Annotated in this window: 53 protein-coding genes and 1 tRNA gene (2 of these 54 only partly in view); 37 read left to right on the forward strand and 17 right to left on the reverse strand. The window is 64.9% G+C overall.

Annotated features, from left to right (window positions below):
• Nucleotides 1-228, reverse strand: the 5' end (the start) of a protein-coding gene (locus tag AC5RWA_RS14635) for a DoxX family protein (protein WP_115525061.1). Its footprint begins 321 nt before the window's first position; only the first 228 of its 549 coding nucleotides appear in the window; it begins with the start codon at nt 226-228; the stop codon falls past the left edge of the window.
• Between the two features lie 280 nt (nt 229-508).
• Between AC5RWA_RS14635 and AC5RWA_RS14640 the strand changes: the two genes are divergently transcribed.
• Complete coding sequence (locus AC5RWA_RS14640; protein WP_254865576.1) at nt 509-1273, forward strand: sigma-70 family RNA polymerase sigma factor; 765 nt, start codon at nt 509-511, stop codon at nt 1271-1273.
• Nucleotides 1270-1530 carry a mycothiol system anti-sigma-R factor gene (rsrA, locus tag AC5RWA_RS14645; RefSeq protein ID WP_079597637.1) on the forward strand — a complete coding sequence of 87 codons (261 nt, stop codon included), beginning with the start codon at nt 1270-1272 and terminating at the stop codon, nt 1528-1530. Before AC5RWA_RS14640 ends, rsrA begins: the two co-directional genes overlap by 4 nt.
• A 110-nt stretch (nt 1531-1640) precedes the next feature.
• Here the strand turns inward: rsrA and AC5RWA_RS14650 are convergent, their stop codons facing one another.
• From AC5RWA_RS14650 to AC5RWA_RS14670, 5 genes are all read right to left on the reverse strand, one after another.
• Entirely contained in the window at nt 1641-1715 is a 75-nt protein-coding gene (locus AC5RWA_RS14650) for a 50S ribosomal protein bL37 (protein WP_369299106.1), read from the reverse strand.
• Nucleotides 1716-1836: 121 nt separating this feature from the next.
• Nucleotides 1837-2451, reverse strand: coding sequence for a PadR family transcriptional regulator (locus AC5RWA_RS14655; RefSeq protein ID WP_079597638.1), 615 nt, complete (start codon nt 2449-2451; stop codon nt 1837-1839).
• On the reverse strand, nt 2451-3278 hold the full coding sequence (locus AC5RWA_RS14660; protein WP_494058117.1) for a DUF4097 family beta strand repeat-containing protein: 828 nt from the start codon (nt 3276-3278) through the stop codon (nt 2451-2453). Before AC5RWA_RS14660 ends, AC5RWA_RS14655 begins: the two co-directional genes overlap by 1 nt.
• A gap of 85 nt (nt 3279-3363) precedes the next feature.
• Nucleotides 3364-3963: a GDSL-type esterase/lipase family protein gene (locus AC5RWA_RS14665; RefSeq protein WP_176156864.1), complete on the reverse strand. Its 600-nt coding sequence runs from the start codon at nt 3961-3963 to the stop codon at nt 3364-3366.
• A gap of 145 nt (nt 3964-4108) precedes the next feature.
• Entirely contained in the window at nt 4109-7915 is a 3807-nt protein-coding gene (locus tag AC5RWA_RS14670; RefSeq protein ID WP_079597641.1) for a multifunctional oxoglutarate decarboxylase/oxoglutarate dehydrogenase thiamine pyrophosphate-binding subunit/dihydrolipoyllysine-residue succinyltransferase subunit, read from the reverse strand.
• Between the two features lie 538 nt (nt 7916-8453).
• On the opposite strand from AC5RWA_RS14670, the gene AC5RWA_RS14675 reads away from it, so the two are divergent.
• The 5 genes from AC5RWA_RS14675 to AC5RWA_RS14695 all read left to right on the forward strand — a co-directional run bounded on the left by AC5RWA_RS14675 (nt 8454) and on the right by AC5RWA_RS14695 (nt 13662).
• Nucleotides 8454-9791: a hemolysin family protein gene (locus AC5RWA_RS14675; protein WP_494058118.1), complete on the forward strand. Its 1338-nt coding sequence runs from the start codon at nt 8454-8456 to the stop codon at nt 9789-9791.
• Nucleotides 9788-10858 (forward strand): hemolysin family protein, encoded by a 1071-nt coding sequence (locus AC5RWA_RS14680; protein ID WP_079597643.1) that lies wholly within the window; start codon nt 9788-9790, stop codon nt 10856-10858. Before AC5RWA_RS14675 ends, AC5RWA_RS14680 begins: the two co-directional genes overlap by 4 nt.
• Before the next feature lie 126 nt (nt 10859-10984).
• Nucleotides 10985-11971 carry a metal ABC transporter solute-binding protein, Zn/Mn family gene (locus AC5RWA_RS14685; protein ID WP_494058119.1) on the forward strand — a complete coding sequence of 329 codons (987 nt, stop codon included), beginning with the start codon at nt 10985-10987 and terminating at the stop codon, nt 11969-11971.
• Nucleotides 11972-12787 carry a metal ABC transporter ATP-binding protein gene (locus AC5RWA_RS14690; RefSeq protein WP_494058120.1) on the forward strand — a complete coding sequence of 272 codons (816 nt, stop codon included), beginning with the start codon at nt 11972-11974 and terminating at the stop codon, nt 12785-12787.
• A complete protein-coding gene (locus AC5RWA_RS14695; RefSeq protein ID WP_079597645.1) occupies nt 12787-13662 on the forward strand; it encodes a metal ABC transporter permease in 876 nt (291 codons plus the stop codon). The genes AC5RWA_RS14690 and AC5RWA_RS14695 overlap by 1 nt, the downstream gene beginning before the upstream one ends.
• A 19-nt stretch (nt 13663-13681) precedes the next feature.
• On the opposite strand, the gene AC5RWA_RS14700 is transcribed toward AC5RWA_RS14695, so the two are convergent.
• Complete coding sequence (locus tag AC5RWA_RS14700) at nt 13682-14146, reverse strand: Fur family transcriptional regulator (protein WP_079597646.1); 465 nt, start codon at nt 14144-14146, stop codon at nt 13682-13684.
• A 95-nt stretch (nt 14147-14241) separates the two neighbouring features.
• Here AC5RWA_RS14700 and AC5RWA_RS14705 point away from each other — a divergent pair, with 95 nt between their 5' ends.
• Entirely contained in the window at nt 14242-14898 is a 657-nt protein-coding gene (locus tag AC5RWA_RS14705) for an MBL fold metallo-hydrolase (protein ID WP_494058121.1), read from the forward strand.
• Here AC5RWA_RS14705 and AC5RWA_RS14710 read toward each other — a convergent pair.
• Nucleotides 14895-16040, reverse strand: coding sequence for a PLP-dependent cysteine synthase family protein (locus AC5RWA_RS14710; RefSeq protein WP_494058122.1), 1146 nt, complete (start codon nt 16038-16040; stop codon nt 14895-14897). The genes AC5RWA_RS14705 and AC5RWA_RS14710 overlap by 4 nt on opposite strands.
• 79 nt (nt 16041-16119) lie before the next feature.
• Here AC5RWA_RS14710 and AC5RWA_RS14715 point away from each other — a divergent pair, with 79 nt between their 5' ends.
• Genes AC5RWA_RS14715 through AC5RWA_RS14725 form a run of 3 tightly spaced genes read left to right on the forward strand, consistent with a single transcriptional unit; the run spans nt 16120 to nt 18577 of the window.
• A complete protein-coding gene (locus AC5RWA_RS14715) occupies nt 16120-17016 on the forward strand; it encodes a sulfurtransferase (RefSeq protein ID WP_494058123.1) in 897 nt (298 codons plus the stop codon).
• Nucleotides 17013-18152, forward strand: a complete 1140-nt coding sequence (locus AC5RWA_RS14720; RefSeq protein WP_494058124.1) for an NAD(P)-dependent alcohol dehydrogenase — start codon at nt 17013-17015, stop codon at nt 18150-18152. Before AC5RWA_RS14715 ends, AC5RWA_RS14720 begins: the two co-directional genes overlap by 4 nt.
• Nucleotides 18149-18577, forward strand: coding sequence for an HIT family protein (locus AC5RWA_RS14725; RefSeq protein WP_115525051.1), 429 nt, complete (start codon nt 18149-18151; stop codon nt 18575-18577). Before AC5RWA_RS14720 ends, AC5RWA_RS14725 begins: the two co-directional genes overlap by 4 nt.
• A 58-nt stretch (nt 18578-18635) precedes the next feature.
• On the opposite strand, the gene hrpA is transcribed toward AC5RWA_RS14725, so the two are convergent.
• Nucleotides 18636-22610, reverse strand: a complete 3975-nt coding sequence (hrpA, locus tag AC5RWA_RS14730) for an ATP-dependent RNA helicase HrpA (protein ID WP_494058125.1) — start codon at nt 22608-22610, stop codon at nt 18636-18638.
• A 69-nt stretch (nt 22611-22679) separates the two neighbouring features.
• On the reverse strand, nt 22680-22847 hold the full coding sequence (locus AC5RWA_RS14735) for a hypothetical protein (protein WP_275726781.1): 168 nt from the start codon (nt 22845-22847) through the stop codon (nt 22680-22682).
• 81 nt (nt 22848-22928) lie between these two features.
• Between AC5RWA_RS14735 and AC5RWA_RS14740 the strand changes: the two genes are divergently transcribed.
• On the forward strand, nt 22929-23897 hold the full coding sequence (locus tag AC5RWA_RS14740; protein WP_079597652.1) for a GlxA family transcriptional regulator: 969 nt from the start codon (nt 22929-22931) through the stop codon (nt 23895-23897).
• Between the two features lie 68 nt (nt 23898-23965).
• Here AC5RWA_RS14740 and AC5RWA_RS14745 read toward each other — a convergent pair whose 3' ends face one another.
• Both AC5RWA_RS14745 and AC5RWA_RS14750 read right to left on the reverse strand, forming a co-directional pair.
• A complete protein-coding gene (locus tag AC5RWA_RS14745; RefSeq protein ID WP_494058126.1) occupies nt 23966-24289 on the reverse strand; it encodes a protealysin inhibitor emfourin in 324 nt (107 codons plus the stop codon).
• A gap of 60 nt (nt 24290-24349) precedes the next feature.
• A complete protein-coding gene (locus tag AC5RWA_RS14750) occupies nt 24350-25402 on the reverse strand; it encodes a M4 family metallopeptidase (RefSeq protein WP_115525048.1) in 1053 nt (350 codons plus the stop codon).
• Between the two features lie 265 nt (nt 25403-25667).
• On the opposite strand from AC5RWA_RS14750, the gene AC5RWA_RS14755 reads away from it, so the two are divergent.
• The gene (locus tag AC5RWA_RS14755) at nt 25668-27677 is read left to right on the forward strand and encodes an HNH endonuclease signature motif containing protein (RefSeq protein WP_494058127.1); all 2010 of its coding nucleotides are present in this window, start codon (nt 25668-25670) and stop codon (nt 27675-27677) included.
• Between the two features lie 102 nt (nt 27678-27779).
• On the opposite strand, the gene AC5RWA_RS14760 is transcribed toward AC5RWA_RS14755, so the two are convergent.
• The 4 genes from AC5RWA_RS14760 to AC5RWA_RS14775 all read right to left on the reverse strand — a co-directional run bounded on the left by AC5RWA_RS14760 (nt 27780) and on the right by AC5RWA_RS14775 (nt 30861).
• Nucleotides 27780-27855 (reverse strand) — tRNA-Arg (locus tag AC5RWA_RS14760).
• A 112-nt stretch (nt 27856-27967) separates the two neighbouring features.
• The gene (locus AC5RWA_RS14765; protein WP_494058128.1) at nt 27968-29512 is read right to left on the reverse strand and encodes a ferredoxin--NADP reductase; all 1545 of its coding nucleotides are present in this window, start codon (nt 29510-29512) and stop codon (nt 27968-27970) included.
• Nucleotides 29509-30381: an FAD:protein FMN transferase gene (locus AC5RWA_RS14770; protein WP_494058129.1), complete on the reverse strand. Its 873-nt coding sequence runs from the start codon at nt 30379-30381 to the stop codon at nt 29509-29511. Before AC5RWA_RS14770 ends, AC5RWA_RS14765 begins: the two co-directional genes overlap by 4 nt.
• A 3-nt stretch (nt 30382-30384) precedes the next feature.
• Nucleotides 30385-30861 carry an FMN-binding protein gene (locus tag AC5RWA_RS14775; RefSeq protein ID WP_115525458.1) on the reverse strand — a complete coding sequence of 159 codons (477 nt, stop codon included), beginning with the start codon at nt 30859-30861 and terminating at the stop codon, nt 30385-30387.
• 172 nt (nt 30862-31033) lie between these two features.
• On the opposite strand from AC5RWA_RS14775, the gene argS reads away from it, so the two are divergent.
• From argS to AC5RWA_RS14825, 10 genes are all read left to right on the forward strand, one after another.
• Entirely contained in the window at nt 31034-32683 is a 1650-nt protein-coding gene (argS, locus tag AC5RWA_RS14780; RefSeq protein WP_494058130.1) for an arginine--tRNA ligase, read from the forward strand.
• A gap of 5 nt (nt 32684-32688) precedes the next feature.
• Nucleotides 32689-34164 (forward strand): diaminopimelate decarboxylase, encoded by a 1476-nt coding sequence (gene lysA / locus AC5RWA_RS14785; protein WP_494058131.1) that lies wholly within the window; start codon nt 32689-32691, stop codon nt 34162-34164.
• Complete coding sequence (locus tag AC5RWA_RS14790) at nt 34165-35481, forward strand: homoserine dehydrogenase (RefSeq protein WP_494058132.1); 1317 nt, start codon at nt 34165-34167, stop codon at nt 35479-35481.
• A complete protein-coding gene (thrC, locus tag AC5RWA_RS14795) occupies nt 35482-36588 on the forward strand; it encodes a threonine synthase (protein WP_079597661.1) in 1107 nt (368 codons plus the stop codon).
• 2 nt (nt 36589-36590) lie between these two features.
• Complete coding sequence (thrB, locus tag AC5RWA_RS14800; RefSeq protein ID WP_494058133.1) at nt 36591-37565, forward strand: homoserine kinase; 975 nt, start codon at nt 36591-36593, stop codon at nt 37563-37565.
• Between the two features lie 292 nt (nt 37566-37857).
• Nucleotides 37858-39996 carry a transcription termination factor Rho gene (gene rho, locus AC5RWA_RS14805; protein WP_494058134.1) on the forward strand — a complete coding sequence of 713 codons (2139 nt, stop codon included), beginning with the start codon at nt 37858-37860 and terminating at the stop codon, nt 39994-39996.
• Nucleotides 39997-40257: 261 nt separating this feature from the next.
• Nucleotides 40258-41331 carry a peptide chain release factor 1 gene (gene prfA / locus AC5RWA_RS14810; protein WP_079597664.1) on the forward strand — a complete coding sequence of 358 codons (1074 nt, stop codon included), beginning with the start codon at nt 40258-40260 and terminating at the stop codon, nt 41329-41331.
• Between the two features lie 8 nt (nt 41332-41339).
• Nucleotides 41340-42212 carry a peptide chain release factor N(5)-glutamine methyltransferase gene (gene prmC / locus AC5RWA_RS14815; protein ID WP_494058135.1) on the forward strand — a complete coding sequence of 291 codons (873 nt, stop codon included), beginning with the start codon at nt 41340-41342 and terminating at the stop codon, nt 42210-42212.
• A 12-nt stretch (nt 42213-42224) separates the two neighbouring features.
• A complete protein-coding gene (locus AC5RWA_RS14820) occupies nt 42225-43040 on the forward strand; it encodes an L-threonylcarbamoyladenylate synthase (RefSeq protein WP_494058136.1) in 816 nt (271 codons plus the stop codon).
• The gene (locus AC5RWA_RS14825; protein ID WP_494058137.1) at nt 43040-43798 is read left to right on the forward strand and encodes a WecB/TagA/CpsF family glycosyltransferase; all 759 of its coding nucleotides are present in this window, start codon (nt 43040-43042) and stop codon (nt 43796-43798) included. Before AC5RWA_RS14820 ends, AC5RWA_RS14825 begins: the two co-directional genes overlap by 1 nt.
• Before the next feature lie 21 nt (nt 43799-43819).
• On the opposite strand, the gene AC5RWA_RS14830 is transcribed toward AC5RWA_RS14825, so the two are convergent.
• Nucleotides 43820-44716 (reverse strand): glycosyltransferase, encoded by an 897-nt coding sequence (locus AC5RWA_RS14830; RefSeq protein WP_494058138.1) that lies wholly within the window; start codon nt 44714-44716, stop codon nt 43820-43822.
• A gap of 286 nt (nt 44717-45002) precedes the next feature.
• On the opposite strand from AC5RWA_RS14830, the gene AC5RWA_RS14835 reads away from it, so the two are divergent.
• From AC5RWA_RS14835 to AC5RWA_RS14900, 14 genes are all read left to right on the forward strand, one after another.
• The gene (locus AC5RWA_RS14835; RefSeq protein ID WP_494058139.1) at nt 45003-46115 is read left to right on the forward strand and encodes an MraY family glycosyltransferase; all 1113 of its coding nucleotides are present in this window, start codon (nt 45003-45005) and stop codon (nt 46113-46115) included.
• A gap of 111 nt (nt 46116-46226) precedes the next feature.
• Nucleotides 46227-46709, forward strand: a complete 483-nt coding sequence (locus tag AC5RWA_RS14840; RefSeq protein WP_494058140.1) for a Cg1360 family ATP-synthase-associated protein — start codon at nt 46227-46229, stop codon at nt 46707-46709.
• Nucleotides 46702-47040, forward strand: coding sequence for an AtpZ/AtpI family protein (locus AC5RWA_RS14845; protein ID WP_079597671.1), 339 nt, complete (start codon nt 46702-46704; stop codon nt 47038-47040). The genes AC5RWA_RS14840 and AC5RWA_RS14845 overlap by 8 nt, the downstream gene beginning before the upstream one ends.
• A gap of 81 nt (nt 47041-47121) precedes the next feature.
• Nucleotides 47122-47922: a F0F1 ATP synthase subunit A gene (gene atpB / locus AC5RWA_RS14850; protein WP_050054629.1), complete on the forward strand. Its 801-nt coding sequence runs from the start codon at nt 47122-47124 to the stop codon at nt 47920-47922.
• A 106-nt stretch (nt 47923-48028) separates the two neighbouring features.
• A complete protein-coding gene (gene atpE / locus AC5RWA_RS14855) occupies nt 48029-48232 on the forward strand; it encodes an ATP synthase F0 subunit C (protein ID WP_009356484.1) in 204 nt (67 codons plus the stop codon).
• A 51-nt stretch (nt 48233-48283) separates the two neighbouring features.
• Nucleotides 48284-48835 carry a F0F1 ATP synthase subunit B gene (locus AC5RWA_RS14860; protein ID WP_188811879.1) on the forward strand — a complete coding sequence of 184 codons (552 nt, stop codon included), beginning with the start codon at nt 48284-48286 and terminating at the stop codon, nt 48833-48835.
• Nucleotides 48835-49662: a F0F1 ATP synthase subunit delta gene (locus tag AC5RWA_RS14865; protein ID WP_079597673.1), complete on the forward strand. Its 828-nt coding sequence runs from the start codon at nt 48835-48837 to the stop codon at nt 49660-49662. The genes AC5RWA_RS14860 and AC5RWA_RS14865 overlap by 1 nt, the downstream gene beginning before the upstream one ends.
• A 78-nt stretch (nt 49663-49740) precedes the next feature.
• Nucleotides 49741-51378: a F0F1 ATP synthase subunit alpha gene (gene atpA / locus AC5RWA_RS14870; RefSeq protein ID WP_079597674.1), complete on the forward strand. Its 1638-nt coding sequence runs from the start codon at nt 49741-49743 to the stop codon at nt 51376-51378.
• Between the two features lie 73 nt (nt 51379-51451).
• Nucleotides 51452-52342, forward strand: a complete 891-nt coding sequence (locus AC5RWA_RS14875) for a F0F1 ATP synthase subunit gamma (protein ID WP_079597675.1) — start codon at nt 51452-51454, stop codon at nt 52340-52342.
• Nucleotides 52343-52422: 80 nt separating this feature from the next.
• Nucleotides 52423-53877, forward strand: coding sequence for a F0F1 ATP synthase subunit beta (atpD, locus tag AC5RWA_RS14880; RefSeq protein WP_079597676.1), 1455 nt, complete (start codon nt 52423-52425; stop codon nt 53875-53877).
• A 1-nt stretch (nt 53878) separates the two neighbouring features.
• Nucleotides 53879-54163, forward strand: a complete 285-nt coding sequence (locus tag AC5RWA_RS14885; protein WP_079597677.1) for a F0F1 ATP synthase subunit epsilon — start codon at nt 53879-53881, stop codon at nt 54161-54163.
• Between the two features lie 10 nt (nt 54164-54173).
• The gene (locus tag AC5RWA_RS14890) at nt 54174-54605 is read left to right on the forward strand and encodes a DUF2550 domain-containing protein (protein ID WP_079597678.1); all 432 of its coding nucleotides are present in this window, start codon (nt 54174-54176) and stop codon (nt 54603-54605) included.
• Between the two features lie 5 nt (nt 54606-54610).
• Nucleotides 54611-55921: an alpha/beta hydrolase gene (locus tag AC5RWA_RS14895; RefSeq protein ID WP_494058141.1), complete on the forward strand. Its 1311-nt coding sequence runs from the start codon at nt 54611-54613 to the stop codon at nt 55919-55921.
• Nucleotides 55903-56884 carry the beginning of a bifunctional lysylphosphatidylglycerol flippase/synthetase MprF gene (locus tag AC5RWA_RS14900; RefSeq protein ID WP_494058142.1) on the forward strand. 1658 nt of this gene lie beyond the right edge of the window, so 982 of the gene's 2640 nt are visible here — the first part of the coding sequence; its start codon is at nt 55903-55905; its stop codon lies beyond the right edge, outside the window. Before AC5RWA_RS14895 ends, AC5RWA_RS14900 begins: the two co-directional genes overlap by 19 nt.

Raw genomic sequence — 56884 nt, forward strand, 5'->3', positions numbered from 1 at the left:
CCTGGAGAACTTGCCCAGCCCAAACAGGACGCCTGCGCCCACCTGCGTTCCGCCGATGACCCGGGCAAGCATCTTCTCGTCAGCCTGGAACGGCAGAGATGCCGCGGCCTTGCGGAGTAGGGGGGAGAGCTGCTGCGCCGTATCGTCAGCGTTCTTGAGCTTATCCACGCCGGCAAGAACGAAACTGGAAGCCAGCATGGGCCGGGCGAGCGTGCGGACAAAGGACATGGATTTCCTCCTGGATGGACGAACCGCGTCGTGAACGGCGGAGTCCGTCCTAGTCTTGCACTTTTGGGGAATATTTGCCCAAGGGCAGGGGTTATGCCAAACGGGTCCGCGAAGGTCGGGTCACGAGTCAAAGTGCGAAAACAATGAGCGGAGCTGGGCCTTGAGGCGGGTGTTGGACGGAATCGAAGCGGCAGGCCCCGTGGCAGTGAGTTCCCTGGAGGTGGAACCTCCGGAGTATGGCTCGCCGCGTGCACGCAGCCTGACAGTAGACTTGAAGGCAATGAGCACCCTGGATCCGGCCGTGTCGGCCATGTATGAGGCTTCGAACAACGAAGTGAAGGGCGCCGCGGATGCGGCGTCCGTGTCCGAAGCGGCTGAGGCCCCACAACCCGGCGCTGAAACCACCGAAAACGTGGTGGATGTTTCCACGGAAACATCCGAACAGCGCCGCCTGCGGTTCGAGCGCGACGCCATGCAGTACGTTGACCAGCTGTACTCCGCCGCGATGCGGATGGCCCGGAATCCGTCGGATGCCGAAGACCTTGTCCAGGAGGCCTATACCAAGGCGTTCTCAGCGTTCCACCAGTACAAGCCGGGCACCAACCTGAAGGCATGGCTGTACCGCATCCTGACGAACACCTACATCAACCTCTACCGCAAGCGGCAGCGTGAGCCCCTCCAGTCCAACTCGGACACCATCGAGGACTGGCAGCTTGCGCGGGCAGAATCGCACACCTCCAGTGGACTCCGCTCTGCTGAGGCTGAGGCGCTGGACCACCTTCCGGATTCGGACGTCAAGCGTGCGCTCCAGGACATCCCGGAAGAATTCCGCCTTGCGGTCTACTTCGCTGATGTCGAGGGGTTCGCGTACAAGGAAATTTCAGACATCATGAACACGCCTATCGGCACCGTGATGTCCCGGCTCCACCGCGGCCGGAAAATGTTGCGGGACATGCTCGCGGAGTACGCCGCCGAGCGGGGATTCAAAACGGCCGCGGATTCACAGGACACGGCTGCAAGCACACAACAGGAGAACAGGAAATGAGCGACTGCCAGGGATTGGGCGACTGCGACGACACCCGGATGCAACGCATCTACGAGTACCTCGACGGAGCGCTGACCCGCGAGGACATTACGGAGATCAAGAACCATCTTGACGACTGTCCGGAATGCACGGAGCAGTACGACCTTGAATGCGTCATCCGCAACATGGTCAAGCGCTCCTGCACCGAAGCAGCTCCGGAAAACCTGAAGAACGCCATCCTGGACCGCATCCACGCCATCAAGCCGGTGGACGCCTAAGTCCAGGCGCTGCCAGAATCCAGCCGCCGCAATTGCCACTGGACAGCAAAGACCCCGGAAGCCGAATGGCTTCCGGGGTCTTTGCTTGAACCGTAGTCCCTGGCATTTGCCTAGGTGTTGGGGCGCTTCCCGTGGTTCGCGCCGCCACGCTTACGGTCACGACGCTTGCGTGCACGCTTGCTCATAGCTGGCCTCCTTACTGTTGGTACTCAAAAGAGCTGCCCTCAAGTCTCGCACATCATCAGACCGCCCGCGAACCGGGAACCGCCGCATGACCTGCGCTCGGACGCATCCACGCCGCCGGGCTCAGGAGTGCAGGGAGTTCCGGATAGCGATGCGGGCCTGCTCCAGCACCGTCCTCATGGTTTCCAGGGTGACAGGACTCAGAGGCTGGGTGCGGGCCGCCAGCCTGAGTTCGGTGCGGACATCGTCGCGAAACTCCTGGAGCATCATTTCCGCTTCCTTAAGGGACCGCTGGCCCACCACGGGGCCCCGTCCGCCCGGAAGCCGGAAGTCCGCCGCCAGCGTAGTGGCACGGGCAGCTTCCGCCGTTGCGGCCAGGTCGGCACGGAGGCCGCGCATGTTGCTGCGAATGTCCTCCCGCAGGTCATCGGCCAGCCGGCGGACCGAGGCTGAAATGTCGTTTTCCACCCCGGCCAGCTCGTCGCGCCGCCGGTCCAGTTCGGCCAGGCCCGCGGCGGTGATGCGGTAGTTGGTGCGCCGGCCGGCTGATTCCGTGGCCACCAGGCCCTCCTCCTCGAGCTTTCCGAGGCGGGGGTAGATGGTGCCGGCGCTGGGGGAGTAGGTGCCGCCAAAACGGTCCTTGAGGGCCTTGATGAGCTCATAGCCGTGCTTGGGGCCTGATTCAAGCAGCGCCAGGAGGTACAGGCGCAAAGCACCGTGCGCGAATACCGGCGGCATCAGTTCGCCGCTTCCGCATTTCCGGGTGTGGGGCTGTGGAAGATCGATGTCTTGCCGGAGACGGAGTTCGTCCGGACCAGCATGAGCTGCCCGTCAGGACCTGCAATGGTCTCCACCTTTCCGCCCACCTGCGCATAGTGCTGGTCGTCGATGACCACGGCCCCGCTGGCAGACTTGGCCACGATGTCCACGCCCACATTGTGCGGCAGCCGGACGGTGAGGTCGCCGGAAACCGAGTTGGAGCCAAAGTCGTGCGTGAAGTCCTGCAGGTCGAAGCTCAGGTGCCCGCTGACGGTGTTTGCCCGGACATGGGTGAAGCGGCCGGAGGCCGTCACCTCCCCGGAGACGCTCTTGGCGGTCAGGACGCCGGCGTGGTTCCGGGCAGCAACCTCCCCGCTGACGGTGTTGACATGCAATTCTCCGCCTGTGCCGTTCGCCATGACGGAGCCGGAGACAGTATTCAGCCGGGTATTGCCGGTAACCCCGGAGACCAGGCCGTCGCCACTGACGATTCCAGCTTCGACGTCAACGTTCTCCGGTACGGCGATGCTGATCACGGCCGAGTTTTCGCTGTTGTGGCTCACGGCTCCCATGAGGTTCTTGAACCAGCCCTGGGCACCGTGAAGCTGGTGCCGGACTTCCAGCCTGCCGTTGCTGATGGAAACCGCCACGGGGTCTCCGTGGACCTCGGTGATCTCAATGCGGGCAACGGGTTCCTGGTGGGTCACGACGTCGAACCGCCCGCGGACCATGCCCAGCTTCAACGACGTCACGCCGTCGACGTCGATGGTTTGCGGGCTGGTGACAGTCCAGTTCTGCTCAGACATGGCCCCTCCAAAAGGCGATATATCGTGTGTAGGCTTCCAACGGTACCGCTGCCGGAAGGGGTGGTCAAGATATATCGCGAGTGATTTAGGCGGGTGCGTCCAGTTTGAGCCACTGGAACCAGCCGCGGTGCAGCACCAGCCACGCCATGAGCCCGTACCCGGCCTGGCCGGGAGTCCCACCGTTTGCCGCGAGGTCCTGGCGCCACTGCTCGTGGTTGAGGAGCGGCGAGAACGTGTCGACGTACAGGTGCTTTCGGCGGGTGGTGACATCCGCGAAGGCGGTGTTCAATTCATCCAGCCGGCGGTTCTGCGCCGGATCCAAAGTGGGCGGCGGCCCCACGACGAAAACCTCGATCCGGTTCTGCGACGCCGAGTCCAGGATGTTTGCCAGGTTGAGCCGGCTCCGTGCAGTGGACAGGCCGAATTCGATGTCCCGGCCGGAGAGCCCGATCACCAGGCGGTTTTCCGCCTGCGGGCTGAACCGCCGCCCCGCTTCTTCCAGCCAGCGCGCGGCCAGACCCTCCGTCCCTTCCTGTGGACAGGGGAGGGCATAACTTTCCATCAGCATGCCGTCCTGGGGAGTGCGGGCAAGGACGCGGCCCAGCCAGCCGAGCGCCCGGGGATCTCCCAGTCCGGCGAGCAGTTCATCTCCTACAGCCGCAATACGCAGCTTCCTGTCTTCCACACGATCCTCTTTACTTCGGTCCTGACTGGCCGCTGCCACCGTGGCGCCGCGGATGCGGGATAACGGGGCGGCGCTGTCCATCCATTAAACAGAACTGCCCGGCCGGAGTCTGGTATTTCGACGTCCGGCCGGGCAGCCTTACTGCTTACTTCCGTGCAAATGCCTGCTTCAGCAGAACATCCTGCTCCGCGGCGTGCCGCTTCATGGAACCGGCAGCCGTAGAGGCTGACGCAGGACGCGACACCAGGCGCACCCGGCGGTCAAGGGCGTCCGGCAGGTTCAGGCCGATGAACGGCCACGGTCCCTGGTTGGCAGGCTCGTCCTGGGCCCAGACAACCTCGGCGTTCGGGTACTTGGCAAGTTCCGCGGCAATCTCGGCGTGCGGCAGCGGGTAAAGCTGCTCCACGCGGACGATCGCGGTGGTCTTGTCGCCGGTCTTCTGCCGGGTGGACAGAAGATCATAGTACAGTCGGCCGGAGACCAGCAGGACGCGTTCGACGGCGTCTGCCGCCAGCTGCTCATGCTCCGGGATGACCGGGCGGAACGTGCCGGTGGTGAAGTCCTCGACCGATGATGCAGCGGCCTTCAGGCGGAGGAGCTGCTTCGGCGTGAAGATGATCAGCGGCTTCCGCGGACGGCTGTACGCCTGGCGGCGCAGGAGGTGGAAGTGCGAAGCAGCCGTGGTGGGGTTCGCCACGATCATGTTCTCTTCAGCACACAGCTGCAGGAAGCGCTCGATCCTGGCCGAGGAGTGGTCCGGGCCCTGGCCTTCGTAGCCGTGCGGAAGCATCAGCACCAGGGAGGAACGCTGGCCCCACTTCTGCTCGGCCGACGAGATGAACTCGTCGATGATGGTCTGGGCGCCGTTGACGAAGTCACCGAACTGGGCTTCCCAAAGGACCAGCGCGTCCGGCCGTTCCACCGAGTAGCCGTATTCGAAGCCCATGGCCGCGTATTCGGACAGCAGCGAATCGTAGATCCATAGTTTGGCCTGGTCATCGGAAAGGTTGCCCAGGGGCAGCCATTCCTTGCCGTTGGCGCGGTCGTGGAACACGGCATGGCGCTGCACGAAGGTACCGCGGCGTGAGTCCTGGCCGGCAAGGCGTACGGGAACGCCTTCCATGATGAGTGAGCCAAAGGCCGCGATCTCGCCGAAGCCCCAGTCGATGCCGCCTTCGCGGGACATCTGCTCACGCTTCTCGAGCAGCTGCTTCAGCTTGGCGTGGACCGTGAAGCCCTCGGGGATCTCCACGTGCGCCTTGCCGATCCGGGCCAGCGTCTCCGCCGAGATGGCCGTGGAGGCCGGGGCGCTGATGCTGGAGTCGGACTGCTGGGCGATGGGCCGCTCGATGTCCGACACTGCAGCGGAGTCTGCGGTGACGATCGGGATCGGGGACGTCTGCGCTGCGTGGGTCTCGGCGAAGACGCGTTCCAGCCGCTCCTGGTAGTCGCGGAGCAGCTGCTCTGCTTCTTCCTCGGTGATGTCGCCGCGTCCGATCAGGGATTCGGTGTACAGCTTGCGGACGGAGCGCTTGGCTTCGATGAGGTTGTACATCAGCGGCTGGGTCATCGAGGGGTCGTCGCCCTCGTTGTGGCCCCGGCGGCGGTAGCAGACCATGTCGATGACAACGTCCTTGTGGAAACGCTGGCGGAACTCGTAGGCGAGCTGGCCGATGCGGACCACAGCCTCGGGATCGTCACCGTTCACGTGGAAGACCGGTGCCTGGATCATCTTGGCGACATCCGTGGAGTACGTGGAGGAACGCGAAGAGGACGGGGCGGTGGTGAAGCCCACCTGGTTGTTGACCACGATGTGGATGGTTCCACCGGTGCGGTAGCCGCGCAGCTGGGACAGGTTGAGTGTCTCAGCGACAACACCCTGGCCGGCGAAGGCGGCGTCGCCGTGGACCACGATGGGCAGGACGGGGAACGATTCACCCTGGTCCAGGCGGTCCTGCTTGGCGCGGACGATGCCTTCGAGCACGGGGTCAACGGCCTCCAGGTGGGAGGGGTTGGCGGCCAGGTAGACCTTGGTTTCCTTGCCGTTGTCCGACGTGAAGGTGCCCTCAGTACCCAGGTGGTACTTGACGTCGCCGGAACCCTGGACGGAGCGGGGGTCCTGGGTGCCTTCGAACTCGCGGAACACCTGTGCGTAGGTCTTGCCGGCGATGTTCGTGAGCACGTTGAGGCGGCCACGGTGGGCCATGCCGATGGCGACTTCGTCGAGGCCGTCGTCGGCGGCGTCGGACATGATCGCGTCAAGCAGCGGAATCAGCGACTCGCCACCCTCCAGGGAGAAGCGCTTCTGGCCCACGAACTTGGTCTGCAGGAACGTTTCGAAGGCTTCCGCGGCGTTCAGCTTGGAAACGATCCGGAGCTGCTCTTCACGGCTCGGCTTGGAGTACGGGTGCTCCAGCTGGTCCTGGAACCACTTGCGCTCGGCAGGCTCCTGGATGTGCATGTATTCGATGCCGGTGGTGCGGCAGTAGGCGTCACGCAGGACACCCAGGATGTCGCGGAACTTCAGCTGCGGCTTGCCGCCGAAGCCACCGGTGGGCCATTCACGGTCCAGGTCCCACAGGGTGAGCCCATAGGTCAGGACGTCCAGGTCAGGGTGCTTGCGCTGAACGTATTCGAGGGGATCGGTGTCCGCCATCAGGTGTCCGCGGACGCGGTAGGAGTGGATCAGCTGCTGGATCCGGGCCACCTTGTTGATTTCGTCGGCCGGGTCCACCTGCTTGTCGGCGCTCCACCGGACAGGCTCGTACGGGATCCGGAGGGCTTCGAAGATCTCGTCGTAGAAGTTCTGCGCCCCGAGCAGGAGCTGGTGGACGAGCTTCAGGAACTCGCCGCTGCCGGCACCCTGGATGACGCGGTGGTCGTACGTCGACGTGAGCGTGAGGACCTTGCTGATGGCATTCTGGGCGATGATCTTCTCGCTGGCGCCCTGGAATTCAGCGGGGTAGTCAAGGGCGCCGACGCCGATGATGGCGGCCTGGCCCTTGGAGAGGCGGGGTACCGAGTGGACGGTGCCGATGCCGCCCGGGTTGGTCAGTGAAACAGTGGTGCCCTGGTGGTCCTCTGCGGTGAGCTTGCCGTTGCGGGCACGCTTGATGAGGTCCTCGTAGGTGTGCCAGAACTCGGCAAAGTTAAGGGTTTCGGCCTTCTTGATGTTCGGAACCATCAGCAGGCGGGTCCCGTCGGGCTTGGGCATGTCGATGGCGATGCCGAAGTTGACGTGGGCGGGCTGGACAGCCGAAGGCTTGCCGTCCACCTCGTCGTAGTACACGTTCATGGAGGGGAACTGCGACAGGGCACGGATCACGGCGTAGCCGATGAGGTGCGTGAAGGAGACCTTCCCGCCGCGGGCACGGGCAAGGTTGGAGTTGATGACAACGCGGTTGTCGATCAGCAGCTTGGCAGGAATGGCCCGGACGCTGGTGGCGGTGGGCACCTCGAGGCTGGTGACCATGTTCGTGGCAATGGCCTTGGCCGGTCCGCGGAGGACGGAGACGACGTCTTCCTCGGGAGCGGTGGGGGCCTTGACGTTCTTGGGCAGCTGCGCGGGGATCGGCTGGGATCCGGTAGCGCCCTCGGTCTTCTTGCCGCCGTCGCGGGCTACGGTGGCGGGAGCCTTCTTCACCGGTGCCGGGGCGGGCGCGGCAGCGGCCGGCGGAGCCGGGGGAGCGGCCGGAGCTGCGGCCGGCGACGGTGCCGGTGCTGCAGGAGCCGCGTTCACGATGGGCATCTGCCGGGTGGGAGGGTTGGCCGTGGCCTGTCCCGAATTTCCGTTGGAAGAAGAACTGCTGCCCGAGTCGAACGATTCAAACAGCGGCCACCACTTGGCATCCACAGCGTTCTTGTCCTGCTGGTACTGCTCGTACAGTTCGTCAACGAGCCACTCGTTTCCGCCAAATTCCTCTGGTAGACGGTGGCTTGGCTGCTCTGGCACTTGAAATACGCCTCTTCCATGAGTTTGATTTCTCTCCGGCCCCACGGTGCTTCAGCACTACGTTCGAACCAGTCTCTGCGTCCTCTGAACCCAGACGTTTGCAAGTCTAGTGAGCATGTCGTCTTAACTGCCAATAAGGGTGACCCAAATCATGAAGTGACGCGCCAAGGGCTGAATATGGCGGCCGGACGCGTCTCAACGGGCGGTTTGTGGGTAAGGGAATCCGCCGCTCGAACCCGTCCTTCGCCCGCCCGGGACAGGGCACCTGCTCCTGTAGACTGAAATTCTTATGGACAGTAAATCTAGGTGCCGGCCTGGGGGCTGTCAGCGGAGCACGAAGAATAGCGCCGCACAGTCCACCCGCAGAGCCGGCAAACCCCGAACACGCGCCCATCACCCACCAGCGGCCAAGCCGGCCGCAGCCCGCAAGGAAAGAGCGTCGGTTTCTGCCGACCATCCTCCGCCGGGCAGATATTCCAGCATCCGCCATCCGCGTAAGGCCGTTGCACAGCTCGACGCCCTCCAGGCGGGATGCTGAATGGAATGGCTACTCCTTGCAGCAGGCCTGCTGCTCATCGCCGGTACAGGTTTCTTTGTTGCCGTTGAGTTCTCCCTCATCGCCCTCGACCAGCCCACCGTCCAGCGCGCAGTGGACGACGGCGACACCGGCGCCGTTGCCCTGCTCACCTGCCTCAAGTCCCTGTCAACGCAGCTCTCCAGCTGCCAGCTGGGCATTACCCTCACCACCCTGCTCACGGGCTACGTCATGGAGCCCTCGGTGGGCCGGCTCCTCGAAGCCCCGCTGGCCGCCGTCGGACTCCCCGACGTGGCCGTGGCGTCCATCTCGCTGGTCCTGGCCATGGTGATTGCCACCCTGCTCTCGATGCTCCTGGGCGAGCTGGTTCCCAAGAACATGGCCATCGCCTTGTCCTTCCCCGTGGGTAAGGCCCTGGCGCGGCCCCAGCTGATCTTCACTGCCATCTTCAAGCCGGCGATTGTGGTGCTCAACGGCTTCTCCAACAAAGTGCTCAACGTTTTCGGCTTGGAGGCCAAAGAAGAGATCTCCGGGGCACGCACCCCGGCAGAGCTTGCTTCGCTGGTCCGCCGCTCGGCGGCGATGGGAACGCTCGACGCCGGCACGGCCAACTTCATTGCGCGCACCTTGAACTTTTCCACCAGGACGGCAGCGGACGTTATGACGCCCCGCATCCGCGTGGAAACGATCGACGCGGACCAGCCTGTTTCTGACATCGTGGCTGCCGCACGCAGGACGGGGTACTCACGGTTCCCCGTCATCGGTGACTCCGCGGACGATATCCGCGGCCTGGTCCACGTCAAGAAGGCCGTGGCGGTTCCGTCCGAGCGCCGGCAAAACCTGGAAGCCGGCGCCATCATGACGGAGGTGCTCCGGGTCCCCGAGACCATCCACCTTGACGCCCTGCTCGCCGAGCTCCGCGAGGGGAACCTGCAGCTCGCCGTCGTCCTGGACGAGTACGGCGGAACCGCCGGCATCGCAACCCTGGAGGACCTGGTGGAGGAGATCGTCGGGGAAGTGGCGGATGAACACGACAAGGTCCGCCCGGGTCTGCTGCAAAGCGCGTCCGGCGACTGGTACTTCCCGGGACTGCTCCGTCCGGACGAACTGTCCGAACAGATTCCGGGGCTGACCGTCCCTGACGAAGCAGCCTACGAAACCGTGGGCGGCTATGTCATGAGCAAGCTCGGCCGGATCGCGGCGGTGGGGGACACCGTACCGGTTGGCGGCGGAACCCTCAGCGTCACCAGAATGGACGGCCGCCGGATCGACCGGATCTGCTTCCGGCCGGCCGGTCCGGAAGCCGGGACCATGGACACCAGCGACAGGACTGAACGATGAGCGACTGGGCCGGAATCCTCTGGCTGGGCGTCCTGCTCCTGGGAAATGCCTTCTTCGTGGCAGCTGAATTCGCTGTCATGTCCGCGAGGCGCAGCCAGATCGAGCCCCTCGCGGAGAGCGGCTCCAAACGCGCGCAAACCACCCTCAAGGCCATGGAAAACGTGTCGCTCATGCTGGCGTGTGCACAGCTCGGCATCACAGTCTGTTCGCTGCTGATCCTGTTGGTGGCAGAACCTGCCATCCACCACCTGCTGGCCTACCCGCTGGAAATGGTGGGACTGCCCATGGAGGTGGCCGACGTGGCAGCCTTCGCCGTGGCACTGATGCTGGTGACATTCCTGCACGTGACCTTCGGCGAGATGGTGCCGAAGAACATCTCGGTGTCCGTCGCGGACAAGGCGGCCTTGTTCCTGGCGCCGCCGCTCATGTTCATCGCCCGGCTGGTGCACCCGGTGATTTCCGTCCTCAACTGGTCGGCAAACCACATCCTCAAGCTGCTGCGAATCGAGCCCAAGGACGAGGTGAACTCCTCGTTCACCCTTGAGGAGGTGCAGTCCATCGTCCAGGAGTCCACCCGCCACGGCCTGGTGGACGACGACGCCGGGCTGATTAACGGTGCCCTGGAATTTTCGGAGCACACCGCCGCCGACATCATGGTGCCGCTCGGGAACCTGGTCATGCTGAAGGCTGCGACCACTCCCGTGGAGTTTGAAAAGGCCGTCAGCCGGACCGGCTTCTCCCGGTTCCCCATGCTTGATGATGAGGACATGCTTTACGGTTACCTGCACGTGAAGGACGTCCTGTCCATCCCGGAGCAGGCGTATGGGCTTCCCATCGCCGAAAGCCGCATCCGGTCGCTGGCGAACCTTGCCCTGGATGACGAGATCGAAAAGGCGATGTATGTCATGCAGCGGACAGGTTCGCACCTTGCCCGGGTCATCGGTCCTGACGGCAATACGCAGGGAGTGCTGTTCCTGGAGGACGTCATCGAACAGCTCGTGGGCGAGATCCGGGACGCCACCCAGGCCACGGGGATCCGGCGCCTGGGGCAACCCAACGGAGGATGACGCTGGTGCCCTTCCCGGCCGACCGGGAAGGGCACCTCTCCATTGCCCGGACCTAAATAGGAATGATTCCCATTTAGGTATAAACTGAACTGGTTGTTTTCCCTCCCCAGTGAACTGAGGTTTTTCGTGCGTCGTTCTGCCGCTGCCCGTTCGTCCGTTGCCGCCCTCGCCGGGCTTGGCCTGCTGCTGACTGCCTGCAGCCCCCAGGCCGAGCCGCCGTCGGACGCTGCCGAGGGAATCAACGTTGTGGCGTCCACCAACGTTTACGGGGATATCGCCAAGACCATCGGCGGGGACAAGGTCAGCGTCACCGCCATCATCAACAAGACGAGCCAGGATCCGCATTCCTACGAGGCGACCGCCCAGGACCGGCTTGCAGTGTCCAAGGCTGACCTCGTCATCGAAAACGGCGGCGGATACGACGACTTCATCCACACCCTGGCGGAGGACAGCAACCTCGACGCCGGCAAGGTGCTGAACGCCGTCGAACTGTCCGGCCTGGCGCACCCGGAAGGGGCAGAAGCCTCAGCCGAAGCAACCGCCACGGAGTCCGGACCGGCAGGCGGGGAAGCCCACGACCACGGCGAACTCAACGAACACGTGTGGTACAGCCTTCACGCCATGGAGCAGCTCGCCGGTGACATCGCAGCCAAGCTCGCGGAGCTCGATCCCGCGTCGGCACAGACGTTCGAGACCAATGCGGCCACCTTCACATCCACGCTGGAAGAACTGCATGGAAAGCTCGACTCGCTGAAGGGCAGCGCCGCCGGCGCCACGGTGGCTGTTACGGAACCCGTTCCGCTGTACCTGCTGGAGGATGCAGGTCTGGTGAACGCCACCCCCGAGGACTACACCGCTGCGATCGAGGAAGACTCCGACGTGCCCCCGGCCGTGCTCAAGGCGGCAACGGATCTGGTGGCATCGAAGTCGGTCCGTTTCCTGGCCTACAACGAGCAAACCGAAGGTCCGCAGACGGAGTCGTTGAAGGAAGCGGCCGAAACGGCCGGCGTTCCGGTGGTGGATTTCAATGAAACGTTGCCCGAAGACAAGACGTACCTCCAGTGGATGACGGACAATGTGGACAACATCAGCAAAGTTCTGGAGAGCAAATAGTTGAAACCTGTCGTCAGCCTCACCGGTGCGTCCCTGAAATTCGGTAAGCGGGCGCTCTGGGAGGACCTGGACCTGGACATCAAGCCCGGCGAATTCTTCGCCGTGCTTGGCCCCAACGGGAGCGGAAAAACAAGCTTCCTGAAAGTCCTGCTCGGATTACAGGACCTGCACCACGGCCGGGCTGCGCTTGGCGGCCGCACTGTTGAACGCGGCAGCAGCCTGATCGGCTACATCCCCCAGCAGAAGTCGTTTGCCCCCGATACTCCGATGCGCGCAAGGGACCTGGTGGGACTCGGCGTCGACGGCCACCGGTGGGGACTGCGGCTGTCATCGGCCAAGGCTAACCGCAGGATCGACGAACTCCTTGACCTGGTGGGTGCCACGGACTACGCAAGGGTTCCGGTAGGACAGCTCTCCGGCGGCGAGCAGCAGCGGCTTCGCGTTGCCCAGGCCCTTGCCACCGATCCCCAGGTCCTGCTGTGCGACGAACCGCTGCTGTCCCTTGACCTGCACCACCAGCAGGCCGTCAGCGCACTGATCAACAAGCAGTGCCACGAGCGGAACAGCGCAGTGGTGTTCGTGACCCATGAGATCAACCCGATCATCGACTACGTCGACCGGGTACTTTACCTGGCGGGGGGCCGCTTCAAGGTGGGAACTCCCGACGAAGTGATGACCACGGAGGTGCTGTCCGACCTCTATGGCAGCCATGTTGAGGTCATTCACGCCAACGGCCGCATTGTGGTGGTCGGGCTTCCTGACGCCACCACCCACCACCACGCAGAGACCCATGCGCTGGCAGGGGAGGCAGCCTGATGGACGCAGACAGCATCCTTGGGGCCATCTTCAATTTCGAGAACTATGGCGAGCTGCTGGTCCTCGTCCAGAACTCCATCTGGGCAGGCGCCGTCCTTGGCCTCCTCGGCGGCCTCGTAGGCACGTTCGTGATGAAGCGGGACCTGGCTTTTGCCGTTCACGGTATTTCCGAGCTCTCCTTTGCCGGCGCGGCCTTTGCGCTCCTGATCGGTGCGGACATCGTCTTCGGGTCCCTCATCGGGTCCGTCGCCGCGGCGCTGTTGCTGGGCCTCATGGGCGTCAGGGCAAGGGACAAGAATTCGATCATCGGTGTCATCATGCCGTTCGGCCTGGGGCTGGGGATCCTGTTCCTCTCCCTGTACGAGGGCCGTGCGGCCAACAAATTCGGACTGCTCACCGGCCAGATTGTTTCCGTCGACACGGTCCAGCTGCAGGCACTCGCCGGGACAGCGGTGGTGGTGATGGTGGCCCTGATCGCCATCTGGCGGCCGCTGAACTTTGCCAGCGTGGACCCTGAACTCGCCGAAGCCCGGGGCGTTCCGGTGCGGACGCTGGCCATCGTTTTTATGGTCCTGCTGGGCATCAGCGTTGCCCTCTCCATCCAGGTAGTGGGAGCACTCCTGGTGCTGGCCCTGCTCATCACCCCGGCCGCAGCGGCCCTGCGGGTTACGTCCTCGCCGGTGGCAGTGGTGGTGCTGAGCGTGGTCTTCGCCGTGACGGCAACGGTCGGCGGAATCCTGCTGGCCCTCGGCGGCCGGATCCCCATCAGCCCCTACGTCACCACGCTCTCATTCCTGATCTACGTGGTGTGCCGCGTTGTGGGCTCGGTCCGTGCCGGCAGGGGCATCAACGGACGGGTCCTGCAGCCCCGGTAAGCGCACCGGGGCCCGGTTGCTACAGCTTGCCCGCAGCCCTCAGGGCCGTGCAGTCGGGGCACAGGCCGAAGATTTCCACGGTGTGGGCGACTTCCGTGTAGCCGTGTTCCGCGGCGGTGCGTGCCGCCCAGGTTTCCACAGCAGGGGCCTCGACCTCCACCGCTTTCCCGCAGTTCCTGCACAGCAGATGGTGGTGGTGGCCGGTGACGGCGCACCGCCGGTACACGGCTTCGCCTTCGCCGTTGCGCAGGACGTCCACGAGCCCTTCGTCGGCAAGGGACTGAAGGATCCGGTAGGCGGTGGCGAGCGAAACCGAGACGCCCTGGTTCTGCAGGATCCGGTACAGCTCCTGCGTGCTGACGAAGTCGTCGAGCTCATCCAGCGCCGCACTGACGGCCCGGCGCTGTTTGGTGACGCGCTGTTCCTTGCCGCCACCCGTAACGGGGGAGGGCGTAGTGGAATCAGCCTTGGCGCCGAGCGGCATGGACGAACTCGCTTCCGTGGGGATGGTGGCAAAGATACAGATTACCAGCCGCAGCCTCGTGGACACCGTTCGCCGCCTAACCCTAGGCTGGCGCTATGAAGCTGACGAAATACACCCATGCCTGCGTGCGGCTCGAGAAGGACAACCGTGTATTGGTGGTGGATCCCGGCAATTTCTCCGAAACAGCCGAGGCCCTTAACGGTGCGGACGCCGTGCTGGTCACCCACGAACACGCCGACCACATCGACGTCGGACCGGTCGTTGAGGCTCTTCGCAGCAACGCGGGCCTGGCCATTTTCGCGCCGGAAGGAGTAGCGGACACGTTGCGCACCAAAGCTCCGGAGGCCGTCGCCCGCGTCAATGCCGTGCAGCCGGGTACAGCTTTCGAAGCAGCGGGCTTCGCGATCCGAAGCTTCGGCGGCCAGCATGCGCTGATCCATCCGCAGATTCCGGTTGTAGCCAACATCGGCTACCTCATTGACGAGAACGTCTACCACCCGGGCGACTCGTTCGTCATTCCGGACGGCATCAGCGTCAAGACCCTGCTGGTTCCGCTGCATGCGCCCTGGAGCAAATCCGCGGAAGTGGTGGATTTCGTCGTCGGAGTGCGGGCCCCGCGGGCATTCCAGATCCATGACGGGCTGCTCAATGAAAACGGCCTGAAGATCGTGGAAGGACACGTGGCACGGATCGGCGCCAAGTACGGCACCGAGTACACGCATCTGGCTGCCAGGGAGTCCGTGGAGATTTAGATGGCCGTGGGGTCCCACTGCCCTGTATCGAAAAACGTCCTGATGACCGCTCCATACGGCTCGGGGTCCAGGCCGTGGGATGACAGCCACTCCTGGTTGTAGTAGTTGCCCGCGTAGCGCTCACCGCCGTCGCACATCAGCGAAACGATGCTGCCCCGCCTGCCTTCGGCGACCATTTCGGCGACGACCTGCCAGACGCCCCACAAATTGGTGCCGGTGGACGGTCCTGCATGGAGGCCGGCCAGGACCCGCAGGTGGCGCATGGCTGCCACCGATGCCGCATCGGGAACCTGGACCATGCGGTCGATCACGGAGGGCACGAAGCTGGGCTCCATCCGCGGCCGCCCGATGCCCTCGATGCGGGACGGCAGGCCGGCCGGAGGATTGGCCGTCCCACCCAGCCAGCCCGGATAGAACGCCGAATTCTCCGGATCCACCACCAGCAGCCGGGTGGGATGGCTGTGGTAGCGGAGGTAGCGGCCGATGGTTGCGCTGGTTCCACCCGTCCCCGCACCCACCACGACCCAGTCGGGAACCGGATGCTCCTCGAGCTGGAGCTGCCCGAAAATGGACTCGGCGATGTTGTTGTTGCCGCGCCAGTCCGTGGCCCGTTCCGCATACGTGAACTGGTCCATGTAATGGCCGTTGCAGGCAGCGGCCACCTCTTCTGCAGCTGCATAGACGTCGGAGGCATGCTCCACCAGCAGGCACGAGCCACCGAACTGTTCGATCAGGGCGATCTTCTCCTGGCTCGTGGTCCGCGCCATGACCGCGATGAACGGAAGCCCCAGCAGCTGGGCGAAGTAGGCCTCGGAGACCGCGGTGCTGCCGCTGGAAGCCTCCACGATAGTGGTGTCCGCCCTGATCCAGCCGTTCACCAGGCCGAAGAGAAATAGGGAGCGCGCCAGCCGGTGCTTGAGGCTGCCTGAGCGGTGGGTCGATTCATCCTTGAGGTAGAGCTGGACTCCCCAGTGTTCCGGCAGGGGCACGGAGTAGAGGTGTGTGTCGGCCGAGCGGTTGTTTTCTGCCCTGATCCTGCGGATGGCCTGGTCAGCCCAGTCCCGGTCCGACAACCCGCGGCCCTCCCAGTCTGAGCCTTCGCTGTTGCCGCCCTGCTTGTTGCCGCTGGTCCCGTTCATCACCGATCCAGCCTACCTGCGGACGGACGGCGACCAGCCTAGAGTGGGATCCGTTGGTTCCACCACCTCCAAAGGAGTGCACATGAACCCCTTGATCGATGTTGCCGGGCTGCAGGCGCGTCTCGCTGATGACCGCGGGCGCACCGTGCTCTTGGATGTCCGCTGGGCGCTGGGTGACCCGCACGGGCACAAGCACTACCTCGCCGGACACCTGCCTGGCGCAGTCTTCGTGGACCTCGCCGCTGAACTGGCGGCACCCGCGGTTCCGGAGCGGGGGCGGCACCCGTTGCCGGCAACGGACGACTTCCAGGCGGCAGCGAGGCGCTGGGGGATCAACGACGGAGACGTGGTGGTGGCCTACGATGACACAGCCAACATGGCCGCCGCCAGGGTGTGGTGGATGCTGCGGAACGCCGGGTTCGCCGACGTCTACCTTCTTGACGGCGGCCTCGCCGCCTGGCGTGCGGCGGACCTGCCGGTTGAAGCCGGCCCGGTGCAGCCGGAGCCCGGGAACGTCACCTTGGCGGACGGGAACATGCCAGTGCTCGACGCCGCTGCTGCCGCCACCTGGGCGGGCAGCGGACTTTTGCTCGACGCACGCGCGGGGGAGAGGTACCGCGGCGAGATCGAGCCCGTTGACCCGCGGGCAGGCCACATCCCCGGAGCGGTGAGCGCGCCGACGTCGGACAACGTGGATGGGAACGGACGCTTCCTGCCCGCGGCAGAACTGCGGCGCAGGTTTGAATCGGTGGGTGTGCGTGACGGCATCCCGGTTGCTGTTTACTGCGGGTCCGGCGTGACGGCGGCGCACGAGGTGGCGGCGCTGGAAGTCGCCGGCATCCGGGCTGCCCTCTATCCAGGCTCCTTCTCGGAATGGTCCAACAATGCCGAATTGCCCGTAGCCACCGGCCCGGAACCCGGCGGCGGGCACCGGTCGGGTGGAAAGTTTGTCGGCGGCAAGGGTAGCGTCGCACTATGACCCCAGGACGTCCCGTACCGCCGCCCCTCGCCAAACCCATAACGCCCGCTTCCGACGCCGGAGTCCTTGCCGCCGCGTATGGCGCAGTATCCAGTGACAGCGGTTTGGTCCCGTTGACCGTCGCCCGGCGCGCACCGAAGCCGGACGACGTCGAAATCACCATTGAATTCTGCGGTCTGTGCCACTCCGACGTGCATGCAGTGAGGGGCGAGTGGGGAGGCCAGACCTATCCGCTGGTGCCCGGCCACGAGATCGTCGGTACCGTCAGCCGGATCGGCGCAGGTGTCACCGATTTCTCAGTGGGCGAGCGGGTCGGCGTGGGCTGCATCGTGGACTCCTGCCGGGAATGCGACAGCTGCCTGGACGGCCTGGAGCAGTACTGCGAAAAGGGGATGACCGGAACCTACGGCGCGACAGACCGGCGGAACGCTGACGCCACCACCCAGGGCGGCTACTCGTCGTCCATCGTGGTGGACCGCCGCTACGTGGTGCGCGTCCCTGAATCACTCGACCCGGCCGCCGTCGCGCCTTTGCTCTGCGCCGGGGTCACCACCTTCTCCCCGCTGCGGCACTTCGATGTGGAAGAGGGAGACGTTGTAGGCGTGGTGGGCCTCGGCGGACTCGGCCACATGGCGGTCAAGCTCGCCAAAGCCATGGGTGCCAAGGTGGTGGTTTTTACGACGTCAGAGTCCAAGGTGCCCGCTGCGCTTGAGCTCGGGGCCGACGAAGTGGTCCTGTCCCGGGACGAAGACGCCATGGCTGCGGCGGACCGCACCATCGACCTGATCATCGATACCGTTGCCGCCCCGCATGACCTGAACCCGCTGTTCCGCACCCTCCGGGTGGACGGCGCCCTTTTCCAGCTGGGACTTCCCTCTGAGGCCATGCCTCCCGTCAATCCCCGGGCCCTCATCCGGCGCAGGATCGCCTATGCAGGCTCCTTGATCGGCGGGATCGCCGAGACCCAGGAGATGCTGGACTTCTGCGCCGAGCATGGCGTTGTGGCCGACATCGAAGTGGTCTCCGCCCGTGGGCTCAATGACGCCTACGACCGCATGGTCGCAGGGGACGTGAAATACCGGTTCGTGCTGGATACCAGCACCTTGCAGGCACCCGCCAAGGAGGCAGACGCATGAGTACGCTTTTTACCAGGATCCTCAACGGGGAGATTCCCGGCCGGTTCGTCTGGCGCGAACCGGACGTGTCCGCATTCCTCACCACCGGCCCGCTTGCCGACGGGCACACCCTGGTGGTCCCCACCGAGGAAGTGGACCGCTGGACTGATGCGTCCCCGGAGACCCTCGCCAGGGTCATGGAGGTCGCCCGCCGGATCGGCGCGGTGCAGGTGGATGTTTTCGACGCTGCACGGGCGGGCCTTATTGTGGCCGGCTACGAGATCAACCACCTCCACGTGCACGTATGGCCGTCCAGGAGCATGGCGGAGTTCAACTTCGCCACGGCTGACCAGAACCCGGATCCGGCTGTCCTCGACGCGAATGCCGAAAAACTCCGCGAGGGCCTTCGGGCGGCAGGCTACGGCGAGTTCGTCCCGACCGCCTAGCCCCAGGATGTCCCGGCGCTGACCGGGACATCCTCCTGTCCTGTGCTGTCCCGTGCTGCTAGGCGGGTGCCAAAGCCTTGTTGAGCACCGCCCGGATGCGCTTTTCGGACACGGAATAGGCCGTGCCAAGTTCGACGGCGAAGAGGCTCACCCGAAGTTCCTCGATCATCCAGCGCACCTGGGTTAACTCGCGGCCTGCGCGCTTGCCCGGCAGGAGCGCGGACACGGCGTCGTCGTAGTCGTCCTCGAGCCGCTGCACCACTGCCATGTTCAGCGCATCACGCTGCACGTTGCCGGGAAGGCGTTCAAGCCGTTTCTCGATGGCAGTCAGGTACCGCGGCAGCTGGCTGAGCTGGGCGTAGCCCGTGCGTGCTACAAAGCCGGGGTAGACGAGCTGTTCCAGTTGGCTCTTCACATCGTTGAGCGCGCTGATCAGCGCCAGGCTGGTGGTGCCCTTCAGCTGCTTTTCGATGCGGCGGGTGCTGGCCAGGATGCGCTCCACCACGGCCGTCACGCTGAAGACCGTGTCGATCAGTTCCGCCCGCACCACCTCATAGAGATCGTCGAAGGCCTTCCGGTCCCACGGCAGCTCAGCCGGCGTGAGTTTGTCGATCGCCGCCAGCGCGCAGTCAGCGATCAGTGCGGACACCGAGCCGTGCGGGTTTTGGCTGAACGTCAGTTTTTCGGTGTTGCTCAGGTGCTCCAGGACGTAGCGGTCCGGAGCGGGAACCCGCAGTGCGAGCAGCCTGATAACACCGCCACGCATCGCGTCCAGCTGCTCCTCCGGGGTCTGGAACACGCGAAGGGATACGGACTTACCCTCGTCCACCAGCGCCGGGTATCCGGTGACGGTGTGGCCCTTGACCATGCTGCTGACTTGCCGCTGGATGGTTCCGAAGCTCCATTCCGTCAGGCCCTCCTGCTCCCTGAACCCGGCCGCGGCGGAAGCACCCTGCACCTGCCCGGACGTCCGCACTGCGGGGGAGCCGCCGTCGTTCGCGGTGCCCTGCCCGCGGGCCCCCTTGGCATCCGATGTCCGGCTGCCGGGGCTCGTCGATGCCGGGGTGGCGCCCAGCGATTCGGCGATGGCGCGCCGGGTGGCGGGGGCAAGCCGCTCCTGCAGCACTGCAAGGTCCTTGCCTTCGTCCAGCACCTTTCCCTTGCTGTCCACCACCTTGAAGCTGACGCGCAGGTGCGGGGGTACAGCGTCCCAGTTCCAGGAACCGGGCGGGATGATGGCTCCGCGGATCCGCCGGAGGGCAAGCTCCAGCGACGGTTCCAGCTCATCGGTGGCCGGATCGAAATCGGACTCAAGGACGGCTACGGCCTGGCGCGCCACGTCGGGTGCCGGAACAAAGTTCTTCCGGACCTGCTTGGGCAGCGACTTGATCAGGGCGGTCACCAGTTCCACGCGCTGGCCGGGTATCAGCCAGCGGAACGGGGCGTCGTCCAGCTGGTTGAGGAACAGGACGGGGACTTCGGCGGTGACGCCGTCGGAGGGGTTGGGCGGTGAACCGGGAGCCACCGGATGGAACTCGTAGCTGAGTGGCAGCTCGAAACCCTTGTGCAGCCAGGTCTTGGGGTATGCAGCCTCGTCGAGATCGTCCGCATCGTCGCTCAGGAGAAGCGACTTGTCGTAGTCCAGGAGGTCCGGGTTCTGCTTCCGGGCGTCCTTCCACCACTTGTCGAAGTGCCTTTCGGACACGACGTCCGGTCCGATGCGCGCATCGTAGAACTCGAACAGTGTCTCGTCATCCACCAGCAGGTCGCGGCGCCGCATCCGGGCCTCGAGCTCCTCCACCTCGTTCAGCAGGGCGCGGTTGCGGTGGAAGAACTTGTGATGGGTCTTCCAATCACCCTCCACCAGGGCATGCCTGATGAAGAGTTCGCGGGCGACGGCAGGATCCACCTTGCCGTAGTTGATGCGGCGCTGCGCAATGATGGGCACACCGTAGAGGGTGACTTTTTCGTACGCCATCACCGCACCCTGGCGGGTGGACCAGTGCGGCTCGCTGTAGCTCCGCTTCACCAGGTCCGGTGCCACCTGCTCGGCCCAGACGGGATCGAATTTCGCTGCCACCCGTGCCCACAGCCGGCTGGTTTCCACCAGCTCGGCGGCCATCACGAACGTGGGGGACTTCTTAAACAGCGCCGAGCCGGGGAAGATAGCGAACCGGCTGCCGCGGGCTCCGGCGTACTCGCGCTTGCGCTCATCCAGGATGCCGATGTGGCTCAGGAGCCCGGAGAGCAGGCTGATGTGGATCCCGTCGTGGTTGCCCACGGGGTCGGCGAGGCGCTTGTTGTCCAGGCTGATGCCCAGCGGGCGGGCCAGTTGCCGCAGCTGGGCGAACAGATCCTGCCACTCCCGCACCCGCAGGTAGTTGATGAATTCGGCGCGGCACAGGCGCCGGAACGCCGACGAGGACAGCTCCTGCTGCTTCTCCTGCAGATAGTTCCAGAGGTTCAGGTAACCGGTGAAGTCCGAATTCTCGTCCCTGAAGCGGTTGTGCTTTTCCGCCGCAAGCTGCTGCTTGTCAGTGGGCCGTTCGCGCGGGTCCTGGATGGTGAGCGCCGCAGCCAGAATCATGACTTCCCGGACGCAGTTCCGCTTTCCGGCTTCCACAATCATCCGGCCCAGCCGCGGGTCGACGGGAAGCTGGGCAAGTTTATGCCCGACGGCGGTGAGGCCGCCGCCGCTTCTTCCGTCACTTTCTGCGTTCTGCGGCCTGGCGGCAGCCAGGGCGCCGAGTTCACGGAGCAGCGTGACGCCGTCGTTAATTGCCCGCGTCTCCGGCGGCTCAACAAAGGGGAAGTTCTCCACGTCCTTGGGGCCGCGGGCAACGCCCATGGCAGTCATCTGCAGGATGACGGCGGCGAGGTTGGTCCGCAGGATTTCCGGGTCAGTGAACTGGGGCCGGGATTCGAAGTCCTCCTCCGAGTAAAGGCGGATTGCAATGCCGTCGGAAACACGGCCGCAGCGCCCGGAGCGCTGGTTGGCCGACGCCTGGGACACCCGTTCGATAGGCAGCCGCTGGACCTTGGTGCGGTGCGAATAGCGCGAAATGCGGGCTGTGCCTGTGTCGATGACGTACTTTATCCCGGGCACGGTCAGGGACGTTTCCGCGACGTTGGTGGCGAGCACGATCCGGCGCTTGTTGCCCGGGTGGAAGACTTTGTGCTGCTCCTGCAGGCTCAGCCGCGCGAACAGGGGCAGCACTTCGGTGCCGGCCAGCCTGCGGTTGCCCTGGATGCGGGCCTGGAGCGCGTCCGCCGCGTCCCGGATCTCGCGCTCGCCGGAAAAGAACACCAGGATGTCTCCCGGGGCTTCCGCGGCAAGCTCGTCCACGGCGTCGCAGACTGCATCCAGCGGGTCGCGGTCCTCCTCGAGTTCGTCGTCGGAGGGATCGTCCTCGTCCGACTTTGGCTGTGAGAGCGGGCGGTACCGGATTTCCACCGGGTAGGTCCTGCCCGACACTTCAATGATGGGTGCAGGCTTCTCCGTGGTGCCGAAGTGGTTGGCAAAACGCTCAGGATCAATGGTGGCAGAGGTGATGATCACCTTCAGGTCCGGGCGCTGCGGCAGGATCCGCTTGAGGTAGCCGAGGATAAAGTCGATGTTCAGGCTGCGCTCATGGGCTTCGTCGATGATGATGGCGTTGTATTTGCGCAGCAGTTTGTCCCGCTGGATCTCGGCCAGCAGGATGCCGTCGGTCATCAGCTTGACCTTGGTGGCGCGGCTGACCTCGCCCGTGAAACGGACCTGGAAGCCCACCTCCTGGCCGATGTCCACCCCCAGTTCCTCGGCGATGCGCTCGGCCACCGTGCGGGCTGCAAGCCGCCGGGGCTGGGTATGGCCGATCAGGCCGTTTTCGCCCAGGCCAAGTTCCAGGCACATCTTGGGAATTTGGGTGGTCTTTCCGGAGCCGGTCTCGCCGGCGATGATGGTCACCTGGTTGGCGGCGATGGCGGCCATCAGGTCCTCGCGGCGCTCGGAGACCGGCAGCTCGGCGGGATAGGAGATATGAAAAGTCATGGCTGCAGACAGTCTACTGCGGTGGGGCCGACACCCCCGGGTCGACCGCCTGCGGCGTTCCTTGCGTTCCTAGAAAATGCGGAGGGTATAGCTGGTGCTGGGAAGGTCCAGGGCGGACCATTCCTGGTGCGACTCGACGGGAGGTGTGTGCCCTCGCCCGTCGCGGAGAAGGGCTGCGATGGTGGCGGCAGCCACGAGGAGGAGCACGATGACGATGATGGTTGCGAAGATTTCCATGCCTCCATGCTTCTCCTGGCGCGGCGAATTAAACAGTGGCAGAAATGCCCAAAAAGCTATAATTCCTGCCACAATGGATACATGCTGAAAACAGTCGCTGTGATTGTGGTCCCCAACTTCTCGATCTTCGAATTCGGGACCGCCTGTGAGGTCTTTGGGATCGACAGGTCCGCCCGGGGGAGCGGTGTCCCGGCCTTCGACTTCCGCGTGTGCACGCCCGTTCCCGGGAATGTGCAGATGAAATCCGGGCTTTCCCTGAACGTCAGCCTCGGGCTGGACGCCACCAATGATGCGGACCTGGTCATCATGGCCCCCTACGGCCGGGACCAGGAGATGCCGGAGTCCGTGCTGGAAGCACTTCGCGCCGCCCACGCCAGGGGTGCATGGGTCATGTCCATCTGCTCCGGAGTCTTCGCCCTTGCCCGCGCCGGCCTGCTCGATGGGCGGCGCTGCACCACGCACTGGCATTACTCCAACGAGCTGGCGGCGGCCTATCCGGACGTCCACGTGGATGAGAACGTCCTGTATGTCCAGGACGGCACCATTATTTCTTCGGCAGGAACCGCTGCGGGCATCGACGCCTGCCTGCACCTTGTGCGGGTGGAACTGGGCGCGCAGGTGGCTGCCGCAATCGCCCGGGACATGGTGGTTCCTCCGCACCGCGACGGCGGCCAGGCCCAGTTCATCGACCGGCCGATGCCCACCTGCGGCTCCGCCCCCATGGAGGAACTGCTGCGCTGGATGGTGCAGAACCTGGACCGTGAGCATACGGTCAATGAACTGGCTGCCCGGGTGCACATGTCCGCCCGGACATTTGCCAGGCGGTTCCGCTCGGAAACGGGAGCCACGCCCGCTGCGTGGCTGAATTCGCAGCGGGTGCTCCGCGCCCAGGAGCTTCTGGAATCCACTGACCTGAATATTGACGAGGTGGCCAGGGAAGCGGGCTTCGGCCATCCGGTTTTGCTGCGGCACCACTTTGCGAAGGTCCTCGACACCAGCCCGCAGTCCTACCGCCGGGCCTTCCGCGGCCAGTTGGCTGAGGTCGGTTAGCCGGGGCCTGCGTTGGTCGGCCATGCCCCTGACCGGGCCGAAGCAGTCTATCTCTCTAACGAGCTGCCCTACAGGTTGCTGTTGCCTTGCCCCGTCCGGTATTCCTGGGCTGCGGCCCGGGTGCGGTCCACGAGCACCCGCCAGGGGCCCGTCACGGCCCGCTCCGGCAGTGCTGCCCGGCGCTCGCCCGCACGGATGGAGTAGATGAACCGGTCCGGCTGGTTGCCGGCGAACTCTGCGGCCGCCGCCCGGGGAGTCCGGGGCACGGCGTCCCACGGGCAGGCTTCCACGATCGGTTGCCACTGGTTTATGGCGTTTTCCGACCGGGCGTCCACGGTCCACACTCTCGTCATCGCCGCTATGCCGCCGGTGCGCTCCACGCTGATCTTCATGGCCTGGTTCCTGGGCTTCCATGCAGCCCGGCGGCAGAAAGTCCGGCAACCAGGCATCCGTTAAAGCTTGACCTTCACAGTTTCCCATGCCTGCCGCACGGCGTCATGCTCTTTCGAGTCGGATCCGAAGAGCTCTACGGCAGTAGAGGCTGTGGCCCGCGCGAAGACGCTGAAGGTTGCGGTTGTGGGCAAGGAGCCTCCCGTGAGGGTTTCGTACCAGATGAGGCCCGGGGCGTCCCAGGCGTTTCCGCCCAGCGAATTCGCCACGAGGTAGAAGGCGCGGTTGGGGATGCCGGAGTTGATGTGGACCCCGCCGTTATCCGCACTGGTCCGGACGTAGGAGTCCATGGAGTCCGGCTGCGGATCCTTACCCAGCACATCGTCGTCGTAGGCAGTTCCCGGAGCCTTCATGGAACGTAGGGCGTCCCCTTCAACCTCGGCGGTAAAAAGCCCTTCGCCGATGAGCCAGCTCGCTTCCGCCGTGGTCTGGTTTTTCACGTACTGTTCAACGAGCGCGCCGAAGACGTCAGACATTGATTCATTCAGGGCCCCTGCCTGGTTCCGGTATGCGAGGGCGGCCGAATGCTGCGTCACGCCATGGGCAAGCTCGTGGCCGATGACGCTGAGGGACGCGGTGAACCGCTCGAAGACCTCTCCGTCACCGTCGCCGAAGACCATCTGGGTTCCGTCCCAGAACGCGTTGTCATACAGCGCGCCAAAGTGCACGGTGGCGTCCAGGCGGAGCCCCCGGCCATCAATGGAGTTACGGCCGAAGACGTCGGCGTAGAGGCGGTGGGTATGCCCCAGCCCGTCGTAGGCTTCATCCGTTGCGGCGTCCCCAATTGCCGCTTCTCCCTCCTTGCGCACCAGCTTTCCGGGAAGGTTTTCCGAGCCGCCAGCATCGTAGATAGTGCGGTTGGCCGGGCCGGGCTTGGCCTGGCGGACACCCGAAGGAGCATCCGGCATGGCCTGGGTTCGCGACGCGTGGACCGACTCCACATGGCCCAGGGCTTCCCGGGCAGCCCTCGCGGCGGCAGAGAATTCCGGCGCATCCTGCCGGGCCAGCCGCCTCAGCAGGTAGGGCGGGACGATGGAACAGAATGGAACGTGCATGGCGTACCCCCTCAACTTGGTGAATTCAGACTACGAGGGGGCACCGACAATGCGTGGCAGGCGCACGCTCCGATAGGGACTGTTCGCGTCCGGCTGTATCGGCTGCCTGAGTACGACGCCGGCTCTCACCTTGGGTGGCCTCGGCACTTATCGAGGTGCCTGAGTCCTTCGTTCGGGATGGGTAGGAAGGTTTCCGGCAGCCGGCGCTTTCGATCCGGTGCCGAGGACTGATCAAAATGTCAGTGCCTCCGTAGAGGATGTTGGCATGGGAAACGAAGCGGGCGCGGCGGCAGGCGGGGTGGGGCTGATTTCTGCGCCGACCGCCGCTGCGGGCGGCGCCTCAGTGACGCCACTTCCGTCGGCTCTCAATGTCAGTGCCTCCGCAGATGATGTTTGTATGGTTCAGGGCGAGGTTGTATCGGCAGTGATGGAGGGCGTTTCTGCCTCCGTTGCTGCCATTGATGCGCTGTTCGTTGAGGATGCGTCGCTGCGCGGCGGTGCTACAGGCGCTGTGGCTGGCGGCGGGGTTGATGTGCTGGAACGGCAGTACGAGCTCCGGCTGAAACGTATGGGCCTCGTTTCCCGGTTGGAGGCGCAGGTCGCGGCGATTAAGGCGCGGGACGCCGCCGATGCCCTTGAACTGCAGGAGGCGGTGATCCCGCCCGAAGCGTCTATACAGGAGCGGGCTTTTGTTGAGATGTCCGTCGTGGAGGAGATCGCCGGTGTCCTGACCATCGGTTCGGGGGCCGCCGGGGCGTTCGTCCGTCAGTCCCGGCAGTTGTGCGCGCTGCCGCCGGCCATGGATGCCCTGGTTGCCGGGAACGTGTCGTGGCTGCACGCGCGGATCATCGCCGACGAGACCGAGGGCCTGGACTCGGCCGCTGCCGCCGTGCTGGTCGCGCATTTCTTCAATCCGAATGCGCCTCATCCGGCGCGCGGGGCCGCGCCCGGGGACCTGGTGCCGTCACGGTTCCGGCACAAGGTGCGCACCTGGCGGGAGCGGCACCACCCCGAATCCCTCGAGAAGCGGCACGCCAAGAGCGTGGCCGACCGGCGGGTGGAGCACTGCCCGGACCGCAACGGGATGGCCTGGTTCTCCGCCTACCTGCCCGCCGACTCGGCGTCAGCGATCTGGAACAGCACCACCGCCATGGCACGCGGCCTTCAGGGGCCTCACGAAACCCGGACCCTGCCCCAGCGACGTGCCGACGTCCTGGCCCACCGCCTCCTGACCCACACCACCTTGGCTGGCGCGGACACGGCAGGCAGCGGCCAACCCCACACCCGCAGCCAGGACCAGGCTGGCATTGATGAACAGCTCCCCGAGGCCTTCATCGGGCTCGCCACGCTCGTCGGTTCGGACGAAGCAACCGCGGACCTGGGCATCCCGGACACCGGCCACTACCCAACCAACGGGCACATTGTCGCGAGCGGCAATTCAGACACCACAGCACCCGCTGGCCCCCTCACCGGAAAAGTGCCCGCCCCTCGGACGGACGTGCTGGTCACTGTTCCGGTGTTCGCGCTGCTCGGCCTCACCGACGAACCCGCCATCCTCGATGGCCACGGCCCCATCCCGGCCTCGATGGCACGGGAACTCGTCGCGGACGGGGCAACCTCTTTCTACCGGGTCCTGGTGGACCCGCGGGACGGGGCACCTTTGGAGATCGGCCGCACCAGCTACCGGCTCACCAAAGCAATGAAACAGGCACTCCGCCTTCGGGATGGCAGATGCACCTTCCCCGGCTGCAACAACCACAGCCTGGACAACGACACCGACCACCTCACAGCCTGGCAGCACGGCGGAACCACCGGAATCAGCAACCTGGCACAGCTCTGCCCCAAACACCACCGGCTCAAGCACAACAGCGCCTGGACACCATCACCGGCCACCAAAGATCAACCGCCCGGCTGGACCTCACCCACCGGCCGCACATATCAAAGCGAACACCCCGACTGGGAACCACCACAGTGGCCTGCAGGGTTGGCTGACTGTCAGTCCGAGCCTGACGTGCTGCCCGGGGACCGTTTGTACGAGTTGGTCGTGCTTGAGGATCTGGAGCTGCTTGAAGACCCGGGTTTGCCGGGTTGGCTTGAGCTGCCAGAGGATGTGCAGCCCCCAGGATGGTTTGATCTGCCTGAAGACTTGGCACTGCTTGATCTGCCGGACGACCGGGACGTGCCTGAAGACCCAGGAGTTCCGGACGTCTGGCTGCCACGGGACCCGGACCCCGACTGGCACCTCTCGTTGGCATTCGAGACGTGTGACGCCTAACGGGCAGAATTGAGCTCGAAGTCAGCTGGATAACGCAAAACCGTTGGGTTTAGCCAGGGGCAAAAGGAAAGCACCCCGATCAACAGACCGGGGTGCTTCACATGGTGCCCTCGATAGGATTCGAACCTACGACCTTCTGCTCCGGAGGCAGACGCTCTATCCCCTGAGCTACGAGGGCAATCCGGGGTTCCTGCCGTTGCTGGCGGGACGTCCTAGAGCTTAGCAGCAAGGTGGCCCGCAAGCGAAAATTGGCGCGTCCCCGCCGGCCCTGGAGCCATATCCAGGGGCAATCAGTAGCCGGAGAACGAGTCCACATGCACCCGCCGGGCCCCCGCTTTCCGCGCCGCACGGCGAAGCGACGCGACACTGGCGGGCGAACCGGAAACATAAACGTCCCGGGCGGCGATGTCCGGCACAAGCTGGCCAAGAGTCTCCCCGTCCAGTCGTCCGCCATGTCCCGAAACGGCGGCCATTCCAGCCGGTGGCTCTGAACCGTCCGCGAGATGAACCAGGACCCGGACGCCGGAGGCCCTTAGTTCGTCCGCGTAGGCCACCTCGTCGGCGCTCCTGGCCAAAAGAAGCATTACAGCGTCGCGCTCCCGCAACTGGCCGGACGCCAGATGGGAGAGGAAGGGAGTGATGCCGATTCCGGCCGCGATGAGCAGGACAGGCTTGTTGGGGTCGCCGGGCAGGATGAAATCGCCGCCCACGGACGTGGCGGCCAGCTCGTCGCCAGGCTTCAGGGCGAGGAGCACTTTTTTTGCGGCGGACAGCGGCTCGGCGGTCCGCACACCAAACTTCACAAGGCGTTCCGTAGGCGAACCAGTCAGGCTGAACACCCGGCGTCGTCCTTTCCCATCAGACTTCGCGTGCGGCAGGTCCAGCTCCATGTACTGGCCCGGAAGGAACCGCACGGCCCTGGCGGGCTCGAACGAGAACTCGGTGGTGCTGGGGGTCAGTTGGCGGCTGCCTGCGAATCGCAGCTTCACGCCCCCGCGCTGGCCCACCAGGAAAGCCAGGAGATTGCCCAGCAGCAGGGCTGCCTCGGGCGAGTTGGCAATAAAACCCAGGTTGTAGGGCACCGCAAACACCACACCCACCACGGCTGCCAGCGCCAGTTGCTGCCACCGGCGCGGCGGCAATGTCAGGGGTTCCGTGAGCATGAAACCTACAAAGAAGAGCAGCGGCCGCTGGGCCAGCGCCTGGTAAATGCCCATGCCCGCCGTCATCCCCGCGCGGAGAAGCTCCACAGTGATGATGGATGTGGCAACAATGGTAAATACCGTGGCCATCAGGAATTTCCGGGTCCGGTACAGGACCAGGAGCACGCCCGGAACCAGCAGCCACAGCATTGCCGGGGTGGCCGCCCACCACGTGGCAATGTTCAGTCCCGTAAGGCCGGCAACAAAGGCGCCGGCGGCTGCAGGATTGAAGATGTGCCGGCCGCGCCAGGCAAGCGCATATTTCGACGCCGACGCCAGCACACACGCCAGCGCCACACCGGCCACGTCCAGAGCCTGAAACGAGGGCCAGAACAGGAAATAGAGCAGCAGCCCGGTGATCAGCGAGGACTCCGAATGCGGACGCACCCGGAAAAGCGCCGCCAGTACACGGTTGGAGGTGTATGTCAGACCAAGGCAGAGCACCAGGTGCGCCAGCATCTCGGGGATCCCGAACGTCAGCCACCCGAGGACATCCAACAGCAGGCTGTAGGCGGCCAGGGCTACGAGGACCAGCAGGATGAGCCGGTACATGGTGAACCGGCCAAGCATGGTGTCCAGGCGGCCTGCGACGGAGGGAGCCGGACCGGTCTTCGGCGTTTCAACAGGGCTCATGTGAACAGTGTCCCTTCAAATTCTTCCGAATAGGCGGCACTTCCATCGGAAAACACCGTCAGCCACGAGAACGGGAACGTCTCCTGGAGCTCTGACCCGGGTACGAAGAAGAGTGCCGTTGCCAGCGCGTCGGCCAGTACGGCAGTGTCCGCCATTGCCCAGGTGGCGACGGCGGTCCGGACGGGCTGTCCGGTCATTCCGTCCAGCACGTGGTGCAGTCCGTCGCCCCAGGCACGGCGGTTTGCCGCCGAAGCGCACAGCGAACGGCCGTCGAGTTGGACAATCCCGATCGCCTGCTCAGGGTTGTACGGGTGTTCCAAACCCACCTGCATCGCCCCCACGCCGTGCGCCAGGAGGTCCCCGCTTGCGTCGATGACATAGGAGTCGACGCCGTCAGCCGCCAATTCAGCAGCGAGCAGGTCCACCAGCAAGCCCTTGCCGGCAGCACCAATGTCCAGCACAACGGGAGCGTGGGCCGTGATGGCAGTCCCGGTCCAGTCCAGGACGGCGTCCCAGGCCGGCGCCGGCAAGGCGCTACCGGCAGGCCGAAGCGAATAGTCCGCGTCGTAGCCCAGGCGTTCCAGGCTGGCTCCGATCAGCGGCGTCATCGCACCACCGGACAGCCGGTACAGCGTCCGGTAGAGCTCTCCGAGCTGGTCCGCTTCCGCGGGGAAGTCATAGCGGCCAGGTTCCCGGGCCATCGCGGTCACTAAGGAATCGCTCCGGAAACGGGACCAGTCGGCGTCGAACTCTTCCACCCTGGCCAGGAGGCGCGCCCGCAGGGACGGTCCGAGCGGGAGCGGCGTTGAGATTTCCCAACGCGTGCCGATCCCGTCGAACACGAAGTCCTGCCAGTTCCCGCCCGGCACCGCCTACTGCGCCTCCGACTTGATCTGTTCCACTGCCTGGTTGAAGCCTCCGCTGGTAAGGGATGAACCGGCAACCTTGGAGACCTTGAGCTCGTCAATGCTCTTGCCCACCACCTGGGAGGCGATACCGCCGGCAAACTCGCCCTGGAACTTGCGGGTGTTGGGGTTGGAGGGGTGCTGGGTGATCTGGACGTCCGTCACAGTGCCCGAAGCAAGAGTCAGCTGCACTCCCACCGTTTCGGTTCCGTTGGGGGAAACATAGTTCCCGTCGGCGCTGTAGGTTCCGTCCTTGTAGCTGGAGCCGCTGCCGGCCAGGGAAGATGCGGCCGCCGACGGCGTGGCGGCCGCCGTTTCCGACGTGGCGCCACCGGTGGACACGGGGACGCTTTCAGTAGCGGACGGCGCGCAGCCGGCAACGGTTCCGGCGAGGGACAGGCCGGCGATGCCGGCGTAAACACTCTTGCGGACTGACGGTCTCATAAAAAGGCTCTCATTTCGGTTAAGTGTTCAGGACGGTGCTTACGCTGGAGTCAACGCTGAAACCAGCGTATTGGTTCAACTTGTAGCCGGCTTGTGGATTCCCTGTGGAATGCCTAGGTCGCCGGACCAGTCCCAATTCTTTGCTGTCAGCGGCCCCCGGTAGTCTAGAGGGGTGACTCCCGAAGAACTCTCCCTCGCCATATCCGCCTGCCTGAAAGACGCCGTCGCCACCGGTGACATTGCCCTTTCAGCGTCAGCTCTGCCTGATGAGGTACGCGTGGAGCGGCCCAAGAACCGGGACCACGGCGACTGGGCCACCAATATCGCGCTGCAGCTGGCCAAGCAGGCGGGCACCCACCCGCGCGAATTCGCAACCGTCCTGAGCACGCGCCTGAAGGCCATCGACGGCGTCGCCGGGGTGGAAATCGCCGGACCCGGCTTCCTCAACATCACTGTTGACGCCGCCGCCGCCGGTGCGCTCGCCCGGATGATTGTCGAAGCTGGCACCCAGTACGGAACCAATTCCGCGCTCGCCGGCCACACCGTGAACATGGAATTCGTCTCCGCGAACCCCACCGGGCCCCTCCACATCGGGCACACCCGCTGGGCCGCCCTTGGCGACTCCATTGCCCGCGTGCTGCGCGCCTCCGGTGCGGATGTCACGGCTGAGTACTACATCAACGACGCCGGCTCCCAGATGAACGTCTTCGCCAACTCCGTCTACTCCCGCCTGCACGGCCGCCCGGTACCGGAGGGTGGCTACCCGGGCCAGTACATCGCGGACCTGGGCCATGAAGTCCTCACCGAGCACCCGGACATCCGCGAACTCACCGAAGTTGCCGCGCTCCCGGTGATCCGCTCCGCCGCGTACAAGGCACAGATGAAGGACATCAAGGCCACGCTTGCGGACTTCGGCGTCGAGTTCGACGTCTTCTTCTCCGAGCAGGAACTGCACGACGCCGGCGCGATTGAAAGTGCCGTTGCGCGCCTTCGCGAGCAGGGCCACGTGTTCGACGACGGCGGCGCCGTCTGGCTGCGGACCACGGACTTTGGGGACGACAAGGACCGCGTGATGATTCGCGCCAACGGCGAGCCCACCTATTTCGCCGCGGACGCTGCCTACTACCTGTCCAAGAAGGACCGCGGTTTCACCGAGAAGATCTACCTGCTTGGCGCCGACCACCATGGCTACATCAACCGGTTGAAGGCCATTGCCGCCTGTGCCGGGGACGATCCCGAGAAGAACATTGAAGTGCTGATCGGCCAGCTGGTGTCCGTCAACGGTGCCAAACTGTCCAAGCGCGCCGGAAACATCATCGAGCTCAAGGACCTGATCGACTGGCTGGGCAAGGACGCCGTCCGCTACTCCCTGGCCCGGTTCCCAGCCGACTCGCCGCTCACCCTTGATCCGGAGCTGCTCAAGAAGCACAGCAACGAGAACCCTGTGTTTTATGTGCAGTACGCCCATGCCCGTTCGCGCGGTGCAGCCCGCAACGCCGTGGCCGCCGGAGTGGACCGTTCTGCCTTCGACGCGTCCCAGCTGGACCACGCCACGGAGAACGAGCTGCTCTCCCACCTGGGCAGCTACCCCTCGATCGTCGCCAAGGCTGCGGAGCTGCGCGAACCGCACCGCGTGGCCCGCCACCTCGAAGTCATCGCCGGCGCCTACCACCGCTGGTATGACGCCTGCCGCATCGCGCCCATGGGCGATGAAGAGGTGACCGACGTCAACCGCACCCGGCTGTGGCTCAACGATGCCACCAGCCAGGTACTCGCCAATGGCCTCGACCTGCTTGGCGTTTCCGCGCCGGAACGGATGTGACGGCAATGTCTGTGCAGACCGGAAACACCGCGTCCCCGCTGGCGCCGGAGTGGCTGGCAGTTCCTGCTGACCTGAATGCCCTGCAGGAGCCGATGTGGGCAGGAAGCGTGCAGCGCAACGGCCTCGGCGAACTCACCGTCGGCGGGCGGTCAGTGTCCGAGCTGAAGCAGGAGTTCGGCACGCCCCTGTTCGTCATGGACGAGGCCGACTTCCGCGCCCGGGCGCGCGCCTTCAAGGATTCCTTCGACGCTGCCTTCGCTGACGTCTGCGGCGGCGTGGATGTGTACTACGCCGGAAAATCCTTCCTGTGCAGTGCCGTGGTGAAGTGGGTGGAGGAGGAAGGGCTCTGCCTGGACACCGCCTCCGGCGGCGAGCTGGCTGTTGCCGCCCGCGCCGGGATCGCGGGGGAGCGGGTGGCGCTGCACGGAAACAACAAGTCCGACGCCGAACTCAACCGTGCGCTCGACATGGGCCTGGGCCGGATCGTGGTGGACAGCCTGTCCGAGCTCGTCCGGGTGGGAGACATCGCCCAGTCCCGCGGTGAGCAGGCGAAGGTCATGCTGCGCCTCACCCCGGGCGTCCACGCCCACACCCACGAATTCATCGCCACCGCCCACGAGGACCAGAAATTCGGACTCTCCATGGCGGCCGACACCACTGAGCAGGCCGGCCTGTCGGCTGCCGAAGAAGCGGTGGCGGTGGCATCGGCGCATCCCGGCATCAACCTCCTGGGCCTGCACTGCCACATCGGCTCCCAGATCTTTGAACCGGACGGCTTTGCGCTGGCGGCGGAGAAGTTGCTCCGTTTCCTCGCTGCGATGCAGGAAAAGTACTCCATCATGATGCCGGAGCTCGACCTCGGCGGCGGCTACGGGATCGCCTACACCCCGGTGGACACCCCCCGCCCCGCCGCGGACATCGCGACGGCGATGGCCGCCGTCGTGCGTTCAACCTGCGCTGAGCTGGGCATTGAGTCGCCGCGGATCTCCATTGAACCCGGACGCGCCATCGTGGGCAGCACAACCTTCACGCTGTATGAGGTGGGCACGCTCAAGACCGTGCGCGTCGACGCGCCGGCCGCTTCCGGCGGACGTGAGGACGGTAACAACGTTACGTATCCGCGCCGCTATGTTTCAGTGGACGGCGGGATGAGCGACAACGCCCGCCCGGTGCTCTACGACGCGGATTACTCGGCAATTCTCGCGTCCCGCACGTCGGCCGCGGCCCCGCAGCTGTCCCGCGTGGTGGGCAAACATTGCGAGAGTGGCGACATAGTTGTTAGAGATGTATATCTGCCCGAGGACGTGGCAGCCGGTGATCTGCTTGCTGTACCGGGGACCGGCGCCTACTGCTGGGCCCTCTCGAGCAACTACAACTATCTGGCCCGGCCGGGCGTTGTCGCGGTGCGCGACGGATCTGCCCGGCTGATTGTCCGCGGGGAAACCGAAGAAGATCTGCTGAACCGCGACATGGGAGTCTGAATGACTGAATTGCGAACCCTGAAAGTGGCCCTGCTGGGCTGTGGCAACGTTGGGGCCCAGGTTGCGCGGATTCTCATTGAGGACGCCGACGCCCTGGCCGCCCGCACCGGAGCCCGCCTCCAGCTCAGCGGCATCGCCGTGCGCAACGTGAATTCCAAGCGGGACGTTGAGCTGCCGCAGGACCTCTTCACCACCGACGCCGAGACCCTGGTCAAGGACGCCGATCTGGTGATCGAGCTGATGGGCGGCATCGAGCCTGCCCGCACGCTCATCCTTTCCGCGCTGAGCAACGGCGCCTGCGTAGTCACCGGCAACAAGGCCCTGCTGGCCCAGGACGGCCCCACCCTCTACGAGGAAGCCGACAAGGCCGGCGTGCAGCTCTCCTACGAAGCTGCCGTGGCCGGCGCCATCCCCATCCTGCGCCCCATCCGTGACAGCCTTTCCGGCGACCGGATCACCCGCGTGCTGGGCATCGTCAACGGCACCACCAATTTCATCCTGGACCAGATGGATTCCACCGGGGCCCAGTTCGCCGACGCCCTGGCAGAAGCCCAGCGCCTCGGCTACGCGGAAGCGGACCCCACGGCCGACGTCGAAGGCCACGACGCCGCGGCCAAGGCCGCCATCCTGGCCACGCTGTCCTTCCACACCCGGTTCGCCCTGGAAAACGTCCACTGCGAAGGCATCACCAAGGTCAGCGCCGCGGACATCGCCGCGGCCAAGGACGCCGGCTTTGTCATCAAGCTCCTGGCAATCGCCGAGAAGCTCACGGATGCCGACGGCAACGAGGGCGTGTCCGTCCGTGTCCACCCCACGCTCCTGCCCCGCGAACACCCGCTGGCCGCCGTCCGCGGCGCGTTCAACGCCGTCTTCATCGAGGCCGAGAATGCGGGCGAGCTGATGTTCTATGGCCAAGGTGCAGGCGGTACCCCCACCGCGTCCGCGGTGCTAGGCGACCTCGTCTCCGCGGCGCGGCGCCTGGTCCTCGGCGGACCGCAGCGCACCGAGACCACCACCGGGCATGTTCCGGCGCTGCCCATCGACGCTGCCGTCACCAGCTACTACATCGGCCTGGATGTTGCCGACCAGCCGGGGGTGCTGGCAAGGATCGCCCAGCTGTTCGCCGAGCACGGCGTCTCCATCGAAATCATGCGGCAGACCATCCACCGCGACGCGGAGTCCAACGTGGAATCCGCGGAACTGCGGATCGTTACCCACCGCGCGTCAGAGGCTGCCCTCGCGGCCACCGTTGAGGCCGTGAAAGGCCTGGACGTCATCAATTCAGTTACATCCGTTCTGCGGGTAGAAGGAGTCTAAGTGGCTCACCAATGGCGCGGCGTTATCCGCGAATACGCTGACCGTTTGCCCGTGACGGAATCCACCCGGGTCATCACCCTGGGCGAGGGCGGCACCCCGCTGGTGCACGCGCAGAAGCTCTCCGAACTGACCGGTTCCGAGGTTTACCTCAAGGTGGAGGGCATGAACCCCACCGGCTCCTTCAAGGACCGCGGCATGACCATGGCCATGACGGCCGCCGTCGAGTCCGGTGCCAAGGCCGTTGTCTGCGCCTCCACCGGCAACACCTCCGCCTCCGCTGCTGCCTACGCCACCGCGGCCGGCCTGAAGTGCGCCGTCCTGGTGCCCGAAGGCAAGATCTCCATGGGCAAGCTCAGCCAGGCCATCGCGCACGGCGCCACCCTCCTGCAGGTGGACGGCAACTTTGATAACTGCCTCGACATCGCCCGGAAGCTGGGGGAGTCCTACCCGGTTTTCCTGGTGAACTCCGTCAACCCCGCCCGCATCCAGGGGCAGAAAACCGGCGCTTTCGAGATCGTGGACGCGCTGGGCGATGCTCCTGACATCCACGTGCTTCCGGTGGGCAACGCCGGCAACATCACCGCTTACTGGAAGGGCTACAAGGAGTACTCCGCGCCGTTCGAGTCCGCGACGGCCGGCACGCTTCCCGCGGTTTCCACCAAGACGCCCGCCATGTGGGGCTTCCAGGCAGCGGGTGCCGCGCCCTTTGTCGCAGGCCACCCCATCACCGAACCTGACACCATCGCCACGGCCATCCGTATCGGCAACCCCGCTTCCTGGGATGGCGCCATCGGCGCCCGCGACGAATCCGGCGGGCTGATCGACGCCGTCACCGACGAGGAAATCCTCAACGCACACCGCTGGCTGTCCTCCCGCGAAGGCGTCTTCGTGGAGCCCGGCTCTGCCGCCGGCGTCGCGGGCCTGCTCAAAAAGCACGCTGCAGGCGAGGTTCCCTCGGGCAAAACCATCGTCATCACCGTCACCGGCCACGGCCTCAAGGACCCCCAGTGGGCCCTGCGCACCGAGGATGGAAGCGACGTGCAGCCGGTCAAGGTTTCCAACGACGTTGTCACCGTTGCTGCTGAACTGGGACTGGAAGAAAAATAACCTTGGACACCACCTCGCAGGCCACCGTCGGACTGCAACTCATCGAGGCCGGCCAGCGGGTCACGGTCCGGGTTCCGGCCACCACGGCCAACCTTGGCCCCGGCTATGACAGCCTGGGGCTCGCCCTGGCCATGCACGACACCCTGACCGTGGAAAGCCTGGACACGGACGAGCTCCTGTTCGATCTCCGCGGCGAAGGTGCGGAGACTTTGCCGCGGGACGCCAGCCACCTGGTGGTCCGGGCCATGGACGTCGCCTTTGAGCGCCTGGGATTCCGGCACGCCGGCCTCAAGGTGACGGCTGACAACGTCAACCCGCACGGACGGGGCCTGGGCTCGTCCGCCTCGGCAGTGGTGGCGGCCGTATCGGCCGCTAACGCGATGGTGCCGGCAGAACACCAGCGCGGACAGGAATGGATCCTGCAGCTCACCAGCGAGCTGGAAGGGCACCCGGACAACGTCGCACCGGCAATTTTCGGCGGACTGGCGCTGTCGTGGCAGGACAGTGACCAGTACAGCAGCACCAGCGCCACGGTCGCGGACCCGGTCATCCCCATCGTGGCTGTTCCGGATTTCGAGCTCTCCACCGAAGCGGCCCGTTCTCTGCTCCCGGCCTCGGTGGGACACCACGCCGCAGCCATGAACTCCGGGCGGGCGGCGCTGCTGATCCACGCGTTGACGCAAAAACCGGAATTCCTGCTTGCCGGCACCGAAGACTACCTGCACCAGAGCTACCGGGCGGAGGCGATGCAGCCGAGCGCAGCGCTGATCGCCGCCCTGCGCACGGCGGGGCACGCGGCAGTGGTTTCCGGCGCCGGACCCACCGTCCTGGTCCTGGCCAACGGCGAAGCGGAAGCCTCAGATGCACTGGCATTCATCGAGGCGTTTACCTCCGCCAACACGCCTGATGTGGCCTGGCGTGTTCTGAAGCTGGCAGTGGACGTTGAAGGTGCTAAGGTGGACTTGCACCGGCGGTAATTCCGCCTATCTGATCTGGTCCTGCATTCACTTGCTCTTTGATCTCCTACTGCGAATGTATTCCGGTGCCGCCTGCTTGGTCTGTCGCAGGAATCTGCAGCATCCAACTGCCCCTAAAGCGTCAGTCCGGCGTTCCGCCATGGGCGGAGCGGAAGGTGAATCAGTATCCGGCCCTGCTGGCCGATATCCAACCGGCAAGGCCGAAATCCGGCTGCAGATCTGAACTGCAGCCCAGATCAAATCATCGCGTCCAGCTCCCAGTCTGGACGCCGTCGAGGGGGAAGGATCCTTCGTGACCGAAACCACTGAGCTGTCGCCAGCTGTGGAACTATCAACTTCTGCTGCCGAATCACCGGCAGCACCCGCCAAGAGCAGCGGCCTGGCCGGCCTGAAGCTCGCCCAGCTGCAGGCTCTTGCCAGCCAGCTGGGGATTTCGGGCGGTTCCCGCATGCGCAAGGGAGACCTGGTTTCGGCCATTTCCGCCCATCGCGCCGGCACCCCCACCACCAAGGCTCCGGCCCGGAAGGCGGAAAAGGCTACCGAGAGTGTGGCTGCTCCGGCTGTCACCGCTCCTGCCGCTGCTGCACCCGAAACTGCGGAGGCTCCTGCTGAAGCAAACCGTGCACGTGGCCGTGGCCGCAGCCGCCGGGCTGTCAGCGACGGCGTTGTAGCTCCTGCCGCCGGCGAAGCCGCCGAGGCTCCGGCCGCCCCCACCCAGGTGGAACTTCCTGCCGTGGCCGAAGCCACGGAAACGGAAGGCGCCGCCGAGCGCCGCCAGCCGCGCACCCGCAACCGCCGCCGCGGCGAAGCGGCCGCCACAGTCCAGGAAGCACCTGTTGAGGCCCCGGCCGAACAGCCCGCACCGGAACAGGCTGTTACCGAACAGCGTTCCACGGAGCAGCGTTCAGAGGCGACTGCCGCTGACACGGTCGACGCCGGCCAGCGCACCGACCGCCGCGAAGGCCGCACCCGCGGTGGCCGGGACAGCGCAGCCCGCGACTCCGACGGCGGGCGTGACAACGCCGGCAGCCGTGAGGCAGGCCAGCGCGAAGGCAACCGCCGCGACGATACCCGCGACGGCGACGATACGGACGGCGGCAGCCGCCGGAACCGCCGCAACCGCCGCGACCGGAACGACCGCAATGAGCGCTCGGGCGGGCAGGACCGGGACAACAGCTCCCGCAACGACCGCTTCCGCGACCGCAACGACCGCCGTCGCGGCCGTGCTCAGGGACCCGACGTCGACGACGTCGAGGTCACCGAGGACGACGTCCTGCTGCCGGTTGCCGGCATCCTGGACGTGCTGGAGAACTACGCCTTCATCCGCACCTCCGGCTACCTCCCGGGCCCGAACGACGTCTACGTCTCCCTGGCCCAGGTCAAGAAGTACAACCTGCGCAAGGGTGACGCCGTGGTAGGTGCCATCCGTGCCCCCCGCGACGGCGAAGACCGCAGCCAGCAGTCCAACCGCCAGAAATTCAACGCGCTGGTCCGCGTCACCTCGGTCAATGGCAAGACCGCCGAAGATCTCAAGGACCGCGTCGAATTCGCCAAGCTGGTTCCGCTCTACCCGTCGGAGCGCCTGCGCCTGGAGACCGATCCCAAAAAGATCGGCCCCCGCGTCATCGACCTCGTGGCTCCCATCGGCAAGGGCCAGCGCGGCCTGATCGTCTCCCCGCCGAAGGCCGGTAAGACGCTCATCCTGCAGTCCATCGCGAACGCCATCACCACCAACAATCCTGAGGTCCACCTCATGATGGTTTTGGTTGACGAACGCCCCGAAGAAGTCACGGACATGCAGCGCACCGTCAAGGGCGAGGTCATTGCCTCCACCTTCGACCGGCCCGCCGATGACCACACCACCGTGGCCGAACTTTCCATCGAACGCGCCAAGCGCCTCGTGGAAATGGGCATGGACGTGGTGGTCCTGCTGGACTCCATGACCCGCCTGGGCCGCGCCTACAACCTGGCAGCACCGGCCTCCGGACGCATCCTGTCCGGTGGTGTGGACTCCGCAGCCCTCTACCCGCCCAAGCGCTTCTTCGGTGCAGCCCGCAACATCGAAAACGGCGGCTCGCTCACCATCCTGGCAACGGCCCTCGTGGAGACCGGTTCCAAGATGGACGAGGTCATCTTCGAAGAGTTCAAGGGCACCGGCAACATGGAACTGCGCCTGTCCCGCCAGCTGGCAGACAAGCGCATCTTCCCCGCCGTGGACGTCAACGCGTCCGGCACCCGCCGCGAGGAGAACCTGCTCTCGGCCGAGGAAGTCAAGATCATGTGGAAGCTGCGCCGCGTCCTCTCCGGACTCGAGACCCAGCAGAGCCTTGAACTGCTGACCAACAAGATCCGGGAAACCCAGAGCAACGTTGAGTTCCTCATGCAGGTCCAGAAGACGACGCTTGGTGCGAAGTCGGATAACGACAAGTAGCTGAGTTCAAGGGCGGGGTGCGGATGCCTCGCGTGGTTCGCCGCGCGGGGTTTTCCGCCCCCGCCTTCGTCGTTCGGTTTTGCCGCCCCCGCCCCTACGCTGGGCGGCTTCCGATCTTCGATCGTTTGCCGCCCAGCTCCGGCAGGCCCGATGCCACTCCCGGGGCGGCAAAACCGAACGCCTCTCAGTAGGGTCACCTTCCCGGTTCCCCACCTTGGTCGCCGCATTACTAGACTTGTACAAGTCGAAAGAGGTTTATAGATGTTTGAGTCCGTACAGGGCCTGCTTGATGAGCATGATTCCATCCAGGCGCAGCTGGGGGATCCTGCTGTTTATGCTGACCAGCGGCTTGCCCGGAAGCTGGGGCGGCGGTCGGCTCAGCTCAATGGCATTGTTGAGGCCTACCACAAGTGGGAAGCGCTGCGCGATGACCTCGCTGCGGCCAAGGAGATGGCTGACGAGGATCCCGAGTTCGCTGCCGAGGTTCCTGAACTTGAAGCTTCGCTGGAAGCTGCTGCCGCCAAGCTCCGGCGCCTGTTGATTCCACGTGACCCTGACGATGCCCGCAACGTGATCCTTGAGGTCAAGGGCGGTGAAGGCGGCGATGAGGCCGCGCTGTTCGCCGGTGACCTCCTGCGCATGTACACCCGCTACGCGGAATCACGTGGCTGGAAGACCGAAATCATTTCCGCTACCGAGTCGGATCTCGGCGGTTACAAGGACGTCCAGGTGGCCGTCAAGGGCAGCTCGAACGATCCCGCCGAGGGCGTCTACGCGCGGCTCAAGTTCGAGGGCGGCGTGCACCGTGTGCAGCGCGTTCCTGTCACGGAGTCGCAGGGCCGCATCCACACGTCGGCGGCTGGTGTGCTGGTCCTGCCGGAGGTGGATGAGCCCGAAGAGCTCGAAATCAACCAGAACGACCTGAAAATCGACGTCTACCGGTCGTCCGGTCCGGGCGGGCAGTCCGTGAACACCACCGACTCCGCCGTCCGCATCACCCACCTGCCTACGGGCATCGTGGTGGCCATGCAGAACGAAAAGTCGCAGCTGCAGAACCGCGAGGCCGGCATGCGCGTCCTGCGGGCCCGCATCCTCGCGCACCAGCAGGAGCAGATCGACGCCGAGAACTCGGCCCAGCGGAAGTCCCAGATCCGCACCATGGACCGCTCCGAGCGCATCCGCACCTACAACTACCCGGAAAACCGCATCGCGGACCACCGCACGGGCTACAAGGCGTACAACCTGGACCAGGTCATGAACGGTGACCTGGAGCCCGTCATCCAGTCCGCCATCGAGATGGACGAACAGGCACGCCTGGACGCCATCGGCGACTAGCCCGACGGATGACCATCGGGCCAGGCCAGTCCCTCGCTGCCGCGATCAGTGAGGCCACTGCCATCCTTCGGGACGCCGGCGTGCCCAGTCCGCGCGTTGACGCCGAGCTCCTCGCCGACCATCTCCTGAAGGTCGGCCTGGGGCGGCTGCGCGCCATGATGCTGGGTGATTCCCCGGCTCCCGAGGGCTACGCCGACCTGGTGGCGGAGCGTGCGGGCCGGATACCCCTGCAGCACATCACCGGGGTGGCGCATTTCCGCTACCTGGAGCTGGCGGTAGGGCCGGGCGTGTTCATTCCCCGGCCCGAGACGGAATCGGTGGTCCAGCTGGTCATCGACCATGTCAAGGGCATCCCGTCACCCCGGATCGTCGATCTGGGAACCGGGTCGGGCGCAATCGCCGGCTCCATCGCGCATGAAGTGCCCGGTGCCGAGGTGCACGCCGTCGAATTCAGCCCCTTCGCCCACGCCTGGGCGGCGAAGAACCTCGCCCCCTTGGGCGTCCATCTCGTGCTGGGGGACCTGCGCAACGCACTGCCGGAGCTCAACGGAACGTTCGATGTCGTGGTTTCAAACCCGCCGTACATCCCTGCCGAGGCCATTCCCAACGAGCCCGAAGTTGCGCTTCATGATCCGCCGGAGGCGCTGTACGGCGGGGGAGCGGACGGCATGGAACTTCCGACGGCGGCAGCGGCCACCGCTGCCCGGCTGCTGCGCCCGGGCGGCTACTTCGTCATGGAACATGCGGAGGTCCAGGCCGGCTGGATCGCGGCCATGATGGGCCGCGCAGGGAAGTGGAGGAGGATTACGACGCATCTGGACCTCAACGGCAAGGAGCGCGCCACCAGCGCCGTGCTCGCGGATCCAGACCTTACGGAATGAAAGAATAGGCCAGTGACCACAACCTATAACTGCAGTACGGACGATCAGCGCGCCCTGGGACTGGAGCACGCCCAGCGTGCCATCAGCGAGAAAAAGTGCGTGGTGTTCCCGACGGATACGGTCTACGGGATCGCTGCCGACGCGTTTTCGCCGCAGGCTGTCACCATGCTCCTGGTATCCAAGGGGCGCAGCCGCACCATGCCCCCGCCGGTGCTGATCCCGCGCATCAACGCCCTGGACGGACTGGCCACGGACGTCCCGGCGGACGCCCGGAAGCTTGCCGAAGCGTTCTGGCCAGGCGGCCTGACCCTGATCCTGCATGCCCAGCCGTCACTGGACTGGGACCTCGGAGAAACCAAGGGAACCGTTGCGCTGCGGATGCCCGCCGACGATATCGCCCAGGAGTTGTTGACCCTCACCGGGCCGCTGGCTGTGTCCTCCGCCAACCGTACGGGGCAGGCTCCTGCTCAGACCGCCGCAGCCGCCCGGGAGCAGTTGGCCGACTCCGTGGAGGTCTACCTTGAGGGCGGTTTCCGGCCCGCCGAAGGCGAAGCCGCAGTGCCTTCAACGATCGTGGACGCCACCGGGCCCCGGCTGCGGGTGGTGCGCAACGGCGCCGTAAGCCTCGACCAGCTGCGCGAGCATGTTCCCGGTGTGCTGGGGCTCGGGGAGATTCCAATGGCCGAGGAGGAACCGGCGGAGGAAGAACCGGTAGTTGCGGAACCGGCGTCCGTACCCGCCCCGGAAGCGTCCGGCGCCTCCGGTTCATCCGTGGTGGAGCCGGCGACGCCCGACTCCGGCACGCCGGCCGGGAATCCGCAGCCTTGATGATTTTGGAGCGCCAGCAGATTCCCGTACTGGAGGTCGACGCTACCCCGCTGCGGGTTCCCGAGCTGGTGGAGGAACTCAGCCGCTACATCCAGGACGGATCCACCCGGACCGTCCTTGGCCACAACCTGCACAGCGTCACCCTCACACTGTCCGACGACGGCTTCCGGAACCTGTACGAGCGCAGCGACGTGGTGCTCCTTGACGGCGCCCCCGTGCTTTGGCTGTGGGGGAGGACCGGCAACGCCGAAGGCCCCGTCATGGATTACCGGCTGGGTTCGACGGACTGGCTTCCGGCACTGGACCAGGTCCGGGGCCTGGAGCGGATCGCCGTGGTGGGCGCCGGCGCGGAAGCCAACGCAGGAGCGGTCAGCAGGCTGCAGGCAATAGTCCCCGGCGCCCGCGTCAGTGGTTTCCCGGGCGCAGGCTGGGACGCGGAGCTGGAGGAAGCAGCAGTTGCATGGCTCCACCGTGAGCAGCCGCAGCTGGTCCTCCTGGGCCTGGGCATGCCGCTGCAGGAGGAAGTCCTCCAGCGCAGGCTCGGTTCGTTGCCGCCCGCCGTCTACTGTGCCGTGGGCGGTGCCATCGAGCAGTTGGCAGGGATCCAGAAACTCGCCCCCCGCTGGCTGGGCCGGCTTGGGCTGGAGTGGGCCTGGCGGCTGCTCCTGCATCCCAAGCGGGTGGCCTACCGCGTGTTCGGCGAACCGTGGGTCCTGCTGTGGCTCCTTGCCGCCCGGCGGCTGAAGCGCCGGGCGTGACGCCGGAACTGTAGTCCGGAGCTAGAACTTTTGGTCCTCCAGCGGCGCAAAGCCCTTGCCCCGAAGGCCCTTGCTGAACGATGCGGCCCAGCCAAGGAACCCGGCAAGGTCGCGGCGCTGGAGGAAGTAGCCCAGGTAGCCGCCGACGTCGGCCACCAGCGAGCGGACCCGGAAATAGCGGCGGATCAGGTAGCCGCGGTTGCGGTAGTAGTAGTACCGCTTGAAGGCGGATTCCGGAACAATGACGTGCCAGCGGGCACCGAAGACATGCTGCGTCTCTGAAAATGCGTGCGGGTGGGTGATGGCCGTGGTGGTCACCGTTCCGAACCGGATCCCGGCCTTGCGCAGCCGGATGGTGAAATCCACTTCGTCACCGCGGATGAAGAGGCGCATGTCGGGCAGCCCCACCTTGAAGAAAACATCGGAGCGGATCAGGGCGCCGTTGAAGAAGTGCCCGTCATTCGCCAGGAAGCCACGTTTCTCCACCTCTGCACGGTCGTGGGTGACCTTGCCGTCCAGGCGGAAGAAAAAGGACAGCCGGTCCGGATGGCCAGGCGCTGTCACCAGCGGGACCACTGCCTCAAGGTCGCGTGCCTCAGCTTCGCGCAGCAGTGTGGCGAGGCATTCGGGATCAGCCGGCTCGGCGTCGTCATCCATCATCCAGATCCACCGTGCGCCGCTTGCCACTGCCTTCAATGCAGCGAGGGCGAATCCACCGGCCCCGCCGAGGTTGGCTTCGGAGCGGACGTAGTCAACATTGGCGTGTCCTGCGGCGACGTCCCTGGCCGGGACGGTACCGCTGTCCACCAGGCAGATTGTGTCCACCGCGGCGGTCTGCGCGTTGATGGAATCCAGCAGCACGGCCAGTTCCCTGGGCCGGTCGAAGGTGACGGCGGCGACTGCAATGCGGAGTGTCATGGGGGTCCTTTCAGCATGGCTGTCAGGGATTTCCCCGCTCGTAATGCGCCCGTGTGGCGCGAAGCCATGAAGCCGGTGGCGCTAGTATCTTTGACTAGAGTCCACTGTAATACAGCCCTGTAAGGCACCGCGTCCACGTAAAAACGCACTGCCTGCTGCGCGCTCGGCGACGGAGAAGTTTCATTTATCGAAGAACAGATTCCCGGCCCGTGAGCCCACCCACCACCAGGCAAAGGCTAACGCCGGTGCCCTGCTTCACCACCACACCTGAAATGACCAGCACCCCATGATCATGTACCTGCTCATGGGCCTGACGGCTGCCGTCGTTTCCTACGCCGCCACCTGGGCCGCCCGCGTGGTGGGCCACCGGCTCGAGCTGCACCTGCCCATCCGCAGCCGCGACATGCACTCCACACCTGTTTCCCGGCTCGGCGGCGTGGCCATCTTCCTCGGCATCATGACGGCGCTGATCGTGGCAAGCCAGTCCTTCTTCGTCAAGGACATCTACCGCAACAACTTCTCGCCGTGGGGCGTCCTCGCGGGAGCGGCCGTGATCGTCCTGGTCGGCGTGGCGGATGACCTGCTGGACATCCGGTGGTGGGTCAAGCTCATCGGCCAAAGCGCAGCCGCCCTGACCGTAGCGGTCTGGGGAGTCCAGATGACCGTCGTGCCCTGGGTGCCGGAGCCCATCTACCTGGAGAACGAAACAATCCGGGTAGTGCTGACAGCCGGGCTGATCGTCACCACCATGAACGCGTTCAACTTCATCGACGGTCTGGATGGCCTGGCCGCCGGAGTGGCCATCATCGGCGGCACCGCTTTCTTCTTCACGGCCTACTGGGTCCACCGGAACGCAGTACTGCTGGACTACTCGGACCTTGCCACCCTCATCACGGCGGTCCTCGTGGGAAGCTGCCTGGGCTTCCTGCCCCACAACTGGTTTCCCTCGAAGATCTTTATGGGGGACTCCGGCGCCATGCTGATAGGGCTGCTGATGGCATCCGCCGGTGTTGTCTCCACCGGCCAGATCACCTCCGGGCTTTACGACCGGGTCAACGGTATCTCCACCGTGATTCCCATCCTGCTGCCGTTTGCCGTGCTCTTCCTGCCGCTGCTGGACCTGGGCCTTGCGGTGGTGCGCAGGACTGCCCGCGGCCGGTCGCCGTGGTCCGCGGACCGGGGCCACCTGCACCACAAGCTCCTGGACATCGGCTACTCGCACAGGACCGCCGTCATCCTGATGTACCTCTGGACCGGCGTCCTGTCCTTCGGCGGCCTCGCGTTCGCCATCTTTCCCTGGCAGATTGTCCTCTCGCTGGACCTGTTTGCCACGCTGGTGATGGGACTTGTCACCGCCTGGCCCTACCTTGCCCGCAGGGGCGAAGAATCGCAGGCGTAATGCCGTGCGGAAACATTTCTATCTCGTGTAGAATTTGAGGGCAGCCCAAGCTGCCCCTCACACACCTGCCAATTGGCTGACTGCCTCTTGGTGCCGACGATTGGGATCGACATGACCTCCAACGCCGAGTCCGGACCTGCGTCCGGCCACGGACACGTTGGTGCTTCCGGTCCCACGCGGTCCCTCTGGCTGCATCTGTTGAAACTCAGTTCCGCGGCCTCCGCTGCGGGCCTGGCGCTGTGCGCAGTTCCTGCGGCGCTGCTGGATGGAGCGGGGGGTGCCCTTTCAAGTTCCGCAGGCGGCCTGCTGGTGATGCTGTTCTTCGGAATCAGCCTCCTGGTGGGGCACTTCGTGGGGCGGAGCAATCCGTCCGGGGCGATCGGAGTATTCGTGGCCACCTACTTCATCAAGGTTGTGGGCTTCGCCGCCGTCCTGTTCGTCGTAGGAGCACCCCAATGGCTGCACGCCCGCTGGTTCGTGGCCGGGGCCGTCACCGCCGTCGTCTTATGGCAGGCCGCAGAAGTCTTTGGTTTCAGCAAAGCCCGCCTCCAGATCTACAACGATCCAGAACCCAAGGAAACTCCTGATGCGTGATCCGAAGAAGCCCGGTAAGGCCCCCAGCGGCAGCCGCGCATCCGGCAGCTCCGCCCCAGGTGTATCCGGGGACAACTCCGACGGCGGATACAACGCCGGAATGGCTGTCTTCAGCTACATCATTGGCGGGATCATCGTCTGGAGTTTGATAGGGTGGGGACTGGATTATCTGTGGGGAACGCGCTGGATTGTGCTCGCAGGCGCTCTGCTTGGAGCCGTCGGAGGTTTTTACCTTTCCCACATGCATGGCCTCACCAGTTCTCGCAAAAATACTGGCGAGCGTCCTGCTGCCAGCGGGCCGTCCAAGGACGGCGACAGTAATGCCAAATAATTTCACAGGGGGAACAGCAAGCCGTCAGGCTGCCGGTCCCCGCCCAACGCCCAATGATGGACACTGCAGAGAGGAAACGCGTTGATCGCGCTTGCGCTCCCGGCCCAAGATTCAGGAGAGTTCGCTCCTCCTGGAATTAACGAAATGCATTTGCCGGCAATCCTGCCGTGGGGTGCCGCAGAAGGATTCTCCAAGCAGATGCTGCTGGTCCTCCTCTCTGTCGTCATTATCGGCGCTTTCTTCGTGCTCGCCGCACGTAAGCAGCAGCTGGTTCCCGGCAAGCTCCAGTTCGCCGGCGAGGCCGCCTATGGCTTCGTCCGCAACGGAATCGCCAAGGACATCATCGGCGGCAGGGACTTCATCAAGTACGTCCCGCTGCTGTTCAGCCTGTTCTTCTTCATCCTGGTGAACAACATCTACGGTGCCATCCCGCTCATCCAGCTCCCCACGTTCTCGCACGTTGGCGGCGCCTATGTGCTCGCAGGCATCGTCTACGTCACCTGGATCGCCATCGGCATCAAGAAGAACGGACTGCGCTACTTCAAGCTGGCCACCGTACCGTCCGGTGTTCCCTGGTTCATCCTTCCGATCGTGATTCCGATCGAGATCATCTCCAACTTCCTGGTCCGGCCCGTGACGCACAGCCTCCGTCTGTTCGCCACCATGCTCGCAGGACACCTCATCGTGATGATCGCCGGTTCCGGCATCGAGTACCTCGTGATGCAGGAGAACATCCTGCTCAAGGGAACGTCGGTCCTGGTTCTTGCAGGCGCCATCGCCATGTACATGCTTGAAGCCCTGATCATGGTCCTGCAGGCCTACGTCTTTACCCTGCTGACTGCGATCTACATCGAAGGCGCGCTTCACGCCGACAGCCACTAGGCACAGCCCCGCGGCGGACGCCGCCAGGCACACACAGACTTCCCCTCACGGGGAAAGAGCAACCCAAACAACCTGCCACATGGATGGCATCTTGAAAGGAAGAAAAATGGAAGGCAATCTCAACCTCGTAGGTTACGGTCTGTCCGCAATCGGCGGTGGTATCGGTGTTGGCCTCGTATTCGCTGCCTACATCAACGGCGTCGCACGCCAGCCGGAAGCACAGCGCGTGCTGCAGCCGATCGCATTCCTCGGCCTTGCACTGACCGAAGCCCTCGCCATCCTCGGCCTGGTCTTCGCCTTCGTTCTCTAGTCCTAGAGCGAAGCGAACTTTCAGAACCGAGTAGAAAAGGACGGGTGAAATATGAATCAGCTGATCATCTCAGCCGCCACTGAGGGCGAAGTCAACCCCCTGGTTCCCAACGTCTGGGAAATGGGCGTTGTCCTCGTGGGCTTTGCCATCCTCATGTTCATCGTGGTCAAGTTCGTTGTCCCGATGTTCGAAAAGACCTTCGCCGAGCGTGCCGAGGCCATCGAAGGCGGCATTGCAAAGGCTGAAAAGGCCCAGGCTGAGGCGTCTGCTGCACTCGAAGAGTACAAGCAGCAGCTGACCGACGCCCGCACCGAAGCCAACCGCATCCGTGAGGAAGCCCGCGCCGAAGGTGCCCAGATCCTTGCGGATCTCAAGGAGAAGGCAGCTGCAGAGTCTGCCCGCATCACTGCGCAGGCCCACGCACAGATCGAATCCGAGCGCCAGGCGGCCGTTGTGTCCCTGCGTTCAGAGGTGGGCACCCTGGCCACCACCCTCGCCGGACGCATCGTGGGCGAATCGCTCAACGATGATGAGCGTGCAGCGCGGGTTGTGGACCGCTTCCTGGCAGATCTGGAGACCCAGAACGCAGGTGCAGCTAAGTAATGGCAGGCGTATCGAGCGAATCGCTGGCAACAGCCCTGGCTGCGTTGGAAGCAAAGCTTCCGACGGCGTCGCTGCAGCTGGCAAAGGAACTCTTCGGAATTCTGGGAATGGTGGACAGCTCGGCTGGCTTGCGCCGCGCCCTGACTGACCCGTCCCGCTCCGGCGACGAGAAGTCGGCGCTGGTCAGGCAGCTGGTTGGCGGAAAAGTCTCCGCTGATGCTGCAGAGATCGCGGGCGGACTGGCCAGTTCACGCTGGGCATCGGCGCGGGATATCGGCGATGCACTCGAGACTCTTGCCGCAACGGTGGTCATTTCCGTTGCTGAAAACAAGTCGGCCGTTTCTGCCTCCGGAATCACTGGCCTGGAAGAGCTGGAGAATGACCTGTTCTCCTTCAACCAGGCTGTTGCCTCCAGCCACGAGGTACAACGTGCTCTGTCCGAGCCACAGGCCAGCGGAGCCGCCAAGGCTACGCTCGCCGAGAAGCTGGTGCCCGGCGTCAGTGAGGAAGCAAAAGTCCTCATCACACAGGCCGTCACCCAGCCCCGCGGCATCAAGCCCACCCGGCTCGTGCAACGGTTCGCCGAACTGGCAGCCAAGCGGCAGCAGCGCTGGATTGCAACGGTCAGCGTGACCCGTCCCCTGACGCAGACGCAGCTTGCACGCCTCCAGGCGGGCTTGAATGCCATGTACGGACGGGAACTGAAGGTCAACATCAACGTTGACCCGGCACTCATTGGCGGCATCCGCGTCCAGATTGGTGACGAAGTGCTCGACGCTTCGGTCCTCACCAGGCTGGGCCAATTGCAGCGCCAGCTGGCCGGCTAGCCGGACAAGCACAACCCAACTGATAGAAACCCCGGTCACCTTAACGGTGATCACAAAACAGGAGAGCAGGGACTGCAGATGGCCGAATTGACCATCAACGCCGACGACGTCCGTAATGCGCTGAACGAGTTCGCGGCGTCCTACGAACCCGGAAACGCAGAACGCGTAGAGGTCGGCCGCGTAACCACCGCTAGTGACGGCATCGCCCGTGTTGAGGGCCTTCCCTCGGTCATGGCGAACGAGCTGCTGCGCTTCGAGGACGGCACCCTGGGCCTGGCCCAGAACCTCGACGTCCGCGAAATCGGCGTTATCATCCTCGGTGACTTCACCGGCATCGAAGAAGGCCAGGAAGTCCACCGCACCGGACAGGTTCTGTCCGTTCCCGTGGGCGACGCCTTCCTTGGCCGCGTTGTCGACCCGCTGGGCGTGCCCATCGATGACCTCGGCGACATCAAGGCCGAGACCACCCGTGCCCTGGAGCTCCAGGCGCCCGGCGTGACCCAGCGCAAGTCGGTGCACGAGCCGATGCAGACCGGACTCAAGGCAATCGACGCCATGATCCCGATCGGCCGCGGCCAGCGCCAGCTGATCATTGGTGACCGCCAGACCGGCAAGTCCGCCATTGCGATCGACACCATCATCAACCAGAAGGCCAACTGGGCTTCCGGCGATGTGACCAAGCAGGTCCGCTGCATCTACGTGGCAATCGGGCAGAAGGCGTCCACCATCGCCGCCATCCGCCAGACCCTCGAGGACAACGGCGCACTGGAGTACACCACCATCGTGGCGTCTCCCGCTTCGGACCCCGCAGGCTTCAAGTACCTGGCACCGTACGCCGGTTCGGCCATCGGCCAGCACTGGATGTACGGCGGCAAGCACGTCCTCATCGTGTTCGATGACCTGTCCAAGCAGGCCGAGGCTTACCGTGCAGTGTCGCTGCTGCTGCGCCGCCCGCCGGGACGCGAAGCCTACCCGGGCGACGTCTTCTACTTGCACTCCCGCCTCCTGGAGCGTTGTGCAAAGCTGTCCGACGAACTGGGTGCCGGTTCCATGACGGGCCTGCCGCTGATCGAGACCAAGGCGAACGACGTTTCCGCCTACATCCCGACCAACGTCATCTCCATCACCGACGGCCAGATTTTCCTCCAGTCCGACCTCTTCAACGCCAACCAGCGCCCCGCTGTTGACGTGGGTGTCTCGGTGTCCCGCGTGGGCGGTGCCGCACAGGTGAAGTCCATGAAGAAGGTCTCCGGTACGTTGAAGCTGGACCTGGCCCAGTACCGCGACATGCAGGCATTCGCCATGTTCGCCTCGGACCTGGACGCCGCATCCCGCCAGCAGCTGACCCGTGGCGCCCGCCTGATGGAACTGCTCAAGCAGGGCCAGTACTCACCGTTCCCGGTTGAGAACCAGGTTGTTTCCATCTGGGCCGGCACCAACGGTTACCTGGACGACGTTCCGGTTGAGGACATCAGCCGCTTTGAGGGCGAGTTCCTGGACCACCTGAGCCGCAAGTCCTCGATCCTCACCACGCTGGCGCAGACCAACGTGCTGGATGACGACACCGCAGCAGCTCTGAAGTCGGCAATCATCGACTTCAAGAAGGGCTTCTTCGGCGAAGGCGACAACCACCTGGTAGGCGCTGGCCACGAGGAACATGACGCCATCTCCGAGGGCGACGTTGACCAGGAAAAAATCGTCAAGCAGAAGCGCTAATTCCACTGACCGGGTCAGCCGGGCCGCAAGGGCCCGGCTGACCCGGTCTACGGAATGTTAGGAAAGGATAAGTATGGGAGCCCAGATCCGGGTCTACCGCCAGAAGATCAGCTCGACCACGTCGATGCGCAAGATCTTCAAGGCGATGGAACTGATCGCTACCTCGCGCATCGGCAAGGCCCGTGCGCGCGTAGCAGCTTCACTGCCTTACGCGAACGCGATCACGCGCGCCGTTTCTGCTGTCGCCAGCCAAAGCGAAATCGACCACCCGCTGACCACTGAGCCGGAGCAAATCCGCCGCGCCGCCGTCCTGGTAATCACCTCGGACCGTGGCCTGGCTGGTTCCTACTCCGCGAGCGTGCTCAAGCAGGTGGAGGGTCTCAATGAGCTGCTCCACGCTGAAGGCAAGGAAGTCAAGACGTACCTCGTCGGACGCAAGGCGCAGGCCTACTTCGAATTCCGGAACCGTGAATATGCACGGGTCTGGACCGGAGGCACCGACGCACCCGAGTTCACAACCGCGCGCGAGGTCGGCGAAGCACTGCTGGCCGATTTCGCTACCGATTACGAAGAGGGCGGCGTGGACGAGATCCACGTGGTGTACACCCGCTTTAAGTCCATGGTTACCCAGGAGCCCACGGTCATCCGCCTGCTTCCGCTGGAAGTAGTGGAAGAACAGGCAGCTTCTGAATCTGACCTGTTGCCGCTGTACGAGTTCGAGCCGGAAACCGAGCGGGTTCTTGACGCTCTGCTGCCGCGCTACATCGAATCACGCATCTTCGCGGCCATGCTGCAGGCAGCGGCTTCCGAGCTCGCTGCACGCCAGCGGGCCATGAAGTCCGCAGGCGACAACGCCACGGACCTCATCAAGAAGTACACGCGTCTGCGCAACACGGCCCGCCAGGCTGAAATTACGCAGGAGCTTTCCGAAATTGTTGCCGGCGCCGACGCTCTCGCGTCCTAGCCTGCACCGCCTTCGGATCCGCTGGACCTGCACCACAGATAAACTTAACCCCACGCCATCTACTGAGTGAAGTGAGAGAGATGACTGCCACTGCTACCGAACACGTAGCCGCAACGTCCGGTGCCACCGGCCGCATTGCGCGCGTAATCGGCCCGGTTGTCGACGTCGAATTCCCGGCTGACGCAATCCCGTCCATCTACAACGCACTCACCACCGAGATTACTCTCAACGGTGAGACCAAGACCATCACGTTCGAGACCTCCCAGCACCTGGGCGACAACCTCGTTCGCGCCATCTCCCTGCAGGCGACTGACGGACTTGTCCGCGGTACGTCCGTGGTGGACAGCGGTGCCCCGATCTCCGTCCCCGTAGGCGACGGCGTCAAGGGCCACATCTTCAACGTCCTGGGCCAGCCCCTGGATGTTGCCGAATCGGAACTGCAGATCAGCGAACGCTGGCCCATCCACCGCAAGGCTCCGAGCTTCGCTTCCCTCGAAGGCTCCACCGAGATGCTGGAAACCGGCATCAAGGTCATCGACCTCCTCACCCCGTACATCAAGGGTGGAAAGATCGGCCTGTTCGGCGGCGCCGGCGTGGGCAAGACCGTTCTGATCCAGGAAATGATCACGCGTGTGGCCCGCAACTTCGGTGGTACCTCGGTATTCGCCGGTGTTGGCGAGCGTACCCGTGAAGGTAACGACCTCTGGGTTGAAATGGAAGAGGCAGGCGTCCTCAAGGACACCGCCCTTGTGTTCGGCCAGATGGACGAGCCGCCGGGAACGCGTCTGCGCGTCGCCCTGTCTGCGCTGACCATGGCGGAATACTTCCGCGATGTGCAGAACCAGGACGTGCTGCTCTTCATCGATAACATCTTCCGCTTCACGCAGGCAGGTTCCGAGGTTTCCACCCTCCTCGGCCGCATGCCTTCGGCTGTGGGCTACCAGCCCAACCTGGCGGACGAGATGGGCCTCCTCCAGGAGCGCATCACGTCCACCAAGGGCCACTCCATCACCTCGATGCAGGCCATCTACGTTCCCGCAGATGACTACACCGACCCGGCGCCGGCAACCACCTTCGCACACCTCGACGCGACCACGGAACTTTCCCGTGAAATCGCCTCCCGTGGTCTGTACCCGGCCGTTGACCCGCTGACGTCCACCTCCCGAATCCTGGACCCCCAGTACATCGGCAAGGACCACTACAACACGGCTGTCCGCGTGAAGCAGATCCTGCAGAAGAACAAGGAACTCCAGGACATCATCGCCATCCTCGGCGTTGACGAGCTCTCCGAAGAGGACAAGATCGTCGTGTCGCGTGCACGCCGCATCCAGCAGTTCCTCTCGCAGAACACCTACACCGCCAAGCAGTTCACCGGCGTTGAAGGCTCCACGGTTTCCATCAAGGACACCGTTGAAGGCTTCTCGGCCATCTGCGACGGCGAACTCGACCACATCGCGGAGCAGGCGTTCTTCAACGTCGGCGGCCTCGATGACGTTGAGCGCCAGTGGGCCAAGATCCAGGAACAGACCAAGTAATATGGCTGAGCTTGAGGTTGAGATTGTCGCAGCGGACCACTTCGTGTGGTCCGGAGCGGCCAAGATGGTCAAGGCCCGCACCAGCGATGGTGAAATCGGAATCCTGCCCGGCCACTCGCCCCTGCTGGCGATCCTGGCCGAAGGTGAACTGGCCATCCAGCCGGTTTCCGGGGACCGTATTGCCGTAGATGTTGACGGCGGATTCTTCTCCGTCGACAACGACCGCGTGGTTATTGTTGCTGACAACGCCCACCTGGGCGGCTCGGCTACCGCTGGGATCCGCTAGCACCACCTTGATGGACGCTCCGAGTCTTCCGTTCATCGCCATGGCAATCGCTTTCGGATTGCTGATCTTTGCACTGTGCCTTCTGGGGGTGCGCCGCTTCAACCTGCGGCGTGCCCTCGGCACGGTGGACGCCTCCATCTGCATGGCTGGAAACAGCTGGCGGATGGGGGTTTGTCGTTATCAGGACAACGACCTTGAGTGGTTCAGGCTGCTCTCGTTGAGCGTCCGGCCCAAGCACAAGTTCAAGCGGCATTCCCTTGAACTCCTTGGCCGGCGCAAACCTACGGAGGCTGAGGCCGTCAAGGTCCAGCCCGACGTCGTGATTGTCGAACTCCGCTACGAAGGCCAGGACTTCCGGCTCGCCATGAAGTTCGACGCCTATACGGGACTGTCCTCCTGGCTGGAGGCCGGCCCGGTCATCGGCGTGGGGACCTGGCGCTAACCGGCGTGGACTGGCTTTTTGGCGTCCGGCTCACCGACGGCCCGCTCTATTGGGCAATCCTGGTCCTCGGCCTGGCGGGCGCCGCCTACCTCGTGCTGCCTCCTCCGCACAGCGCGGGCAGGAGCTGGATCCTTCGGCTCATCACCGCCGCCGCTGCCGCTTTCGCCCTGGTGGTCACGGTGCACTGGGCACTCATTAACGTCTTCTCCGTCTTCCCGGAAAACATTCCTGACGCTGTCCTGGTGTGGGTGGTCCCCGCCGTTGGTGCCGTGCTCCTGGTGCTGATGCGCCTGCCGCGGAGCAGTTGGCGGCGCCGGGGGACCGGGATCGCCGCGGCGCTGCTGGTGGTCGCCCTGTCGTCAGTCCAGATCAACGCCTACTTCGGGCTTAACCGGACCATCAGCGACCTGCTGGGCACCGCTTTGTCCCGTATCCCCACGCTGGAGCCGGCCCTTATGCGCCAGGCCGGGGGGTCCGACGGCGTCACCCTCCAGGGCTGGAGCCCGCAGGGCGCGTTGCCGGCAGGGGGAGTCCTTCGCAGGTCAGCGATCCCGGGCACCGCCTCGGGGATGAACACCCGCGAAGCCTACATCTACCTGCCCCCCGCCTATTTCGCCCCCAACCGCCCAGCGCTTCCCGTGCTGGTCCTCATTGCCGGGCAGCCCGGTGGCCCTGCAGACTGGCTGACCGGCGGTTCGCTCCAAGGCCACATGGATTCTTTTGCCGCCTCCCATGGCGGGCTGGCGCCCGTGGTGGTGGTCCCGGACCCGAACGGCTCCCAGTCCGCCAACACGATGTGCATGGACAGCCGGATAGCCCGCGCGGACACATACCTGTCCCAGGATGTGACCCGGTGGATCAGCGATACCCTCACCGTGGACAGCAACCACAGCCGCTGGGCTGTTGGCGGATTCTCCTTCGGCGGCACCTGCGCGGTGCAGATGGCCACGAGGCATCCCGACCTGTTTCCCGCTGCGCTGGCCTTCTCGGCAGAGGCCGAACCCGCCATCGCCAAGGAACGGCAGAAGACCATTGAAGGATCCTTCCCCGGGGATCCGGAAGCGTTCAACCGGCAGACCCCGCTGGGCATCATGAAGCAGCAACGGTTTGACGGCAGCCTCCTGTACCTGACTGCCGGGCAGGATGACCCGGAGTTCGTTGCCTACCTGCGCACTTTGGCGGTTGCGGCGAAGGACGCGGGCTTCGATGTCCGCGCCTACGAAGTGGAGCACACGGGCCATTCGTGGGACACGTCGTCGCGGCGTTTCGCGGATGCGCTGCAGCTCCTGGCCGACAGATGGGGGCTGCGGAAGTGAGCGCCGAGAGGCAGGTCCGGACCGCTGCCCTTGCGTGGGACACCGTGGGGCGCCCGGCGCTGTTCCGTGCACTGGGCTCATTGAAGTCGGTGCCCTTCTCGCTGACGGTTCTTGCCCTGTTCCTGGGAGCCGGGGCGGTCACCGGCAGCTATCTGGCCGGACCGCCTGAACACTTGCTGGAGCTGGCCGGGGTCAGTGGTCCGGGCCTCCGTTCCGGCCACTGGTGGTCACTGTTCACCAGCCTCTTTTTCGCCACCAACCCCCTGGCGTACCTGGCAGCCTCCTTCATGATCATCGTTCTGCTGGGGCTTGCGGAGCGGAAACTGGGATGGCGTGCCGCCGCGGCACTGTTCTTTGGCGGACAGTTCGCAGCCGTCACGCTGTTCCTGCTGATTACCCAGCTGGCCGCATATGCCGGCGACGGGTGGCTGGACCGGATGGCGGACCACATCCTCATCGGACCCTACGGGCCGGTCCTTGCTGCCGGCATGGCGGGGAGCGCGCGGCTGCCGGTGCTGTGGCAGCGGCGGCTCCGGACAGCGATGGTGTCCATTTCGCTCCTGCTGGTCCTGTACGTGGGGCATGCCGAAACCGTCATCGGTCTCCTAGGGGCACTCCTTGGCCTGCTGGTCGGGTGGTGGATCCAGGGTGACCAGGGCCAGCTGCACCGGCACCGCTCCACCGGCCGCGAAACCCGGAACCTGCTCGCCCTTACAGTGGCCGTTTTCGCTGTGGGCCCCATCCTTACGGGGATTGCGCGCGCGCCCACCGGACCGCTGGCGCTGCTGCGGGACGTGGTCCTCAATCCAATGCCTACGCTGGGGCAGTTGGCATTCAACTGCGGGGCAACCGTCGAAGCCTCGTGCCTGGAAGCGGGCCGGGCCGGGTTCGCTGGCCCCTTTGGCCTGGCGTTGGCCGTGGTTCCGGTGGTCCTGTTGCTGATTTGTGCCGACGGGATGCGCC

It is taken from the genome of Arthrobacter sp. 210 2 (genome assembly GCF_059093025.1).

What these genes read in the sequence shown, in the direction of transcription:
- AC5RWA_RS14640 (WP_254865576.1), top strand. Translation starts at nt 509, where the DNA reads ATGAGCACCCTGGATCCGGCCGTGTCGGCCATGTATGAGGCTTCGAAC.
- rsrA (WP_079597637.1), top strand. Translation starts at nt 1,270, where the DNA reads ATGAGCGACTGCCAGGGATTGGGCGACTGCGACGACACCCGGATGCAA.
- AC5RWA_RS14655 (WP_079597638.1), bottom strand. Translation starts at nt 2,451, where the DNA reads ATGCCGCCGGTATTCGCGCACGGTGCTTTGCGCCTGTACCTCCTGGCG.
- AC5RWA_RS14660 (WP_494058117.1), bottom strand. Translation starts at nt 3,278, where the DNA reads ATGTCTGAGCAGAACTGGACTGTCACCAGCCCGCAAACCATCGACGTC.
- AC5RWA_RS14675 (WP_494058118.1), top strand. Translation starts at nt 8,454, where the DNA reads ATGGAATGGCTACTCCTTGCAGCAGGCCTGCTGCTCATCGCCGGTACA.
- AC5RWA_RS14680 (WP_079597643.1), top strand. Translation starts at nt 9,788, where the DNA reads ATGAGCGACTGGGCCGGAATCCTCTGGCTGGGCGTCCTGCTCCTGGGA.
- AC5RWA_RS14695 (WP_079597645.1), top strand. Translation starts at nt 12,787, where the DNA reads ATGGACGCAGACAGCATCCTTGGGGCCATCTTCAATTTCGAGAACTAT.
- AC5RWA_RS14700 (WP_079597646.1), bottom strand. Translation starts at nt 14,146, where the DNA reads ATGCCGCTCGGCGCCAAGGCTGATTCCACTACGCCCTCCCCCGTTACG.
- AC5RWA_RS14705 (WP_494058121.1), top strand. Translation starts at nt 14,242, where the DNA reads ATGAAGCTGACGAAATACACCCATGCCTGCGTGCGGCTCGAGAAGGAC.
- AC5RWA_RS14715 (WP_494058123.1), top strand. Translation starts at nt 16,120, where the DNA reads ATGAACCCCTTGATCGATGTTGCCGGGCTGCAGGCGCGTCTCGCTGAT.
- AC5RWA_RS14720 (WP_494058124.1), top strand. Translation starts at nt 17,013, where the DNA reads ATGACCCCAGGACGTCCCGTACCGCCGCCCCTCGCCAAACCCATAACG.
- AC5RWA_RS14725 (WP_115525051.1), top strand. Translation starts at nt 18,149, where the DNA reads ATGAGTACGCTTTTTACCAGGATCCTCAACGGGGAGATTCCCGGCCGG.
- hrpA (WP_494058125.1), bottom strand. Translation starts at nt 22,610, where the DNA reads ATGACTTTTCATATCTCCTATCCCGCCGAGCTGCCGGTCTCCGAGCGC.
- AC5RWA_RS14735 (WP_275726781.1), bottom strand. Translation starts at nt 22,847, where the DNA reads ATGGAAATCTTCGCAACCATCATCGTCATCGTGCTCCTCCTCGTGGCT.
- AC5RWA_RS14740 (WP_079597652.1), top strand. Translation starts at nt 22,929, where the DNA reads ATGCTGAAAACAGTCGCTGTGATTGTGGTCCCCAACTTCTCGATCTTC.
- AC5RWA_RS14745 (WP_494058126.1), bottom strand. Translation starts at nt 24,289, where the DNA reads ATGAAGATCAGCGTGGAGCGCACCGGCGGCATAGCGGCGATGACGAGA.
- AC5RWA_RS14750 (WP_115525048.1), bottom strand. Translation starts at nt 25,402, where the DNA reads ATGCACGTTCCATTCTGTTCCATCGTCCCGCCCTACCTGCTGAGGCGG.
- AC5RWA_RS14755 (WP_494058127.1), top strand. Translation starts at nt 25,668, where the DNA reads ATGGGAAACGAAGCGGGCGCGGCGGCAGGCGGGGTGGGGCTGATTTCT.
- AC5RWA_RS14765 (WP_494058128.1), bottom strand. Translation starts at nt 29,512, where the DNA reads ATGAGCCCTGTTGAAACGCCGAAGACCGGTCCGGCTCCCTCCGTCGCA.
- AC5RWA_RS14775 (WP_115525458.1), bottom strand. Translation starts at nt 30,861, where the DNA reads ATGAGACCGTCAGTCCGCAAGAGTGTTTACGCCGGCATCGCCGGCCTG.
- lysA (WP_494058131.1), top strand. Translation starts at nt 32,689, where the DNA reads ATGTCTGTGCAGACCGGAAACACCGCGTCCCCGCTGGCGCCGGAGTGG.
- AC5RWA_RS14790 (WP_494058132.1), top strand. Translation starts at nt 34,165, where the DNA reads ATGACTGAATTGCGAACCCTGAAAGTGGCCCTGCTGGGCTGTGGCAAC.
- prfA (WP_079597664.1), top strand. Translation starts at nt 40,258, where the DNA reads ATGTTTGAGTCCGTACAGGGCCTGCTTGATGAGCATGATTCCATCCAG.
- prmC (WP_494058135.1), top strand. Translation starts at nt 41,340, where the DNA reads ATGACCATCGGGCCAGGCCAGTCCCTCGCTGCCGCGATCAGTGAGGCC.
- AC5RWA_RS14825 (WP_494058137.1), top strand. Translation starts at nt 43,040, where the DNA reads ATGATTTTGGAGCGCCAGCAGATTCCCGTACTGGAGGTCGACGCTACC.
- AC5RWA_RS14830 (WP_494058138.1), bottom strand. Translation starts at nt 44,716, where the DNA reads ATGACACTCCGCATTGCAGTCGCCGCCGTCACCTTCGACCGGCCCAGG.
- AC5RWA_RS14835 (WP_494058139.1), top strand. Translation starts at nt 45,003, where the DNA reads ATGATCATGTACCTGCTCATGGGCCTGACGGCTGCCGTCGTTTCCTAC.
- AC5RWA_RS14840 (WP_494058140.1), top strand. Translation starts at nt 46,227, where the DNA reads ATGACCTCCAACGCCGAGTCCGGACCTGCGTCCGGCCACGGACACGTT.
- AC5RWA_RS14845 (WP_079597671.1), top strand. Translation starts at nt 46,702, where the DNA reads ATGCGTGATCCGAAGAAGCCCGGTAAGGCCCCCAGCGGCAGCCGCGCA.
- atpE (WP_009356484.1), top strand. Translation starts at nt 48,029, where the DNA reads ATGGAAGGCAATCTCAACCTCGTAGGTTACGGTCTGTCCGCAATCGGC.
- AC5RWA_RS14860 (WP_188811879.1), top strand. Translation starts at nt 48,284, where the DNA reads ATGAATCAGCTGATCATCTCAGCCGCCACTGAGGGCGAAGTCAACCCC.
- AC5RWA_RS14865 (WP_079597673.1), top strand. Translation starts at nt 48,835, where the DNA reads ATGGCAGGCGTATCGAGCGAATCGCTGGCAACAGCCCTGGCTGCGTTG.
- atpA (WP_079597674.1), top strand. Translation starts at nt 49,741, where the DNA reads ATGGCCGAATTGACCATCAACGCCGACGACGTCCGTAATGCGCTGAAC.
- AC5RWA_RS14875 (WP_079597675.1), top strand. Translation starts at nt 51,452, where the DNA reads ATGGGAGCCCAGATCCGGGTCTACCGCCAGAAGATCAGCTCGACCACG.
- atpD (WP_079597676.1), top strand. Translation starts at nt 52,423, where the DNA reads ATGACTGCCACTGCTACCGAACACGTAGCCGCAACGTCCGGTGCCACC.
- AC5RWA_RS14885 (WP_079597677.1), top strand. Translation starts at nt 53,879, where the DNA reads ATGGCTGAGCTTGAGGTTGAGATTGTCGCAGCGGACCACTTCGTGTGG.
- AC5RWA_RS14890 (WP_079597678.1), top strand. Translation starts at nt 54,174, where the DNA reads ATGGACGCTCCGAGTCTTCCGTTCATCGCCATGGCAATCGCTTTCGGA.